The following is a 57671-nucleotide window of genomic DNA, read 5'->3' on the forward strand; positions in this document are numbered from 1 at the left end:
AAGCTCGCCAGGTCGTCCATGTGTTCTCCTCGTTCGCGTTGCCTTGGGTGGCTCACGAACCGGAGTTCACTGGACGACTTCCGGAACTGTCAAACTACGGATGCCTCCCCGGCAAAGCCGGGGGAACTCCCTTGGGATTAGGAGTGGGGATTGCGAACGAAAAATATTTCGTTATCGATGAGATCAAACCAACTGCCGGTCCACTTTCCACGGAAAACGGGACACGCTCTTTACTTGTAGGCAGTTACGCTATCGGATAAGTCATGTTGTAGCCGAGAAATACTACCAACCAAGCAATCACGACATATTTAGCAAATACGACGCCAAATCCGTCAAAATACCGCATGTTCGTAAAACGAGTTGGAAGATATTTCGTTTCAATCGAGCAAAGAATTATCGAAAGGCCATACGCGACGGATGGGCCAACGAACACAATGGCAATCCCGTGATCATACACGGAACCCAATATCGAGTGCCATGCGATATGGCGGTAGATAATATCGGCTATTAAATTACCGGAAAAGGCCGCAAAAATAAGCGTGGACGAAAAATAATATATGTATTCCAAGGCCATTAGGCCGAGCCGCTTTTTCTTCCCCGCGTACCTAAAAACAATTATCGCCACGGCAACAGCTAGCGAAAACCATAATAGATGCCTCCAATACCACGGATGAACTTCAACTTCATAAGATTCAGACCACCGATATTCACCCGGTCCGTCACGCCACGCCCATTTTATAAAAGACAATCCCATGACCGCAAACGAATACATGAACGAGAGAGCGAACAACTCATAGATAAAACCGGAAAACTCTCGGTATCGCCTATTTTTTAATCCGATATTTGTTATGCCTAGCATTTTATTGATAAACACACGAAGAAAAAACAAGGGAAAGGCCAGCGATAATGGGTACACGTATGCGCCAATAAAAAACACGTCGGCCTGAATGCATAGAAGAAAAAGAAAAGAGGTGATAAATGACGATAATATAATTTTGATAAATAAGATTATCGAAAAACCCTGTCTTGCGATAAAAATAATATAAAAGAGTCCCAAGACGAATGAAAACGAAAAAGAAAGACCAAGAATCAAGTTCACTTCAGTACCGGCTCACGACGAACATCCACAGCATCCACCGCCACCGCCACTGCCGCTACCACCACCAATCCCGAATGCAACCGCACCTCTCCGAAAATGATTTTACGAAAGCAATAGTCGCGAATCCTACCAGAGACATTTTACGCCCCCTTTCGACAGCACTTGCGGATAATGGATGGTCATTCTTTCGATTGATCACCTTTTTACGCCTTTTAATTTAGCAACTCAAGCGTATTTTGCGTCCTTTCAGAAATAATTCGATCAATTCGAACATGCGCGACCAGCGATCTACGGAAATCCCAAGATGAAAGAGTTATTTCTCTAAATCAGAGACGGGCTGGCTACCCACCGTTCAGTTCCTCTCCGACCACCACCACGCGTAAAAACCGAACGCCGCCAGGGGAATCGCAAACACGATCAGCTCCGCCTCGCCCGCGACGAAGATCAGGTTTCCGATCACCGTCATGACGACAATCGCGAGGCCGACCAGATCGAGCCGTGCGATCCAACGCGCGCGCCGGGCGGCGGGCGGCGCGAAGTCGGGCACGTTTTTCAGCGGCAGGAACAGGAAGTAGGGTGCGAGCGTCGCCACGGCGAGCATGACGAAGTGCGACAGGTGGTTCAGCTTGATGAGGTGATCGTCAAGCCGCGTCCGCCGGATTTCGTGCATGCCGAAATGGAACGGGAACGGGATGAGCCCGAACAGCGCACGCCACGCGCCGCGCTCCCAGCGCGTCTGCGCGATGAGCAGATACGGCAAAAGAAAATCGAAGCCGACCGAAAACCACTCGGTGACGCCGCGCTGCACGTCGCGCAACGCGGGCGATTCGCGCATGCCGCGCGGCGGGCGCCACTTCCACCAGTCGAGCCGCCCGGCCGCCGCCTCCATCATCACGGCGAAGGCCATCATCATCGCGCACGCCATGAACAAAACGGCGAACACGTTTTTCGCGTTGTCGCCGCGCCGCGCAAGCAATCGTTCGGCCAGGCACCAGGAGATGTACAGCGAGATGCACCATCCGGCCGCCTCCACCGGGCCGGTGTAGCCCAGGCGAAGAATCGGCACGTCGAAGACGTAGGGCGTGCGTCCGGAGGTGATGATATGGACGAGGTTGCCGCGAAGGATGCCGAACGCGAAGAGCGCGACGAAAAACACGAGTCCGGTCTTCAAGCCGCGCCGCGCGATCGCGTGCGCGACAAGGCAGGCAAACGCGATCGACGCGCACGCGACGAAAATGATCTGGCTTGGCATACGCCCTCGTCAAGAAGGACGACAGCGTACGGAAAAGTCCGGGAGACGGGAAGGCAGAAGGAGTCGGAAAGCCTGGAAGTCTGGAACGTCATCACAAGGTTTCGCAGCGAGGCAAGAAAATGTGTTCTTAGAAGAGTGAACGCGGAAAAAGGGCGCGAAACCTTCGCGGTTGTCGAGTGGCCGAAAACAGCGGCGAGCAAGATCCTTCGCTGTCGCTCAGAATGACGTCGCAAAACGACGAAGCGATTTGCGATGACCTTCCAGCCCTTCAGCCTTCCACTCCTCCAGCCTTCTGGCGTTTCCCGGTGTCGTCCGTGTCTTCCCCGTGCCCTCCGTGTACCGCCGAAATAAAAAAAATCACGGAGAACGTGAAGGTCAGGAGGAGGAGGCAACCTGATTCTGGCTTCACGTCCCCCGTGTTGATGCCGTCGAATTCGGCCGGACGAACGTTTCGCCCTCATCAAGTCGCAAGTCGCGTGCCGTTTTCGGGACGCGCGCGTAAGCGATTGAATTCGCACCCGGAACTCGCGCAAGGCCGTACGGCGCTCTTTCGGGGAACGCAAAAAAACACGCGAATTTTCGTGACGGATTTCAGATATCCGACGCGTCGCCGGGATCGTCCATGAGACACGTGTAGATTTCGCGGCGCGGCACGCCGAACAGATGCGCCACCGCGCGCGCCGCGTCGCTTTTGGAAAAACCATGTTCAACGCACAGCTCGCGCGCGCGGCGAACGAGGTCTGGATCGAGCGCGCCGGCTTCCGGTTCGGGCACGTGTAGGACGATCGTCAACTCGCCGAGCACATCGCGATCGGCCAACGTATTCGCCACCTCGCTTGCGCGCCCGCGGACGACTTCCTCGTACAGCTTGGTCAACTCGCGCACGACAGCGACACGCGGATCATCGAGCGCCTTGGCAAACTCACGCAGCGTGGCGACGACGCGCGCCGGCGACTCGAAGACGACGTGCGTTCCGCCTTTGGCCATCGCGGCGAGGCGCTCGCGACGTTCGGCGCCGCGGCGCGGGAGAAATCCGTGGAAGCAGAAGGGGTGGGGCGGCAGCCCGGAGATCGCCACGCTCGATATCGCCGCGCTTGGCCCGGGCACGACGGTGACGGCGACGCCCGCCTCGACGCACGCCGCGACGAGGCGGTGCCCGGGATCGGAGATGCCCGGATGCCCGCGCGTGGAGACAACGGCGATCGTTTCGCCGGCGGCGCAACGCTGGGCGATTTGGCCGGAGCGTTGCGACTCGTTGGCGTCAAAACACGACAGGAGAGGCCGCTTGATGCCGAGGGCCGCGAGAAGGCGGCCTGTCTCGCGCGTGTCCTCGCACGCGACGGCGTCGCATTCCGCGAGCGCCTGGCGCGCGCGCGTTGAAAGATCGCCGATGTTGCCGATCGGCGTCGCGACAAGGACGAGCTTGCCGGCGCCGCGCGCGGGGCGCGGGGGTTCAGGTTCGGCCAATCTTGCGGCCCTGGCGAATCAGATAAACGATGAGGCCGACGATGATCGCCATGCCCAAAAAAACGCCGAGCCGAAGCGTGGGGACCAGAAAACCGCCGATGATGAACGTGAGCGCGAGGATGAGGGTGATGTAAATCTCGGCGCGCCGGCCTTTTGGGGGCTCGACACGGGGGGCGCTCATGAACAAGAGGTTGCGAATCGTCTGCTGGTAGGTGCGAAAGCGGCGGCGCGCCTCGATGGAGTAGTCGTCCTTGGCGTCAATGAGCGGCGTGTAACGCTTGATGCCCTCGGACAGAAGGCCGTTTTTCACGACGAAGCGAAAGTACGCCTTGTGGGCTTCCTCGTCGTCCGGGTTCGCGAGCACCCGGGCCCACTCGGCCTCCTCCGCCGCGAGCGTTTCCTTGCGTTCGTCCGCGCGACGCGCGGCCTCGGGAGCGAGCGGAGCGGAAGGGGTTGCTTCCGGTCCCCGGGTCTCCTTTTCGGTCATCGAAACCTCTGCTTCTCCGCCGCGATTTTTCGGGCCTGCACGGCCACCATGCCCGGCACCTGCTTGCTGCGCGCGATGCTGATCAGATCCCGGGGGTTCAGGCGATCGAGGTATTTGAGCGCCTGATGGATGGGCGTCTTCGGATTCCAAGTCAGCGATACGACGACAGGATAATGGCGCGTCCAGTCCTTGTTGTGCGCGACCATGCGGATGATCTCCTCCCGCTGCGTCTTGTCCTTGGAGACCTTGATGACCTCCTCGATCGTCAGGCGGGGATTGCGCATGACGCATTCCTGGATCAGGCGATTCGCGCTCTTGATCAGGATGTTGCGCGCCTCGATGTTGCCCTTGAGCGCGAGGCGCATTTTGTTGAGCACCGACATCTTGTTGATGCGCGTCTGGAGCGATTCGCGCTTTTCGCCTTCGAGCTCGGCCTCGGGATCAAGGAGCAGGTCTTCGGCGAAGAGCTCGTCGACATCGAATTCCTCGCGCGCGAGTTTCTCGATGGTGAAGCCTTCGGGAAGCTGCTCCGCGACAAGCGACGCTTCCAGAAGGCGCTCGCGCTCGGCGCGTTCGGCGTCCTCCTTACGAGCCGCTTCCGGCGTCGCCTCCTCGGGGAGCACTCCCGCGGCAAGGCGCTTGGCGGCCAGCACGTCGCGCCAGCTCTTGCCCGTGTGAAGACCAAAGAATTGTTCGGCGCGCTGCACGGATGCGGTCAGCGCGTTCGGATTGTTGGCGAGCTTTTCGATAATCTCCGGCCGGCGGACGTAGCGCGTTTCCTGGTGGGCAATCAACTCGAGCAGGTCCGGCGAATCCGTCGCCTCGGCGATGCGTTCGAACGTCTCGTCCGCGGTATTGCGATTCAGGAGAATGCGTTCGTAGAGATCCGTCCGGCCGAGTTCGCGCGTGCTGAACCAGTGAAGGATCTTCGGCGAGACCGGGCTCGCCAGCACGGTCGCCAACAGCGTGTCCGGAAGCTCGACGAGCGACTTGCGCGCGGCGCGGCGAACGCCGCGATCTTCATCGTTCGCCAAATAGTACAGCGAGGCGACGAGCTCGGCCGTCATCATTGGCAGGCCGCCGGAAGCCGCGGCCATGCGCAGGCCGAGCGGCGCGTCCTCGGGCAGGACGGATTTCAGCCCGGGCGATAGCTCTTCATAGTTCAGTGGTTCGAATGGACGCATGGATGTCCTTATGCCTCACTCCGAAGAATGATCCACGCAATCATATCCAATCCGGAGCGCGGGGTGAACGTCATCATGATCGATCTCGCCGCCCTCGGGCGAAGGCGCAAAACGCTTCGGCGTCGAGCGCGTTCAAAACGTCGGCCTTGCCGCATCCGGCCTTCCGCGCCATGTCGATGCCAAACGCATCGAACGCAAGTTGCGCCTCGCTATGAGCATCCGGGCCGATAGAGACGCGGATTCCCGCGGCGATCGCGCGGCGCACATGCCGCCAGTCGAGGTCCAGGCGATGCGGATTTGCGTTGATTTCGATCGCCGCGCCGTATTTTTCGCAGGCGGCCAGCATCTCGTCGATATCGATCTCATAAGGCTCGCGCGAAAGCAAAAGACGGCCGGTCGGATGGCCGAGAATGGTCACGAAGGGCGAGGCGATCGCCGCCAGAACCCGCGCGGTCATCTGCTCGCGCGTCATCTGGAATCCCGCGTGAACGCTCGCGATGACGAAGTCGAACGTTTCGAGAACGTCGTCGGGATAATCCAGCGAGCCGTCGCGAAGGATATCGCACTCAATGCCCTTGAGCACGCGAAAGTCGGTGAACCGGGCGTTGAGCCCGTCGATCTCGGCGTGCTGCCGCTTCACCTCGTCGATCGACATGCCGCCGGCGACGGTGCTGCTTTTGCTGTGATCGCAGATGCCGGCGTATCGATAACCCATGGCCTGCGATGCCTCGGCCATGGCGCGCACGCTTGCGGTGCCGTCGGAGTATTGCGTGTGCATGTGAAGAACGCCGCGCAGATCGCCGCGTGTCACGAGCGCGGGCAGCGTACCCGCGGCCGCCTGATCGATCTCGCCAAGCCCTTCGCGCAACTCCGGCGGAACGAAGGCGAGATCCAGGTGTTTGTAAACGGCGGCTTCGTCCGGGCAAGGGAGCATCGACAGGCCTCGGGCAACGCCGCGCGCGTCGAGCGACAGCCCGAGCGATTCGGCGCGCCGGCGAAGCTCGTCAACGTGCGCCGCCGAGCCGGTATCGTGAACGAGCGCCGCAAAAAATGCGTTTTCCGGTACGAGACGGACGCGGCAGATCATGCCCGATGGCAGTCGGACGGAGTGAATCGCGGGGTCCGGCAACGCGACGTTTGAGACCCCCTCGCGTTCGGTGAACGCGCGCGCCGCGGCGTCGATGTCCTTCGCGCAGGCGACAAGATCGATGGCGTCGACGACCTCCATCCTCCGGCGGACGGCGCCCGCGATCTCCACGCGCGTCGCGTGCGGCGCAAGAAACGCGGCCTCGCGCGCCGCCTCGCGCGTCGCCACCTGCAGATGAAACAGGCCCTCGTAGGTGCGCACGCGCGCGATACCGGCAAGGATGGCCGACTGCTTTTTCGCGCCGAAACCGCCGAGGGCCGTCAGGCGCCCGTCGCGGGCCGCCGTTTCGAGTTCGTCGAGGCTTGCGATGCCGAGCTCCAGATGCAGACGGCGCGCGGTCTTGGCGCCGACGCCCGGGATCGCCAACAGCGTCGTCAACCCGGCGGGCAGGGAGGCCTCGATCTCCTCGGCAAACGACATGCGCCCGGTGTCGAGATATTCCGTAAGCTGCCCGCCGAGCGCCGCGCCGAGGCCGCGAATCGCACCTTTCGCGGCGGCGGCCCGAAGCTCGCCGACGCCACCCTCGAACGCCTCGATGAGCCGCGCCGCGCGCTGATACGCACGCACCTTGAACTCGTTTTCGCCCGAAAGCTCAAGCAACACGGCCGCCCGGTGAAAGGCTTTCGCGGCGTCCTTCTTGTCGGCCATCAGGCCTCGCCGAGCGCGGCGCGCAACACCGCGTCGCCGTGCCCGTCAACTTTCACGTTCCGCCACTGGCGGGCGACGTTGCCATTCTCGTCGATCAGAAACGTCGAACGGATAACACCCTCGCTTGTCTTGCCGTATTTGGTGCGCATCCCCCACGCGCCGTAGGCGTTGTGTACGCTCGCGTCCGCGTCGGTGAGGAGAAGGAAGGGAAGGTCGTATTTATCGGCGAAGCGCCGGTGCGACTCGGCGCCGTCGCGCGAGACGCCGACGATGACCGTATTCGCGTTCTTGAAGTCCGCGTTCATGTCGCGGAACCGGCAGGACTCGGCCGTGCACCCGGGGGTGTCGTCCTTCGGGTAGAAATAAAGCACAACCTTCTTGCCCGCGAAATCGGCGAGGCGCCGCGTTTCGCCCTGGGCGTCCGGCAGCGCAAAATCCGGCGCCGGCTTTCCGGTCAGGTCATCACTCATGATTTCCTCCGTGATGGGCATGGCGCGCCTCGGCCCGTTCGACCGATCGCCAGCCGAGTTCAAACGCCTTTCGAAGCGCATTCGGGTGTTTCAGGATGTCGCCGCGCGAGTCCACCTGCGGGACGTTCAGGCGTTCGACCGCCCGGCCGTAGAGAGTCTGCATCAGGAAGTGAAACGCGTGATTCATGCCGAAAAAATTCTTGAAACTTCGCGCGCCTCCAACCGCGAGCAGGTACCCGTCCGGGCCCGGCGTCGGGCGGTCGGGCCATTCGAGAATGTAGCGCCTTGCCCAATAGCCCTGGAAGCGGTCGATGAAGTTTTTCGTCGAGCCCGGATACCCCGACCAGTACACCGGCGACGCGAGCGCGAAAACATCCGCTTCCTGGATCCGCTCGGCCAGCGGAGGATGGTCGTCCCCGATCTTGCAGCGGCCCGCCGCCTCGCACGGGCCGCAGTCGTCGCATGGCGCGATCGAAAGGCCGCGCAGCACCACAATCTCGACGGTTCCGCCCGCCAGCTCGGCACCGCGGACAAACGCGGTCAAAAGCAGGTCGGAGTTCGCGTCCGGCCGAGGGCTCCCTGCCACGGCGATCACCCGCGTCATGGGTGCTCGTGCCTTCCGGTCATGTGCGTTAAGGTACGCATCCGTCGCCTTTGGCGTGAAGGGGGGTTGACGTTGCCTGTGCGCGCCGTCATTCATGCCGCGTCATGTTTGCCCCAACGTGGGCCAAGCGCAAGCGGAGATCGAGCTTGGGAGCAACGGAAAAAACGACAACCGACGAAGCGCCGGAGGTCCCCCGGGGGCGCCTCGCGGAGTTGCTGAGAGCGGTGGACCGGCGCAAAACCCTCCTGATCCTCGCCCACAACAACCCCGATCCGGATGCCATCGCCGCGGCGTTCGGCTTGCGTCATATCATCCGGCAAACGAGCGGCATCCGCTGCCGCCTCGCGTACGGCGGGCTCATCGGCCGCGCGGAAAACATCGCGATGGTGAAGCTCCTACGCATCCCCATTCACAAGTTGAGCCCGGGGCAGGTCGCGCGTTACAAGCAGGTGGCGCTCGTGGACTGCTCCGGCGGGCCGAACACGCAGGCGCAAAACCTGAAAAACGTGCGCGTCATCGTCGATCATCACAAGGCCCGCCGTCCGCGCGGCGTGAAAGGCTCCATCAGCGGCGTGTTCGCGGACATCCGCCCGGAGTACGGGGCGACCTCGTCGATCATCACGGAGTACATCCGCGAAAATAACATTCCCATCAACGCGCGCATCGCCACGGCGCTTTACTACGGCATCAAGACCGACGTTTCCGACACGGGGCGCGACAGCTCCGACGCGGATATCAAGATGATGCAGTTCCTGTTCGGCGCGATGAGCCTGCGCTGGTTGTGGCGCATCGAACGCGCGCCGATCCCGCGCGAGTACATCGCCCACTACTCCGATTCCGTGCGCAACGCGAGGATCGTGCAGGATCTCGTGATGTCGGACCTGGGCGCGGTCGCGGCGCCGGAGTCGGTAGCGGAGATGTCGGACTTTCTCCTGAAGGTGAAAGGCGCGCGCTGGAGCCTTTGCCTTGGCGACAAGAAAGGCGTGCTCTACTTCTCCATACGCACCTCGCACCGCGGGCGGCAGCTTGGGCGCATCGCGGCGCGGCTGGCGGGAAAAAAGGGCTCCGGAGGCGGGCACGACAAATCGGCCGGCGGGCAGATAACGCTTGACGGCCTTCCCGACACGGCGGTCATTCAACTTCGCAACGATCTCATGACGCGCTTTGGCAAATCCATCGGCCGCGACGCCGCGAATGCGGCGTGGCTGGTATCAAGGCCGGCGGACGCGGCTGCGGACGGCGTCGTTGTGGCGGAAGTCGATTGAGTCGGAATTTTCACCGCGAAGGCGCGAAGAGCGCGAAGTATCATCATACCCTTCGCGTCCTTCGCGTCTTCGCGGTAAAGAAAAAATCATGACGGAGTCGAAAAACCCCTTCGGCCCGAAATTCCACTGCCTCAAGTGCAGCTACATCTACGACCCGGCGGTCGGCTGCCCGGTGAAAGGCGTTCCGCCGGGCACGCCGTTTCGCGAGCTGCCCGATGGTTTCGAATGCCCCCAATGCGGCGCCGACCTCACGCAGTTCGAACGCCTGGATCGATGGATGGATCGGACGAGACGGGGCGGGTGAGGTTTCGTGGTGTGCCCGGCCCGCGCGGATTGACAGTCCCCCGCCAAGCCCCTATAAACGTCGCGATTTCCCTCCTTTCCGACGGAAGGCCCGCGCATGAAACGGCTCGTTGTGACAACGCTGGCGATGGTCTTTTTGCTTGCCGCCTCCGGTGTCGGCCATGCCTGGATGGTCGGCCATGAGGACTTCTGGGTTCGCCTCGACAATGGCGAATACTGGGGCCATCTGAACGGCGTCCACCTGTCCAAAATGAAGGCGAAATTCGACACGCAGGGTTTGCAGACGCTGACCTACCGCATGACGCCGCTTCGCGGGCTCGTGCGTTTCGTGGATCTCGAGGTCGTCGTCGGCGGCGAGGTGAAATACCGCCGCTCGAGCGAGCGCGCGATGAACATGGATTTCCACTTCCTCGAAACCGTGGATAAGCACTTTGACGACCACGTCGTGTTCGAAAAGCCGGTCGAGGGCTTCAACTACGCGGACGGCAAGGTGCTCTGGTACTTCGAGGGCGGCGGCAAGAAATACGTGGTGACGTGGGTCATGGCGGACGACACCGTGACGACGCACCTTGTGGCGGAGTGACACGGCGAACGCCGTAGTCGCCCCGGCGCTTTCCGTGCGCCGAAACGTCGATACCCGTATCCTCCCGGCCCGCTTTCGGCGGAGCGTCGTTCGCGGCTCGGACATCGCGGGAAACCGCGTCCGGGCCGTACGAACATTCACGATCGCGATGCTTTCGCTTTTTGCCGTGTCCTGCGGTTATGGCCGCGAGTCGCGCGGCGTCAATCTTCCCGAAAAGGTGCGCCGCGTGGCCGTGCCGGTCTTCCGCAACGACACCACCGAGGCCGGACTCGAGGCCGTCGTCACCGACGCCGTGCGTCGCGAGTTTCTGCTGCACCGCTTCGTCGGCACGACGGACATGGACAACGCGGACGCGGTGGTCGTCGGCATCATCCGCAAATTTTCCACCAAACCCATCAGCTTTTCCGAGGGCGACTTCGCCGTGGAATACCGCGCGTCGATCCAGGTTTCGCTTGCGATCGTTCTGCCCGACGGCGTGCCGCTCTGGACCGACCGCAACATCAACGAGGTGCAGGAATACCGGGCCACGCCGGACATCTTCGAGTCCGAGGCGAACAAGGCTTCGGCGATCCGGCGCATGGCCGAGGATCTGGCACGCGATTTCCACGCGCGCGTGTTTGACGGATTCCCACAATGACACTCGACGAGCTTGAAAAACGGCTGGCGAAGAGCGTGCCGCGCGTGGCGGTGGTGCTCGGCGATCCGTACCGCGTCGGGCTCGCCGTTTCGCGCATCAAGGAGGCTGCCCTGGAGCCGGCGTTCGCCTCGCTGAACCTCGACACCTTCCGCGCGGGCGAGGACGACCTGTCGGGTATCCCCGCGCTGATGCGCACTTATCCGATGATGGCGCGGCGCCGCGTCGTGGCGATCGCGAACGCGGAGGGACTCGTCAAGGCCAGGGGCGGCAAGGCGCTTGTCGACGCGCTCGGCGAGATCGCGAAAAAGGAAGCGATCGACACCTGCTGCCTCATCGTGCACGGGGAAAGCCTCGACAAACGCACGTTGCTCGCCAAGGCGGCCAAGAGCGAAGACATGCTCATCGAGTTTAGCCGCATCTTCGAGCGCGACGTGGCCGGGTGGGCAAAGACGATCGCGAAAAAATACCGCGTGAAGCTCGCGGCGGACGCGGCGGACGGGCTCGTGCAGCGGGTCGGAACGGACCTTGCGCGCCTTGATCGCGAGATCGAAAAGGCGAGCCTGTTCGCGGGCGAGGGCGCGACGCTTTCCGCGGCGGATATCGCCGCGGTGAGCGCGGGCGCGTCGCCGGAGTCGATCTTCAATCTCACCGACGCGCTCGGCGAGCGCCATCGCGAAAAAGCGCTTGTGTCGTTATGGGGCGTGCTGGAAGCGGGGGAAGAGCCGATCGGCGTGGGCGCGCGCCTTTACCGGCACCTGCGCACGATCGCCGAGGCCCGCGAGATGCTCGATGCGCGCACGCCGGCCGCGCAGATCGAGTCCGAACTTGGCGTTCATCCGTTTGTCGCGAAAAAGGTCGTGAATCAGGCGCGCGCGTGGGCGTCGGCGGAGCTGCGCCGCGCGATGCATCGGTTGACCGAGACGGATTTTGCGCTGAAGGACGGCCGCCCGCGCGGCGGCCTTATCCTGGAAAAGCTGGTGCTTGACCTGTGCCGCCCGTCACGTGGCCGACGATAGGCGATGAACCTTTCGGGCCATGCGCGAGATCTTGCGGGAGGCGGTCTTCTTCTTGAGGATGCCCTTGCTCGCCGCCTTCGCGACGCGGGATTCCGCCACTCGCAGCGCGTCGGCCGCGGCCTTCGCGTCACCGGATTCGATGGCATCGGCCGCCTGCTTGGCGAGCGTGCGGACGGTGCTGCGCTCCTGCCGGTTGGCGGCGCGCCGTTTTTCGGACTGGCGGTGCCGTTTCACCGCGGATTCATGATTCGCCAAAGCAATAACTCCAGAGTCTGTCGGGGAATTTGCCCCTATGAAGGCGCCAATGTATAGGCGCGCGAGTTTGCGCTGTCAAGAAGGAGGATCGAGGATTGAGGATCGAGGATTGAGTCAGGTCGTCTCATCATCGCGGTCGCTGATCACCTGGCCGTTCATCGCGCCGGCGGTCGCCCGTGGTCCGTCGATCGCCGCCTCCCGCGCGTTATTCCGCCGAGTCATGAAATGAGCGAGCGCGGCAACGTCATCCGCGCGGCGACGACCGTTTCCGCGTTGACCATGATCAGCCGCGTGACAGGTTTTGTTCGCGACGCGGTGATCGCCGCGTATTTCGGCGCGGGGCTTCAAAACGACGCCTTCGTCGCCGCGTTCCGCATCCCGAATCTCTTGCGCCGGCTTTTCGGCGAGGGGGCGCTGACCGCGAGCTTTATCCCGATCTTCACCGAGGTCCGCGAGCATCAAGGCGAAGAGCGCGCGAAGGAACTTTTTTCGATCGCGTTCAGCGTCGTTGTCGTCATCCTCGCCGCGACGACGGCGCTCGGCATCGCGTTCGCCAAGCCGATCGTCGATCTTCTCGCGCCCGGTTTCGTGGAATCGCCCGAAAAGGACGCGCTGACGCTTCTGCTTTTGCGCGTCATGTTTCCTTACGCAATTCTCATCTGCCTGGTCGCGCTTTTCATGGGCGTCCTGAACGCGGGCGGGCGCTTTTTCGCGCCGGCCTTCGCGCCAGTGCTGCTGAATCTGTCGATGATCGCCTCGGCGTTGTTTTTCGTGAACCGCCTGGAGTTGCCCGTCATGGCGCTCGCGATCGGGGTGCTCGCCGGCGGCGTTTTGCAATTGGCGTTGCAGTTGCCGTATTTGAAAAGGCTCGGCTACTGGCCGCGCTGGCGCTTCGTGCCGAGCGACCCGGACCTGCGCCGCATCGTGATTCTGCTTTTGCCGAGCCTGATCGGGATTTCCGTTTACTCCATCAACGTTTTTCTCAACACGCGGTTCGCATCGCTTCTGGGCAGCGGCACCGTCAGCTACATATTTTACGGTGACCGCCTGATGGAGCTGCCGCAGGGGATCTTCGCCATCGCTCTCGGCACCGCGATCTTGCCCGCCATGTCGCGCCACGCGGCGCGCGGCGAGCGTGCGGAGCTGCTTGGCACGCTGAATTTCGCGCTCCGTTCCGTTACGGCGCTTATCATCCCCATCGCCGCGGGCATGTTCGTGCTGTCCGAGCCGATCATCAACGTGCTTTTCCAGCGCGGACGCTTCGACTACGAGGCCACGGTGAAGACCGCCGAGGTTCTGCGCATGTACACCTTCGGGCTCGCGTTCTTCTCGGCGTTGCGCGTTATCGTGCCGACATTTTACGCGCTCAAGGATACGCTGACGCCCGCGCTCGTCGCGCTCGCGACGATGTTCGTCAACATTTTCTGCGCGATTTCGTTCATGGGCCCGACGGTTTCCGACGCCGATCCGTTCCTTTACCAATACACGCGCGCGTTCAATCCCACCGGGCCGATGGCGCACGCGGGGCTCGCGCTCGCCAACTCCGTTTCCGCGCTGTTCAATTTTTCGATCGTTGTCGTGATTTTACGCAAGCGCCTCGGTCGGATCGGCGCGCGGCAGCTTATCAAGACGCTTGCCGCGAGCGCCGCCGCGTCCGCGGTGATGGCGCTTGCGGTGGCGAAAATCGCGACCTGGTATGACTTCACGACCTCCGGGGCGAACGCGGGCAAGATCGCGGGGCTCGTTCTTGCCATCGGCGCGGGCGTTGTGGTGTACTTCGCCGTCCTTTTCCCCTTCGACAGGGAGATTCTTTCGGTTATCATCCGCGCCGTCCGGCGGCGACGCCTCGTGAAGCTGCCGGAGGGAGAGACCCCATGAAAGTCACGAACCTCGATCACCTGAACCTGAGCGTCGCCGATTTTGACGAGACGGTGGACTGGTACCACCGCGTCTTCGGCTTCGACCTTGTCGAGAAAAAGACGATGGACGACGGCACGGTGTGGGGCGTCATTCGCTGCGGCGACGCGATGCTCTGCGTCTACGAGCACCCGGAGCGCACGCACATGTCCTCCGACGAAATGGCGGACAGCGGCGTGCACGGCGTGGCGCATTTCGGTCTGCGCATCACGGACCGCGCGGCCTGGGAAGAGACGATCAAACGCGAAAACATCGAGGTGGAATACGGCGGCGCGGTTCGCTGGCCGCATTCGCATGCGTGGTACATCACGGATCCCACGGGTTACGAAATCGAGGTCGTCCTCTGGGACGACAATCAAATCCGCTTCGACTAGGCGGCGCGTCGCGCCGGGACCGAAATTTCATGGCTCATCGAATCGAGGTTGTCTTCAGGGACGCCGCCACCGACGCTCCGGGGCGCAAAATCGCGCGACGTATCCGCGACGATCTGCACCTGCCGGTGCACGACGTGCGCACCGTGTCGGTCTATACGCTCGACGCCGATCTTTCCGCCGGGGAGCTCGCCGCGCTCGCGGCCGGCCCGTTCGCCGATCCGATCATACAGGACGCCTATGTCGATCGGCCGGCCGCGCACGGATTTGCTTTCGACTGGCTGATCGAAATCGGGCTGCTGCCGGGCGTCACGGATAACGTCGGGCGCACCGCGCGCGAATCCGCCGAGACGCTGCTTGACCGCAAACCTTTTTCGGGACAGGGCGTCTACGCTTCGACGCAATATCTGCTTTCCGCGGAAATCGACGCGGAAGCTGTGGGACACATCGCGCGCGACCTGCTGGCCAACGGCCTCATCAACCGCTGGACGATCCTGCCGCGCGCGGACGTGACTGAATCAAAAGGGGTGCCCGCGCACGTGCCGAAGGTCGAAGGCGGCGCGGTCGCCGACGTGGAATCGATCGATCTCGAGCTGTCCGATGCCGAGCTGCTCGCGCTTTCGCGCGCAAAGACGCTGGCGTTGAATCTCGACGAGATGCGGACGATCCGCGATTTCTACCGGCGCGAGGATATCCGCGCGGCACGCGCGTTGATGAATCTGCCGCCCGATCGGCCGACGGATGTGGAGCTGGAGACGCTCGCGCAGACGTGGTCCGAGCACTGCAAGCACAAGATATTCGCCGCGACAATCGACTATGAGGAAGACGGCCGGCGCGAGACGATCGAGAGCCTGTTCAAAACGTGCATTCAGGGTTCGACAGCCGCAATCCGCAGGGCGAAAGGCGCGGGCGATCTTTGCCTGTCCGTCTTCACCGACAACGCGGGCGTCATCCGCTTCACCGACGACTGGTCGCTGGTGATGAAGGTCGAGACGCACAACTCGCCGTCCGCGCTCGATCCCTACGGGGGCGCTCTGACGGGCATCGTCGGCGTCAACCGCGATCCCTTCGGCACGGGAATCGGCGCGCGGCTCGCGTTCAATACGGATGTTTTCTGCTTTGCGTCGCCGTTTTTCGAGGATGAGTTGCCACCGCGCCTTCTGCACCCCAAGCGCGTGCTCGAGGGCGTTCGCGAGGGCGTGGAGCACGGCGGCAACAAGAGCGGCATTCCGACGATCAACGGCTCCATCGTGTTCGACGAGGATTTTCTCGGAAAGCCGCTCGTTTTTTGCGGCACGGGCGGGCTTCTGCCGGCGACAATTCACGGCAAACCGGGCCACGAAAAGGAAATCCGCGCCGGTGACCTCGCCGTCATGGCCGGCGGTCGCATCGGCGCCGACGGCATCCACGGCGCGACTTTTTCGAGCGAGGAACTGCACGAGGGCAGCCCCGCGACCGCGGTTCAGATCGGCGACCCGATCACGCAAAAGCGCATGTTCGATTTTCTGCTCATCGCGCGCGATCGCGGGCTGTATCGCAGCATCACCGACAACGGCGCGGGGGGTCTGGCGTCGAGCATCGGAGAGATGGCGCGCTCGTGCGGCGGCTGCGAAATCAACCTCGATCGAGCGCCGCTCAAATACCCCGGCCTTGCGCCGTGGATGATCCTGCTGTCGGAGTCGCAGGAGCGCATGAGCCTCGCGGTGCCGCCTGAAAAAATCGAAGCTTTTTCCGCGCTCGCCGCGAAGATGGACGTGGAGGTCAGCGTCGTCGGCACTTTCAACGATTCAGGGCGGTTTGACGTGCGTTTTCACGATCGCATCGTCGCGTCGCTACCGATGGACTTTCTGCACGACGGCGTGCCGGTCATGCGCCTCGCCGCACGCTGGACGCCGCCCGCGCTCGCGAAACGTTTCGAGCGCGAGAAGGAAGATTACGGCGCGACGCTGCGCGGCCTGCTGGCGCGTTTGAACATCTGTTCAAAAGAATACGTCGTTCGCCAATACGATCACGAGGTGCAGGCCGGTTCGGCGGTGAAGCCGATGTGCGGCGCCAACGCCGACGGTCCCTCCGACGCCGCCGTCTGGCGCCCGCTTCTCGATCGCATGGACGCGGCCGTCGTGTCGCACGGGCTTGTGCCGCGATATTCGCGGATCGACGCTTACGACATGGCCTCATGCGCGATCGACGAGGCGGTGCGCAACGCCGTGGCGACCGGCGCTGACCCCGATCGCATGGCGGGACTCGATAACTTTTGCTGGTGCGATCCCGTGAAGACGGACGCGAACCCCGACGGCGATTACAAGCTTGCGCAACTCGTCCGCGCAAACCGGGCGGTTTACGACGTCACCGTCGCTTACGGCGTCCCGTGCGTCTCCGGCAAGGACTCGATGAAAAACGACTACATCAACGCCGGGCAGAAAATCTCCATTCCGCCCACGTTGCTGTTCACCGTCGTCGGCGTCATCCCCGACGCAGGCAAGGCCGTCACGATGGACGTGAAAGCCGCGGGCGATCTCGTCTACGTCCTCGGAACGACGCGCGCCGAGCTTGGCGCGTCGGAGTACCAGCAACACCACGGCGACGCGCTCTCGGCGGACGTGCCGCGCGTGGATACCGACGCGAACCTTGCGTTGTACCGTGCGCTTCATCGTGCGATGGGCGCGGGACTCGTGCGTTCGTGCCATGACTGCTCGGACGGCGGACTCGCGGTGGCGCTCGCGGAGTCCGCGTTCGCCGGCGGCTTCGGCATGCGCGTCGATCTGACCGGCGCGAGCATCGATGGCGAAACGCTCTCGCCCGCGGAAATGCTCTTTGCCGAAAGCGCCGGGCGTTTCGTCGCCACCGTCGCGCCGGAAAACGCCGAGGCTTTCGAGGCCGCGCTCGCATCGTGCGCGATCGCGCGCGTCGGCGAGGTGACGAATTCGACGCGCCTTGTCGCCCGGTACGGCGACGAAATTCGCGTCGATGAGGACATCAACGATCTGCGGGCCGCCTTCAAGGCGACGCTCGATTTTTGAGGGGTAGGGCATTGGCGAAGGTTCGATCCATCGTCGTCACCGGCAACGGCGTCAACTGCGAGCGCGAGATGGCGCACGCAAACGTTCTGGCCGGGGCGAGCGCGGACATCGTGTCGATCTACGACCTGCTCGCGGGCGAGGTTTGCCTTGACGAATACCAGCTCGCGAACTTCCCCGGCGGCTTCCTTGACGGCGACGATATGGGAAGCGCGAAGGCGGGCGCGAACCGCTACCGGCACGCGCGCATTGCGGGCGGCGGCGAGCGCCTGTCGGATCAGCTCGCGCGTTTTATTGAGTCGGGCAAGTGCGTTATCGGCGTGTGCAACGGGTTTCAGCTCATTATCAAGCTCGGGTTGCTGCCCGCGCTGGATGGACGCTATTTCGAACAAACCGCGACGCTGACCTTCAACGATCGCGGCCGTTTCGAGGACCGCTGGGTGCGCATGAAGGCGGATCCGGAATCGCCGTGCGTTTTCACCCGCGGAATCGAAACGATGGAATTACCAGTGCGTCACGGCGAGGGAAGGCTCGTCGCCGCGTCGGATGACGTGCTGCGCGCGGTCGAGGATCGCCGCCTCGTGCCGCTTCGCTACGTCGACGCGGCGGGGCGCCCGACCGAGAGCTATCCTGAAAATCCGAACGGCAGCCCCGGCGGCATCGCGGCGCTCTGCGATGAAACCGGGCGCGTGTTTGGCATGATGCCGCATCCGGAGGCCTTCCTTCACCGCACGAATCACCCGCGCTGGACGCGCGAGCCGATGCCCGACGAAGGGCAGGGGCTGGCGATCTTCCGCAACGCGGTCGCGTATTTATCCGAAGCGTAATCGGGCCGGGCCGGGACTTGCGAAACCGCCGTTTCGCGTTGACACTCTTCAAGAGCGCGTGATAAGGAAAGCGCCGGTTTGGAGCGGATTTCCTGCGCCAGTAGCTCAGATGGATAGAGCAACGGACTTCTAATCCGTAGGTCGCAGGTTCAAGTCCTGCCTGGCGCGTATTCGGGCGCCGGGCCTCGCGCGTCGTCCCGCATGGTGGGCATAGCTCAGTTGGTTAGAGCGCCAGGTTGTGGCCCTGGAGGTCGTGGGTTCGATCCCCATTGCTCACCCTTCCAAAGAAAAACGCGCGAGTGAGCGAAATCAAAGCAGGATCAGCGGCTCGCGTTTTTCGACCTCGTCGCCGCCCGGACCCATGACAAAGCGCCCCAGCAGATTGAAGCAAAACGGAATGCTGCTCGGCCGGGCGGCCAGATCCGGCAGCGTCGCGGATACGGCGTAAGCCAGCATCGCGACGTCATCGTCACCGCTCTCTCGGCAAAACCACGCGAAATTCAGAAGTCGCGTCGCGAATCCTTCGCGGACTTCCGCCCGGCTGAAATAGCGATCGACCGATTCGGCGATGAGCCGCCGCGCCTGCGCTTCGCGGCCCGCCGCATCGCCCGGGCCGCCGAGCACGCCATGGAGCTCCCGTTCGAACGTTTTCAGTTCGATCGGGCCGATGATCCACGTTTTCGCGAGCGGATGGTCGAAGATCTTGCCCGAATCGGCGAGGCGCTTTTCGGGGAACTCGAGTTCCATCGGGCGCACGTCCTCGAAAAACGGATGGCGCTCCGGCAGCTCGCCGACGCCGCGCAGATACGACATCGCGGTCACGAATCCCGGCGGCAGCGACAATCCGCGCGCCTGGGTGCGTTCGCGAGCCACGTTGATGAGATACGCCGCCACCTCGGGCGCGATATCAAGGACGCGATCAGGCAGCTTTTCCCGCATATCCGCGACGAGCGCCTTGGCCTTGGCGCGCGTTTCGATCGAGGACGCCACACCCGCGACGCCGTCGCGATCGCTCTCCACGACGCGGACCAGACGCGCACCCTGGCTTACCTCGCGGCCGATCAGGATGAGCCGCTCGCCGTGCGAATCGAACGCCGTCACGACGCACGGCAGCTCTCCGGATTCGGCCGGCCCGCCACGCCGCCAGCCGCGTTTGGCCGTTGCGGGGACGCTGACGCCGCGCATTTTCAACGTGTGAAGATGCTGGCGCGCCGACTTGGCCAGGTTCTTGTCTTTCGACTCGTCGCGAACGCGCGCCAGCACGTCGACGCGCTCGTTTTCAATCAGATACTCCAGAAACGCCTCCTGAAAAGGGGGCGTCAACGCCTGGATGCGCGCTGGAAAATCCGGCTCGCCGATCTTTTTCAGCAACGGCCGCGCGGCGTCCAGATGCTGCAAAAAGTCCTGATCGATGATGCCGTCCGCGGCCGTGTAGGCATCGAGGTTGGACTCGAAGTTTTTTGTATCCGTAAGCAGGCGGGCCAGCGCCTTTGCGCCGCGCCGAGCGCGTTTTTGGTCGTCCAGAAAGCTCATTGTTTTCTCCAAAGCCGGTGCCGGGGCCGGGCGTGGCGGATGATTAGCACAGCTTTCGCGTGCGCCAAAGCCATTCGGCGAGTCCGGTACCGGTTTGACGGGAATTCTCGCGGCGTGATAGAAATTTTCGGTTTCTTTCAAGGACTTGCGAATGAGGCACCACAGCGCGCCGGTGCGCCGGCCAGACGCCGGCGTGGCGCGCATCAAATCGTGCGAGCGACGTTCGAATTCCCGGAAATTCCGCGTGCTTGCCGTGCCGATTCTCGTGATCGCCGTCCTTTTTTCAGGGGTGGCGCCAAACGCGCACGCCGCCGGATTTTTTACAGGTGAAATCGGCGCGCGTACCTCGGGCAAGGGCGGCGCGAACATCGCCGGCGAGGACACCCCAAACGCCCTTTATTTGAATCCCGCGGCGCTCTACCGCGTGCGCGGATCGAACCTGATGGCGCAGGCGGACTTCGACATCTACCGCACATATTACAGGCGCGAGCCGTATCTGCCGGGCCAGTACAACCGAAATCCGCTTGACACGATCCCCGGCCTTTTCGTCACGACCGACTTCGGTGAGGACAAGGACGTCACATTCGCCTACGGCATGTACGGCCCCTACGGGGTCACGGCGCGTTACCCGGAGACGCACGCCGGCCGCTACAACGTCATCGAAACGAATTCCTCGCAGGTCTATTTCAGCAGCGGGCTGGGCTTCAAGATCGCTCCGTGGCTCGCGCTTGGCGGCGGCATCTCGCTCATCAACGTTTCGATCCGCAATTTCTACGGTTTCACGGTTGTCGGAGAACGCGATCCGCGCTACGACACCGTCGCGGAGTTCTACGCGCACAACAAGACGCGCCCCGCCTGGTTCGCGGGTTTCATCCTGTTTCCCGATGACAAGGTCCAGATCGCGGCGTCGATGATTCCGCGGCTGGCGCGGATGAAGTTCACGGGCTACCTCCGCGCGGAACTACCCCCGCTTTATGGGGCGATTCTTGGCGAAGACGTATACAAGGACGAATTGAAAACGCACGTCGATTACCCCGAGCAGTACCGGTTCGGGCTTCGTTTCGTGCCGATGGATCTTTTCGATATCGAGTTCGGCGCGACCTTCATCCCGTGGAGTCTCGTCGTGGGATACGACATCGACCTTGAGGACGAGGTGCTCATCAAGGATTTTTTCCTGCCGCTTGAGTGGCGCGACGCCTGGACCTATCGCGTCGGCACGGACTGGAAAGTGCACAAGAACTTCCGCGTACGCGCGGGGTATTTTTATGAAGAAGGCGCGACGCCGGAGGAATCGCTCGGCGCGGGCGCGATCGATACCAATCGCCACGGATACGCCGTCGGCTTTTCCGCGACGTTCTTTGGCGTCACGACGGACTGGGCGTACAATCACATCGCGCTCGACGATTACGTCGTGCCGGCCAATCCCGAGGCGGATGTCCTCGACGACGGCCGCGGCTATATCGATGGAGCCTACGACCGCATCATCGGCGCCGTCATTTTGAACGCCGAAGGCATGGTTCAGGCGTTCAAGGGAAAGAAAAAATGAGTTCGTCAAAATCCGAATGGGAGAAAAACACGCTTCGCGGCGCATCCGAGCGCGATGTCCGCTTCACCACCGTCTCTGACGCGCCGGTCGATACGCTTTACACGAGCGAGGACCTCGCGGATATCGATCCGGAAACCGACCTCGGTTTTCCCGGCGAGTATCCCTACACGCGCGGCATCCACCCGAACATGTACCGCGGTCGCCTGTGGACGACGCGCATGTTCGCGGGCTTCGGCACGAGCGAGGATACGAACAGGCGCTACCACTACATCCTCTCGCAAGGGGGCACGGGGCTGTCCGTCGCATTCGATTTCCCGACGCTCTACGGCCGCGATTCCGACGACGAACGCTCGCGCGGGGAGGTCGGCCGCTGCGGCGTCGCCATCGACACGCTCGCGGACATGGAAACGCTCTTTTCGGGCATCGACCTCGGCAAGGTCTCCACGTCCATGACGATCAACCCGCCCGCCGCGATCATGCTGGCGATGTACATTTCCGTCGCGGAAAAAAACGATGTGCCGCTGTCCGCGCTTCGCGGCACCGTGCAAAACGACATGCTCAAGGAGTTTATCGCGCAGAAGACCTGGATTTTCCCGCCGGAGCCGTCGCTGCGTCTTGTCATCGACATTGTGGAATTCTGCACGCGCCACGTACCGCAGTGGAACCCCGTGTCGATCTCCGGCTACCACATCCGCGAGGCCGGCAGTACGGCCGTGCAGGAGTTGGCGTTCACGCTGGCCGACGGATTCGCCTACGTGCGGTCGGCCGTCGAGCGCGGGCTGGCCGTCGACGATTTCGCGCCGCGTTTCTCGCATTTTTTCAACGCGCATAACGACCTGTTCGAGGAGGTCGCCAAATACCGCGCCGCGCGGCGTATCTGGGCGCGCGTCATGCGCGAAAAATTCGGCGCCAAAAATCCCGCGAGCTGGCGCCTTCGCTTCCACGCGCAAACCGCGGGCTGTTCGCTCACCGCACAGCAGGCGCTCAACAACGTCGTGCGCACGACCGTGCAGGGGCTTGCCGCCGTGCTCGGCGGATGCCAGAGCCTGCACACGAATTCGTACGACGAAACGCTTGCGCTCCCGACGGAGGAGTCCGTGCGCATTGCCATGCGTACGCAGCAGATCCTTGCAGAGGAGTCCGGCGTGGCGAACACGGTTGATCCGCTTGCGGGTTCTTATTATGTTGAATCGCTGACGAGCCGGATGGAGGCCGAAGCCCTCGACTACATCCGGAAAATCGACGAAATGGGCGGCATGCTCACCGCCATCGAGAACGGTTACCCCCAAAAGGAAATTTCGAACGCGTCGTATCTCTACCAGCGCCAGGTCGACGAAAACGTGAAGACGGTCGTCGGCGTCAACGCTTTCGCGGACGAGAACGAAACGCAGGAGATTCCGCTTTTGAAAATCACCGACGCGGACGAAAAACGACAGATCGCGCGGCTCGATCGCGTGAAGTCCGAGCGCGACTCCGACGCCTGCCGGCGTGCGCTCGCGGCGTTGACGGAAAAAGCGAAGGGTCGCGACAATCTGCTGCCGGCCATTCTCGAGTGCGTTCGCGCTTATGCGACCGAAGGCGAGATCGTCGGCGCGATGAAGCCCGTTTTCGGGGAATATTCGGATCCCGCCTGGCTTTGAGGCGGACGGACGAGGAGACCATGACAGTCGAGCGCAAGCTGAGAATCCTGATCGGCAAGCCCGGCCTCGATGGGCATGATCGCGGCGCGAAGGTCATCGCCCGCGCGCTGCGCGACGCGGGATACGAGGTCATTTACACCGGCCTTCATCAGACGCCGGACATGATCGTCAACGCGGCGATTCAGGAAGACGTGGACGCGGTCGGCCTGTCGATCCTCTCCGGCGCGCACAACCACCTGTTTCCCGCCATCCTTTCGAAGCTGAAGGACGCGGGGCTGTCGGATATCGCGCTTTTCGGCGGCGGGATCATCCCCGACGACGACATCCCCAAGCTGATGGAGGTCGGCGTCAGGCGATTGTTCACGCCCGGGACGCGAATCAAGGACGTGGTCACGTTTATCGAAAGCGAAATCCGCCCGCTCGTCAAAGAGTGAGCGTCTTTTCGCGGCGCTGTTTTCGCGCCGCGCCTGCTTGAAATGAATTGAACGGCCGCACGCGGCCGGGGCTGCTTTCCAACTTTCCTTCTCAACGCAACGCCATGCCGGGCGCGGCCCGGCACCAACCACGGAGCGGCGCATGAATGTTGCCATCCTGGGGGTCGGCCAGGCCGGATTCGCCCCCACCACGACCGCCTTGTCCTACCGCGAGCTGATCGCCCGCGCGGCCAAGATGGCCTACACCGACGCCGGGGTGAGCGTCGACGACATCGACGGCGCGGTGTCGGTCGAGGAAGACCTCATCTCCGGTTACTCCATCGCCGACGAATACGTGCCCGATCAGCTCGGCATGGTCCGAAAGCCGGTTTACACGATCACCGGCGATTTTCTGCACGGCCTCGCCTCGGCGGTGATGCAGATCAAGACGGGGCGCTTCCGGTGCGTCGTCGTCGAATCGTACAGCAAGGCCTCGAACATCCTGCACAAGGACGAGGTGCTGCGATTCGCGTTCGATCCCGTCTTCAACCGCTTTGACGTCTCGCCGCATTACCTCGGCGGCATCGAGCTGAACGCGTTTCTGGCGCGCTCCGGATACGATCTGGACGACGTCGCGGAAGTGGTGGTCAAGAATCGCGCGAATGCGATCCTGAATCCGCACGCCTCGTTCGGCGCCGAATTCCGGGCGACGGACGTGCTCGAATCGCGCGCGGTCGCCGCACCGCTGACCGACCTCATGATCGCCCGGCACGCCGACGGCGCCGTCGTTGTCGTGCTCGGCACCGACGACATGGCTTCGGCGAGCCGCGCCCCGGTCTACATCGCGGGCACGGGCTGGGGCTCCGGCTCCGGTTCGCTTGAGCGGCGTGACCACAGCACCTCGCAGGGAACCGCCGTTGCCGCGGACCTGGCCTATCGCGAGGCGGGCATCAGCGAACCGACCGAGGAAATCGACGCGTTTTTCGTCTCCGACCTCTACGCGCACCGCGAGTTGATGCACATGGAGGCGCTCGGTATCGGACCGGACGACCCGGTCGTGGTGAATCCCGACGGAGGCGCGCTCGGTGTGGGCGACATGTTTGAAACGACGAGCGGCGCTCGCCTTGTGGAGGCCGTACGGCAACTTCGCGGCGAGGCCGGCGGTTGCCAGACGGACGCCAATCGCGTGCTGGTCCACGGCTGGCGCGGCATTCCCACGGATTCGTGCGCCGTCGTTGTCGTCGACGCGGAAAGGAGGACGTCATGAGCCGCAAGGTCGCTGTGGTCGGCGCCGGCATGACGCGCTTCGTGCGCCGCGCCAAGGAATCCCCGAACGAACTCACCGCCCACGCGGTGCAGATGGCCCTCGACGACGCGGGCATGACGATCGACGAGATCGATTGCGTTGTGATGGGTACCGCCCCGGACGCCTTCGACGGCGTTCACATGAAGGGCGATCATCTCATCCCCGGTGCGGGCGGCACGAACAAGCCGTACATGCGCCATTTCGTCGGCGGCGGCACGGGCGTGTTCAGCCCCATCCACGGCTGGATGCACATCGCCTCCGGCAAGTTCGACACGTGCCTCGTCATTGCCGAGGAAAAGATGTCGCCGTGCACGCCGCATCCGGCGGGCGCGTTCCTGACGATTTTCGACCGCGTGACCGAACAGCCGCTCGAGCTGACGCTCATCCATATCTTCGCCATCGAGATGGCGAGGTTCATGCACGTCTACGGATACACGGAAGAGGAAATCGCGCGCATCTCCGTGATGAACAAGCGCACCGCGCTCAATCACCCGGCCGCGCAGGTCGCCGAGAACATCACCGTCGCCGACGTCATGAACTCGACATTGCTCTCCTGGCCCGTGAAACGCCTGGACATCAGCCCGACCTCCGACGGCGCGGTGGCGGTGGTGCTCACCAACGAGCGTATCGCCCGCGCGAAAAAGCCCGCGCCGGTCTTCATCGAAGGCGTCGGATATCGCCTGGACACGGCGTATTGGGCGACCCGCGATCTGGCGTTTCCGAACTACGTGGCGATGGCCGCGCGCGACGCCTACCAGATGGCGGGCATCACGAACCCGGCGCGCGACATCGACATCTTCGAGCCGTACGATCCGTTCGATTACAAGGCGCTGCACCACATGAACGGCCTGCTGCTCGATAAAACCGGCCGAACGGTGCGCGAATTGTTCGACGCCGGCGCGTTTGAAAGCGACGGAACGCACCCCATGTGCCCGTCCGGCGGCGCGATGGGTGTCGGCAATCCGATCGCCGCGACCGGCCTCATGAAGATCGCCGAGCTCTACTTCCAGCTCACCGGTCAGGCGGGCAAACGCCAGGTGAAAAAGACCGTCAGGCGTGGCGTGGCGCAGGCGTGGGGCGACCTCATGCAAGTCGGCACGGTGGTCGTCATGGGCGCGGACGGCGCGCCGCCGACGTTCAAGTCGGCGTGGAACGCGCGCACGGCCAAGGATTTGCCGGGCACCGCGGTCAAGGCGAACGCAAAACTGCCGATCATCGAGGACGATCCGTACCTCGAATACGCCTGGGACAATGGCCTGGCGATGACAACCTACCTGGAAGGGCTCAAGGCGGGCAAGCTGCGCGGCAGCCTGGATCGGCGAACGAACCGCATGATGATTCCCCCGCGTGCGTTCAGCGAAATCGCGAACCTCGATCCGGTCGCGGACTACTTCGACATTCCCGATTCCGGCACGGTCATGACCTACACGATCTCGTACGTGAATTGGGACTCCTCGCCGCTGCCTGACGGGCAAGTGAAAATTTTTGCCGTCATCGCGATCGACGGTTGCGACGAGCACATGGGTCTTGTTCATCGCCTGGACGATGTCGCCCCCGCGGACGTAAAGATCGGCATGCGCGTTCGTGCGGTGTGGAAAGACGCTGCTGATCGCGAAGGAAAAATCACCGATATCACGCACTTCGCGCCCGAGGGACGCCGCAAGAAGGCGCCCTCCGGGTTTCTCGCGGCGAAACCGGCGGAAATGACGGTCATGCGAGCCGGTGCGACGAAGGGCAAGATCCCGCTGGCGTACCGATACACGGCCGGCGTCGCGGGCACGGAATTCTACGACGGGCTTGCCAAGGGAAAAATCGTCGGATCGGCGACACCCGAAGGGCCGCTCGTGCCGCCGGCGTCCTTTGACGAAGACACTATGGAACCGCTTGCCGGCGGAACGGTCGACGTTACCGGCACGGGCCGCATCCTTTCGTTTGCGGTGGTGACGGAGGATCGCGCGGGCAAGCAGCTCGCCGAGCCGGCCGTCATCGTGCAGGTGGGCTTCGCCGGCGCGCACGGTAGCGTTTTCGGATTTCTTTCGGTCGGGGAGGGACAGGAGTTCGGAAACGGCTCCGAGGTGACCTTCGTCAAGCCAAAAAAGATGTCCGGCCCCGCTTCGGTCATATTTCAGCTTGCGGGCAAGAAGAAAACGAAAAAGTCATAAGAGTGACGAAAACCGGTCCGGCTCGCGCCGGATTGGTGAACGCAAATTCCGCCAACAAAAATAAGGGCATCCACGCCCGCGACGTAGGCTTGCGGTCACGCGTCGGCATAAACGCTTCGTGCCAAAGCCAAATGCAAATTTCATCATTATAATTGTATAGTTACGTTCTTGTTGTTCATGAAAAACTTTAGGTTATCCCGTCGCCGTCGCCGTGCTTGAACCGCTTTCTAGAAAAGCCGACACAAGGAATTGAATTTTCTGGAATTTCTCTGTATCGTAGATCTGAGAGGGTCATTTTCCGCAAAGACGATGTTCGGATCAGGATTCCGCCCCACGCCACGGAAAAATATGACCCGTCAACGTGGTTTCCCTTGACGCGATAGCGTCGGGTAGTCCAAATAGATACCGAAAATTTGGGCTGAGGATGAAATGGCGAACGACGCCCACGAAAATTGTCGACTCATGGCCTGCGACAGGCCGGCGATGGCGAACGGCTACTGTCGGCTGCATTACATTCAGTATTGGCAGCAAATCAAGGGGCGACGGCGCCTTATCGAGTTCGTTCGGATGCGCCGTATGCAGGAGGCCCTCGTCCGCGATCGGATCGAGGGCAAGAAAAAGGTGACGTACGTCGAGCAATTCAAAAAGGACGAAAGGCTCGACGAGAGCGACCTGGCCCATCTCATGCGGGAAATGAACGCCCCCGAGCCCCCCAAACTGACGCGCGATTGATTCAAACGGGCGAATGGACTGCGTTTTTTGTAAAATCGCCTCGGGCGAGATCGATTCACCGAAAATCTACGACGACGGCGAGTTGTTTTGCGTTCGGGACATCAATCCCGCCGCGAAAACGCACCTGCTCATCATCCCGCACAAGCACATTCCGACGCTGCTCGAAGTCAAACCCGACGACGAAGCGCTGCTTTCCCGCGCCATGCTCGTCGCTCGCCAGGTCGCACGCGACGCCGGAATCGCCGAAGATGGATTCCGCCTGGTTTTCAATGTCAACGAGGGTGGGGGCCAGCAGATTTTTCACATCCATTTTCACCTTCTGGCCGGCGGTAAACTGCCCGGTTTCGGCCGCTGACACGGCCCCGGGGCCGCTTTCATGACATCTCCGACCCGTTTTCTGATCGTTTTGGCCGTGGCGCTGTCATTCGCGCTCGCTGCCACGCCGGCGTACGCGAAAAAATCGCCGCCGACCGATTGTGCGGAAACCGACGAGGATTGCCTTCTTAAGCAGCTCGAAGGCGAGGGCGCTCCGGCCATGCGCGCCGCGATGGCCTTGGGACGCCTTTCCTCGACAAAGGCGATCGATCCCCTGATCGTCAATCTCGAATCGTCCGACCAATACGTGGCGACCGCCGCTTTGCACGCGTTGGTGACGATCGGCGAGCCGGCGGTGCCGGCGCTGATCGAGGCGACGGCGCACAAGTCCGCCGCGGTGCGAAAATACGCCGGCCACGGGCTGGGACGCATCGGCACGGAGCGCGCCGTGAAGGCGCTCGAGGCGCTTGCGAACGACACGGATCCGGACGTGCGCATCAACGCCATACGGGCGTTCGTGCGTTTGAAGGAACCCTCCGGCCAGTTTACGCTGGTGCGCCTTTTGCGCGACCGCCATCGCCGTGTGCGCGTCGAGGCGATCCGTGCGCTATCGACCATGCCCGACAAAAAGCTCGTGGCGCCGCTTGTCGATGCGGGCATCGCCGATCTGGACGGCCAGGTCGCCTCCGAGGCGGCCGGGGTGCTCATCAAGATCGGTCCCGACGCGATACCGGCGCTGATCGAGAAAATGCCGAACCAGCCGCCGTACGCGCGTATGCGCCTTTGTGCGGTGCTGGGCGAACTCGCCGCCAAGGCGGACGCGCCGCGTCGCGCCACGGTCGAGTCGATGCTCGCGGCGCACGCGAAGAACAGCCAGGAATCCGACGACGTCCGCCGCGCGGCGTGCGTGGGGTTGGGGATCGTCGGGGGCGAAATCGCCGCCGGCCACCTGCGCGACATCATCGAAAAGAACAGGGACGACGCGAAGATGAGCGAGCTTGTCATCGTCGCGCGGCGCGCCCTTGAGCGGGCCGAGGGCTCGTCGACCGCCGCCAAGGCCGCGGCCATCGAAAAGGCGGCCGATCCGGCGCCCTGACGGCGCGGCCGGCGCGGTGTTATAATTCCGCGTTCCCCCGATCATCCATGACGCGGACCATCACCAAATCCGAACCGGCCGACATCGCGCCCGCGAACCGGCGCATCTTCGTGCGCACGTTCGGCTGCCAGATGAACGACTACGATTCCGAGCGCATGTACCGCCTGATGGAGCGGGAAGGGTGGAGCCGCACCGGCACGCCGGACGACGCCGACCTCATCGTCATCAATACCTGTAGCGTGCGCGAAAAGCCCGAACACAAGGCGATGACGGAAATCGGCATGATGCGCCGCCATCGGCAGGGACGCGGCGCGCTCGTCGCGCTGGCGGGGTGCGTGGCGCAGCAACACGGCGAGCGGATGCTCAAACGCATTCCCGACCTCGACCTCGTGCTCGGAACGCACGCCATCGACCGCCTGCCGGGCCTTGTCGAGGAGGCGGGCGCGCGCCGCGTCGCCGCAACGGATTGGGACGACGAGCACCTGTTCGCGTTCGACAACATCTCGCCGGCGGGCGACGCGCACGCCGGTGTTTCCTGGAAGGGGACCCGCGCGGGCGGATTCGTGCCGATCATGCGCGGGTGCGACAAACGCTGCACGTTCTGCATCGTTCCCGAAACGCGCGGGCGGGAAATGTCGCGGCCGATCGACGACGTTGTGCGCGAGGTGCGCGATCTCGTCGCCGCGGGCGTGAAGGACGTGACGCTGCTCGGGCAGATCGTCAATCGATATGGGCGCGGCATCGCCCGCCGGCCGATCTTCCACGAGTTGCTCGATGCGATCGACGCGATCGACGGGCTGTCGCGCATCCGATTTACGTCGAGTCACCCGGTGTACGTCACTCCGGAGCTGGTCGAACGGTTCGCGTCGATGCGCAAGCTCGCCTCGCACATCCACCTGCCGGTGCAGTCGGGCTCGAACCGCGTTTTGCAAATCATGCGTCGCGGTCATGCGATCGAACTGTTCGAGGAGCGCGTCGCGATGCTGCGAAACGCGCGCCCGGGCCTTTCGGTCACGACCGATCTCATCGTCGGGTATCCGGGAGAAACCGGGGACGATTTCGAAGCGACGCTCGATCTGATCCGCCGCGTCGAATTCGATCATCTTTTCGCGTTCAAATATTCGCCCCGTCCGAACACACCCGCCGCGGCGATCGATGACACGGTTGACGAGGCCGAAAAAGCACGGCGCCTGGATGCCGTGCACGCGATGGCGGCGCCGGGTATCGCACGAAAAATGTCGGCGTTCGTCGGCCGCACCGTCGAGATCCTGGTGGAGGGGCACGACACCGATCGGCCCGGGCGCGTGCTCGGCCGTACGAGCTGCAATCGCGCCGTGCACGTCGATGCACCCGGGGCGAAGATCGGCGATTTCCTGAAGGTGTCGATCGAGCGCGCGATGGCGAATTCGCTGGCGGGTGTTATCGACAATTCGTAGCGTTTACATATAGTTACAGCGATATTTTGAGAAGTTACCGCAAATTTGGCGTTCCTTACGCGTTTATGCGAATATTTTACTTTAACTATATACGTCTAAGTTGCTGTTTATACGTCACATTATCGCTATGCACGGGAGCGGCATCCGCCAATGCCGAAGAACCGCTAAACGTTCGCGAAATTCCGTTCAAAACCGGCCGCGTCGTGCACGTGCGGCTCGATCCCACACGATTCGTTTTCCGGGTCGTTTACGCGAATCCGCCGAAAACCGTAAAGGTGCAAAACACCGCGAGCGGCGCCACGGTAACCGTGAACGGCGGGTATTGGGACGCATCGTACAAACCGACCGATCTGCTCGTCGCCGGCGGCAAAAAGATTCGTGACCGAAATCCCAAGGCGCCGTTTCGGGGCTTGTTTTTCGTTCGCGACGGTCGCGCGCGACTGGCGGATCTTTCGCGCGAACACGGCGCGGCGAATGGCCCGTTCGAGGAAGCGATGATTTGTGGCCCGGTCATCGTCCGGGACGGCCGTATGGCGAAACACCGGTCCACGAGCGAACATCGGCGTACCGTCATCGGCCGTGACAAGCGCCACGGAATATTTTTTCTCGTCATCGACGGGGCACGGGCGAGCTACGGCGAACTGTCGGATATCGCGCTGAGCGACGGCGTGGACGCCCAGTTTGCGTTCAATCTGGATGGCGGCTCGTCTCAGTCCGCGTCGGATCGTTCATTGAGGTGTTCCCGATCGATCCGAAATGAAAAACCAGGATTGCTCATTTTACGGCCGGGGTCGATCGGAAGGGCCGCACGGCTTGTATTCCGATAAGTGTCATAATCTATATTATGTAAAAAAAATGGAAACGCGAACGACCTTGGCCTTCAAGGACGCTCGTGATACACGAACGCCCTCCTTGAGCCCTCGTAGCTCAGTCGGATAGAGCATCGGATTCCTAATCCGGGGGTCGCAGGTTCGAATCCTGCCGGGGGCAACGGAATCGCCGAATAGGCTGGAAGACTGAAAGACCGGAAGGCTGAAAAGTCATCGCAACGCGGCTGACGGGCGAACGTTGCGGCGAACCGCGCGCTGTCGCTTGCCGTACTGACATCCGCAAAATCGGCGTAATCTGCGTATCGATCCTGAGCCGCGCTACCGCCGCGCGAGGTCGCGCACCGGTTCCATCGCCCAGACGCTGCCGCCGTTCGCGAGGAAATAAAGGCGCCCGCCGTGGACGCCCGGCGCGCTGGTGACGCCAGAACCAGGGTGCGTTCGCCATCGGACCTGCCCGGTGTAAGCGTCAACGGCAAATAGGCGCCCCTGACTCGTCGCCGTGTAGACGTGCCGTCCAAGGATCACCGGTTTGCTGCCGACCTTCAAACGCAACCGTGGTCCTTTGGCGATCGAACGACGCGCGTCCTGGTCTTTGAGGTTGACGCGCCACAGGACATCGCCGGCCGCGGCGTCCACCGCTACAAGCTCGCCGTTTGCCGTCGCCGTGAAAAGCGCACCGCCCGCGAGCGCCGGCGCCGAAACACCACCGGCTCCCTCGCGCTTCCAGCGAACGTTTCCGTATTCGAGATCCAGGCAATAAAGCGCGCCGTCGTACGCGCCGACGTACATGGACTCGCCATCGATGACCGGCGTCGTATCGACGTCCGCGAGGCGCTCCTCAATATTCAGAAGCTGCTTCCAGATTTCTTTTCCGTTTTTCGGATTGAGTGCGACGATGTATCCGTCGGAATACGCCGTGAAGAGCGTTCCGCCGGCGAGCACCGGCGACGCGACGCCTCGCACGGAGAATGTCGCCGGCAGCTCGCGCTGATGGGTCCACGACCACGCGCCGTCGTCGAGAGACAGCGCGTAAACGCGGTTCGCGGCGGTCGCGAAATAGACCCTGCCCTCCCCGATTTCGGGAACGCCCATCACCTCGCCCGCGGCCTGGAACGTCCAGCGCACAAGTCCGGTCTTGGTGTCGACGGCGTACAGCACACCATCCGAATCGCCGAAAATCAGCGAGTCGCCGTGGATGCGTGGCCGCGACTCGATCGGCCCGTAGGCGTCGAATCGCCAGTGCACGCGCCCGTTGCGCGCGTCGAGCGCGTACATCTTCCCGCGCGACGTTCCCACGTAAACGCGCGTCGCGTCCACCGCGGGCTCGGCAAACTGCGTCGGCTGAAATTCGGCCGCGTATGTCGGGCGATACAGATCCTTGATCCAAAGCACGCGCAGCGGCGCGCCGATCGCGGGATCTTCGCCAAGCGCGTTTTCCGGAAGCCGCGTCGCCGGCGGAGCGACGGCACATCCCGCGGCGACAAGCGCGAATAACGCCGCGCGTCCGAGACGGATCGCGGCGCGCGTCGCCCGTGCGGTCACGAGGCGACCTTGCGTTTCAGGGATTCGATTCGGCGTTCGAGCGCGGACCGATCGGGCGCCTCGCCCGCGACGCGCAGATACGACGCGAGATTGTCGATCGCGGCGGTGAATTCGCTTCGCGCCTCGGCGATGCGCGCGGCGCCGAGAAACGCGACGCGCTGCGCGGCGGGATTTGTATCGTTATCCGCCGCCTTGCCGAACGCCTCGACGGCCTTGTCGAGTTCGCCCACCGATTCGGCGCAATACGCGATGCCGTTCCACGCGAGCGACCAGAGCGGATCGTCGGCGCGCGCGTTTTCGAGAAACGCGCGATACGCGGCCTCGGCCTCGGCGCAGTTGGCCGTCTGATGCGCCGTGACTGCCCTGTAATATTGGGCAAGCCGTCCTTGCGGCGTTCGATCGTATTCGCTTGCGACCTTCGCGAATCGCTCACCCGCCTCGCGCAGGCGGTCTTCGTCCGACGTGTAGACATCCTTGTAGAGCTGCTCGATGACGGGATTTTCCGCGAGTTCAGCGGCGGTCACGACCGGCGCGTTGAAAGCGCCCTCGGCCTCGGCGAGCGCCGCCGACGCGCCGTGGCGGCGGCCGGCAAGTATCGCCGTCGCGATAACGTAAATGATGAGCACCAACGCGAGGCCGCCAAGGAGCGCCGCCGCGTATTTCCAGTAGCGAAAGAGCGCGGCCGCGGACTCCTTCACCAGATGAAGGAATTCATCCTCTTTCTTGATGTCTTTTCGCGTGAGTCTGACCTTTTTGGCCACCGTCGCCCCCCCTGAAGGCGGCGCATGTTATCGACGGCCCCGGTAGGTGTCAAACCGTATCGGCGCGGATCGCGCGCCTTACATCTTGTATTTGCCGAAGTCCTCGGGATCCATGTTTTCCAGGATCTCGATCCACTTTTCCTTGTCCCCCGAGAGATTGGTCGGCATTTTGCGCTCGACCGATTCGCGCGTCTTTTCGAGCACCGTGTCTTCGACGAAGATCTTGGCGCCGAAACGCAGGGCCAGCGCCATCGAATCGCTCGGGCGCGCGTCGAATACCAATTCCTCGTCGCCGCGCATCACGTGAACGCGCGCGAAATAGGTATTGTCCTCGAGGTCGGTGATCGTGATGCGCTTAACCTGCGCCGAAAGCGCGTCGAGCACATTGCGCATGAGGTCGTGCGTCATGGGGCGCGGCGGCTCAATATTTTCGAGTTTCGTGGCGATCGCGGACGCCTCGAGCAGACCGATCCAGATCGGCAGCAGCTCCGAGCCGTCGTCGTTCTTCAATATGACGATCGGCATGTTGGTCGCGGGGTCAATCGCGAGCGCGGTGATTTCCATTTCGATGAGCACCGGCGTTTCTCCGTCAGATTTACCGAAAACCACGATACCGGCTTCGCCCCGTTTTGTCATCCGAAAAGGGTTTTTTACGCGGTTTCTCACGGATTCGTGCGATTTTCCGACGCGTTTTCCGGATTTTCCGCGTCCTCGCCGGTTTGGGCGCCGTTATCGGCATCCGAATCGCCGCCGTTGTCCGCGTCCCGGCCCGGCCGCGTTTTCCCCCACGGAACATCGGGCAACTCGTTTTCGAGCGCGCCGCGCAGCCGCTCCCTGCATCCCGCGTATTCGATCTTCGCCGGATGCCGCGTGAATTCGCCCTGAAGGAAAGTCGCGGCCTCACGATCGACCTGCGTCAGATGCGGATAAATCATGTGCAAGAATTGCAGCGCGCGCGCCAGATGCCATAGCGCGCGATTCGTATCCGTCGTGGCGTGATTCGCGGCGGAGTCGAGATCCGCAAGGAGGTTGATGACCACGAGCGTGCGCGCGGCGGCAAGAGCGCCGTCGGGGGATACGCCTGCGTCGCCGGCCGCGAACTCCCGCATCGTCGTGGCCTGGTCCGCACCGAAATCTCCCGCGCCAGGAGTCAGTCGCGGTTCGAGCACTTCGGCGACGACGCGCGAGAGCGCCCGCGCGTCGTCGCCGGTCGACGCGAGCAATTGCTGGAAGAACTCGAAAAATACGCGGAGGATCGTCAGGTCGATGATCTGCGCGTTGACGCGCGGAATCCGCCCTCGCCGGCCCTGGTCGAACGACGCTTCGATTTTCTCGTCGAGTTCGATCGCCAGGGAGTCATCGATCCGGCGCACGAGGCGGCGCGGCCCCGCGCGGTAGTTGTCGTTCATCGAGCGAAAGTCCGGGCTCTCCCACTCGGCGAACCGCGAGAGATAGTGCCACTCGCTCGCCATGCGTCGCACGTTTTCCTCGGTGATCGGCCGCTCGCGGCTCCCCCACGCGAGAAGCGCCAACAGCAGAACGACGCCGGTGAGGATGATGAGGGGTCGGCGATATCGTTTCATCGAACCGTCAAAGATAGTCAAAGTCGCGCGCGACGCAATGCGAAATTTTTCGCGTCGTTAAATGCTGTAATCGAGCGTCTGCATCCGTTCGACGTTTTTCCGCAGCGTGACCTTGGCCGTTTCCAGTTGCACGACGGAAAACGGCGGAACAGAGTTTGTCAACCAGACGTTGCCGCCGATGATCGATCCCTCGCCGATGACGGTCTTTCCGCCCAGGATCGTCGCCTGGGCGTAAATGGTGACGTTGTCCTCGATCGTCGGATGACGCTTTTGCTCGCGGACGACGTTGCCGTGCTCATCCTTGTGAAAACGCAGCGCGCCGAGCGTGACGCCCTGATAGATCTGCACGTGCCGGCCGATGACGGTGGTCTCGCCGATCACGACGCCGGTGCCGTGATCGATAAAAAATCCCTCGCCGATCGTCGCGCCCGGGTGGATGTCGATGCCGGTGTCGCGGTGGGCGTATTCGGTCATGATTCGCGGAATGAACGGCACGCCGAGCTTGTGCAATTCATGCGCGATGCGATAGATCATCACCGCCTTCAGGCCGGGATAGCAGAAGATGATCTCGTCGTAGTTTTTCGCGGCGGGGTCGCCGCTGTGCGCCGCGATGACGTCCGTCGACAACAAACGGCGGATACGCGGAATTTTTTCGAGGAACGCCAGGGCCGTGCGCCGCCCGCGCTCGCGGAAGTCCACCGCGTCACCCGACGGCTCGTGATTCTGATAGGCGAATTCAAGCTGGCGTGACAGTTCGTCGAAAATCTTGATGGTCAGCTCGCCGATGTAATAGATGAGGTTGTGGCTTTCGATCTCGTAGCGCCCGATGTAGCCGGGAAAGAGCACCGACTGCAAAAGCTCGAGCGCGCGCACCACGGCCGGCTCGGCCGGCATCGACGGCTTGTCCAGGTGCGCCATCGAGTTTGGCTCGTCGAAGCTTTCGAGGATGCGATTGACAATCAGCGGAATCTCGCGCCGGGCCGCAAGGCTCGACTCCACGCGCTTGGCGGCGCCGGCGACGCGTTTTTCGTTCTTGGCCATCGTGTTCTCCCCGGGCGGGTTTTCGACCTGGCCCCGCCCCCGCGGTTTCGCCGATCATCATAATCGGCGCCGCGCCGATTGTCGCGGTCAGGTCGGCGCGAAATGCCGCCGGTCGCCGAAACCCAGACACATCATCTCCGCGGCGCGCGTCAAGTTCCACGGATGCGGCGTCAGCACGAGGGTGTTTCGGTCGAACAGCCGCGCGACGGGGCGCTCGAAAACGCGATCGATGATCCGCCCGAGAAGACGCGTGGGAAGTTCGCGCGAGGCCAGGTGGCTGCGGTACACGACGATCTGCTCGCCGCCATCGACCATGATGAGCGCAAGCGAGGCACCGAGCAGTTCGAACGCGATCCCGCAGGCCGTGCGGTAATACGGCAGGATTGACGGCGGGATTCCGAGGACGACGCCAAACATTCGGCCGTCGTCGATCGGAAAGCGGAAAAGGCTCGCGCTCTCGAGTTGTTCGTACAAACGCTCGTACACCTCCTGCCCCGCCTCGACGACCGCCTCACTCGGCTCGGCGTTCTTGGCGCCGCGTTTGTAAAGCGCTTCGAACACAAGGCGGATCCCGTACAGGTCGCCGCGCGAGGCGAGGCTCGCGTAAAACCAGCGCCGCCAGTATTCCGACTCCGGCCGGCGCCCGTGCGTCAGGTTGCGTCCGATTTCCTGCGACACGCGCTCGCGGATGCGAAGCTTGCGCAGCACCAATTCCGCGCTCGACCCCAGGCGCGTGTCCGAATACAGGTCGACGCCCGCGGCGATCACGTCGTCAAACGCATCGCGCGACCAAAAGTGGTGCGAATACCAGGTGATGTATTCAAGCTTGTGACCGTTGAAAAAACGGCGGAATGGTTCCTGAAACGAAAATCCCGCGATATGCAGATGGACGTTCGGCGCGCGGTTCCTGAAAATCGGATATTCGAAAATGTCCGCGACCGAAAACTCGGGCAGAAAAAGCGTGTTGATGATGTTCGGAAGTCGCCGGTTCAGGATGACCGAGCACGCCACGCCGTCGTCCGTCGCCGGACAGACGATCAGCGAAGGTCGATCCTTGACCACCGTTTCGATCGGTACGAGATCCCTCATTTTCGCCCGCGCAACGCCGCAAGAAGCCTCTCGTGCAGGCCGCCGAATCCGCCGTTGCTAAACAAAACGGCGACATCGCCCACGCCCAGAACGTCGAGCGCCGCCGTCAACGTTTCTTCGTAATCCGTCGCCACGCGCGCGTCGATGCCCCTTTCGGCAAGATCGTCGCGAAGGCGCGCGGAATCGAAGCGTTCATCTTCCGGGATCGCCGCGGCTTCGTAAACCGGGGCGATGACAACCGCGTCCGCGCCGGCGAAAGCCCGGGCGTAAGCGTCCTGAAAGAAATTCCGCCGGCTCGTGTTCGTCCTCGGTTCGTAGAGCGCCACGACGCGCCGGTTCGCGAAGCGCGAGCGAAGGCCGGCAAGCGTCGTCGCGATCGCTGTCGGATGATGGCCGAAATCGTCGATGACGGTCACGCCCGCGGCCTCGCCGCGGATCTCCAGGCGCCGGCGCACGCCGCGAAAATCCTCGATCGCGGCGGCAAACGCGGTCGGCTCGACGCCCGCATGCCGCGCGACCGCGTACGCCGCGAGAGCATTGCGCACGTTGTGCTCGCCGAACATGGGGAGGCGCACGGGCTGGCTGCGTTCGGCGGTTTCGATAATGAAATCGACACCGTTTTCGTGCGGCGAAATCGTCCGGGCGCGGATGTCGGCGTGTTCGTCAAAACCGAACGATAGCACGCGCGCCTTCGCGGGCACGATGACGCGGCGAACATTCGCATCGTCGATTCCGGCGATGATCAAGCCGTCGCCGGGCATCGCGCGGACCAATTGCTCGAACGCGGCGAGGATGGCGTCGAGGTCCGGATAAATGTCCGCGTGATCAAATTCGATGTTGGAGATCACCGCGACCTTCGGCTCATAGCGCAAAAACTTCGGGACCTTGTCGAAAAACGCGGTGTCGTATTCGTCGCCCTCGACGACGAAATGCGCGCCCGCGCCCAGGCGAACCGGCGCGTCGAAATTGAGGCCCAGCCCGCCGACGAGAAACGAGGGATCAAGCCCGGCGTGCGTCATGACCCACGCCGCAAGCGCGGTCGTCGTGGTCTTGCCGTGCGTTCCGCAGATGGCGATCGTCGTCTTGTCCGAAATAAAAAACCGCCGCAGGGCGCCGGGAAAACTGAGATACGGAAGGCCCGCCTCGATCGCGGCGACCGCCTCCGGATTTTCGCGCCGGATCGCGTTGCCGATGACGACAAGGTCCGGGCGCGGCAAAAGATTTTCGGCACGGTAGCCTAACTTCACGTCAATGCCCTTTGCGGCGAGAAACGTGGACATCGGCGGATAGACATTCTGGTCGCTGCCCGTCACCCGGTGGCCGGCTTCGGTCAGAAGCGCCGCGAGCGCGCCCATGCCGGTTCCACAGATGGCGACAAGGTGCACGTGCATCAGGCGCCCGCGACGGCCGCGTCGATGATGCGCGGCCGCCAGTGATTGATGCGGTCGTTATCGCGCGTCGGATGGACGCGATTGGTCAGAAGAGCAACGACCGCGTCGCGATCCGGATCGATCCAAAGGCCCGCGCCGGTGAACCCCCAGTGGCCGAACGCCTTTGGACCGACGCCGTCCGGCAAACGGGATCCGCGCGGGCTCTTACCGTCGAAACCGAGGCAAAAGGATCGTTCGGTATCGGGGAACGCGCGCGACGTGAACCGCGCGGCGATATCCGGATCAAACAGGACGCCCTCGCCTTTTCTCGCCGCGAGATACGCCTCGCCGAGCCGGGCAAGCGCTCGCGCGGTCGCGAACAGGCCGGCTTGCCCGAGGACGCCGCCGGCGGCGTAAGTGTTTTCGTCGTCGACCACGCCCGTAAGAATTCGTCCCCGCCAGCGGCAGTGCTCGGTCGGCGCGCAGACGGCATCCGGATGTTCGTCAGCGGGGCGAAACACAAGCTCGTCGATCTCAAGCGGCACGAACACGCGCTCGCGCGCCAGGCGGTCGAGCGTCGATTCGAAAATCGTCTCGAGGATATGTCCAAGTAACATCATGTCGAGATCGGAGTAGATCGCGCCCTCGCCGGGCGGATATTCAAGCGCCGCCTTCTTGAGCAACTCCAGCATCCGCGCGCGCCCGGCGGGCGTGGCGACATCGCGCGCGGGAACGCCGCGAAAAAGCGGTTTCCACGCGGGCAGCCCGGAACTGTGCGTCAAAAGCTGCTCGACCGTCGCGCGTGCGAGGCGGTCATCGGCGATTCCGTGGACGAAGTCCCCCGCACGATCGGTCAGTCGCAATTTCCCGCTTGCCACGGTGATCATCGCGAGGGAGGCGGTGACGGCGATTTTTGTGACGCTGGCGACGTCGTAGAGCGTCGCGCCATCGACGGGCGCGCCGGCTTCCCACGAGGTGTGACCAAACGCCGCGTGCGCGTTTTCGCCGTTCAGGAAAACCGCGATTTGCCCGCCGGGAAACGCGCGGTCGGCGACGGCCTTTTCCGCGATTGCCAGGGCGCGCGTCAGCATAGGGGCGACTCGTGAATGGTGAGCGTGCCGGCATCGGCGTCGAGCGTCGCCGCGACCCCCACGGGCAGCGGCAGATTGATCGCGCCGTGGCCGACCGGCGCACCGGCGACCGAAGGAAGGCCGATCCGAAGGCACCACTCGGCGAGGATGTCGTCGATTTCGTCGCGGTGGCGATCGCCGAAATCGCCAAGTGCGATCCCCGCGACGTTGTCGAGGGCGCCGCGCGAGACAAGCGTCGCCATCATGCGATCGACGCGATACGGCGGCTCGAAGACATCCTCGAGCACGAGAATGACCGGCGCCCGAAGCGCAAACATATCCGCCGCGAGCAGGTGGATCAGCATGGTGAGGTTGATGGGGGCGAGCACGCCCGACGCGCGTCCGGAAACGACCGTTCGCGCGTTGAATCCCGGCACGAGCCCGGGCGCGGAAGCGTCAAAAAGCAGGCGGCGAAACCACGCGTCGGCCGCCTCCCCCGCTTCGCGAAACGTGCGGCCCGCGATCATCGGCGCATGGATTCCGGGCGCGCCACCGAGCGCGAACGCGCGCCAGATCAGGGCCGAATTGTCGGAAAAGCCGACGATGGGCGCGCGCGCCGCGCCCAACACGTCGTCAACGCCAGCGGCAAAAAGACGCATCACGCCGCCGCCGCCGCGAACGCAGAACACGGCACGCGCATCGGGATCGGCAAGCGCCTCGCGCAATTCGTCTACGCGGCGCGCGTCGACGCCGGCGAGATGCCGATCCTCATCGAAGATATCGTCGCGATAGACGGGCGTCAGGCCCCACGCGGCAAGCTTCCGGATTCCGCCTTCGAATGCGTCGCGCGAAAAACGGCTCGACGGCGCGATGACGCGCACGCGATCGCCCGATTTGAGGGCGCGTCCTTTTCCCGGGGGCCGATCCATGGCGCGGATCATAAGCGTCGACGCGCGCGCGAACAATCACGGCGCCCGCGCGGGCGTCTTGCCATTCGGGCGCGACCGCGTAACGTCGCCGCATGCGCGCCGCTCTCGCCGCCGCCTTGATCGTTTTTTCGCTTTCCGCATGTTCGCGCGAAGCCGCCGGTCCGCCGCCGTTCGATCCCGCGCTTACGCGCCTTGCCGCGATGCGGCGCGTGGTGATCGGCTACCCCGGCGCGCGCAACGACGTCGTGGTCGACGTTCGCGGAAGCGACGGCGAGCGCGTGCGGGAGGCGGGCCGCGTGCGCCTGGCGTGCCGCGGGGCGCGCGTCGTTGACGATCGGGCGACGCACTCGCCGGGGCTTCACCAATTCATCGTCGAGCCGGAGCCGGGAGCGCGCGAGGCGGTGTGCCGCGCGTCAGTCGAACGATTCGCGATTCCCCGCGTCGCGCGTTTTTCGATCGTGGAGCCGTGCTCGCTCGAGGCGCCGGAAACCGAAACGGACCGGGCTCGCGACTTGGCGCGCCGATACGCGCCCGTTTTTTATCAGGACACCGGCCGGCGCCCGCGGGAGGACTTTCTGACCTCGATCGATTTCGACGGCAACATCGACCCGACCGACAATCGCGAAAATTTGCAGGCGTTCCCGCTCGTCGGCGCCGTGTATTACGGCGTTTCCGAGACGGCGACGCACGTCTTTATCCACTACGCGTATTTTCATCCGGTGAGCTACGGGATTCTCGCGGCGGCCTCTCCCGCGCAACCGGCCAACGATATGGGCGCGGTGCTCGTCGTGGCGAGCCGTTCACCCGAACCCGGCCCGCCGGAAGTCGTGGAGACGTATTACCACGGCGAATTTCTGCAATACGCCGGGCGCGAGGACGTGGGCGCGGGCTCCGAGGACATCGACGGTCGCGTACTCGTGGAAGATCACACGCACGCGCGCATCTTCATTTCCGCCGGTGATCATGGCGCGCTCATAACGTCGGAGTGGATCGCCGGCGAATATCTCGGCGATCGCGACGCGGACTTCCCCGGCGGCGACGGCGTCGTGTATCGCGCGGCGAAATCGGCGTCGGAGCCGGAAAGCGCCAACGACCGCAATGCGACGTACAAGCTCGTCTCGATTATCGAATCGATCTGGAAGCTGCGCGGATTTGTCGGCGAGCGCGGCGTATTCGCCTCGACGTTTCGCATGGACACGGGTTGCGAGTATCCGGAGTCTATCGTCGGCCGCCGCCCGAAAACTCGCGGCGGCCGTCCGCTTTGGGCTTTTGACGACCCCGACGACGAGGACGTACGCGCGGGCGAGTGGTTTTTCTGGCCGGCGCACGTCATCGCAAGTCATCTCACGATGCCGCACCCGTTTTCCCGGACGTACACGTCGAATCCGTTTTTGGGGATCCGCTGATTGAGGCCAGACGACCTACGCGCCGGGGGAATTGCCGACGAGCCGCGCGAAAAGCTGCATCGCGTTCGGATACGTGACGCCCGTCGCCTTCCCGGCGCGCTCGGAATAGCCGCCCGAACGCACCGCGGCCACGTCGTCGTTTGACGCGAGGATGAACGGCACCGGATCCGTCGTGTGCGTTCGGTGGGCCAGAGGCGTCGCGTGGTCGGGCATGACGAGCACGCGGTACGCGCCTTGCTCCTCGAGATAATCAACCATCGGCCCGACGACGCGCGCGTCGAAATCCTCGATCGCGCGCCTCTTGTCCTCGGGCACGCCGTTATGACCGCATTCGTCGGGCGCCTCCAGATGCACGAAGACGAAATCACCGCCGCTAGCCAGAAAACGTTTGGCAGCCTCGACCTTGCCCTCGTAGTTCGTATCGAGGTAGCCCGTCGCGCCGGGGACGTTGATGACCTCCATGCCCATATAGGTCGCGATGCCGCGCAAAAGATCGACGGCGGAGACCATCGCGCCGGAAAGGCCGGTGCTTTCTCGAAACGCCGGCAACTTCGGCGCGCGGCCAAGCCCCCAGAACCAGGCCTGCGTCGCGGGGACGGCGAGTGCGCGGTTAACGGGATGTTCGCGAAACAACGCGCGCGACGCTTCCATCACCTCGCGTAAAAAATCCGCGCCCTCACCTTTGGGCAGATACGGCGCGATCGGCTTTCCCGCGATGTCGTGGGGCGGCGTGGTCTTGATCGACGGATCGAGCCCGGCCATCACCGCCAGATGGCGGTAGCTCTTTCCCGGAAAAAACCGCAGGCCGCGTTCGCGAAAATGCCGGTCGAGCGCTTCGATGAGCGGGCGCGCGTCGTTTGTCGCGATGTGGCCCGCGGAGTAATCGTCCATGGCGTCGCCTTCCGGTCCGCTCGAAAGCGATACGAGATTGCAGCGCAGGCACGTATCGTCCGGCCCAAGCGCCACGCCGATGCTCGCGGCTTCGAGCGGCGAGCGTCCCGTGTAGTGCGTCGCCGGGTCGACGCCAAGGATCGCGAGGTTGGTGACGTCCGAGCCGGGCGGCAGTCCGGCGGTGACGGTGTTGACGAGCCCCAGTTCGCCGCGCGCGGCAAGCAGGTCCATCGCGGGCGTCCGGGCCGCCTCGAGAACCGTTCGTCCGCCGAACGCCTCGTGCGGGAGATCGGCCATACCGTCGCCAAGCAGAATCGCGTACTTCATGTCGTTTCAATCCAGTCCCATCGCGGCCAACACGGCGTCGCGCGTGGAGTCGACTTTCACGGGAGGATCGCTGACGCGGATCGCGTGGTCAGGGTCCTTGAGGCCGTGGCCGGTCAGCGTGCAGACGACGATATCGCCTTCGGCAAGCGGTAGCCTCGGCGCGTGTTTGAACAATCCCGCGATCGACGCCGCGGACGCCGGCTCGCAGAAGATGCCGTCGTTCGCGGCGAGAAATCGGTAGGCCTCGGTGATCTCCCCGTCCGTCACGCAGTCGATCGCGCCGCCGGATTCGTCCCGCGCGGCCTCGGCCTCACGCCAGCTTGCGGGATTGCCGATGCGGATCGCCGTCGCGATCGTTTCGGGATTCTCCACGACGTGGCCGAGCACGATCGGCGCGGATCCCGCCGCCTCGAAGCCAAACATGCGCGGGCGGCGCGTTGCGCGGCCGTTTTCGAACCACGCGGTGTAACCCATCCAGTAGGCCGTGATGTTGCCCGCGTTGCCGACGGGGATGAAGTGATATTTCGGCGCGTCGCCGAGCGCCTGAATGACCTCGAAGGCCGCGGTCTTCTGCCCTTGCAGGCGATACGGGTTGATTGAGTTGACGACGGTGACGGGGTGATCGCTTGTCACGTCCTTCACGAGCCGTAGCGCCTCGTCGAAGTTGCCCTTGATCTGCAACACGCGCGCGCCATGCATCATCGCCTGGGCGAGTTTGCCAAGCGCGATCTTCCCCTCGGGGATGATGACGTAGCAGGTCATGCCCGCGGCGGCGGCATACGCGGCGGCGGCGGCGGACGTATTGCCCGTGCTGGCGCAGATCACCGCGCGCGCGCCGTCTTCTTTCGCCTTGCTGATCGCCATCGTCATGCCGCGGTCCTTGAACGAGCCCGTGGGGTTCATGCCCTCGAGCTTGCAGAACACGCGGGCCTTGCCGCCGATGCGCCGGGCGACCGCATGCGCCTCGAGAAGCGGCGTGTTGCCCTCGAGCAACGTGACGATGTTCTCCTCGCGTTCAAGCGGAAGCTCGTCGAAAAACGCGCGCACGACCCCCGGCCACGACATCACGGCACCTCTTTGATGACGTTCATGATAACGGCCTTGTCCTTGATGAACGGCATGGCGTCGATCGCATGGATCGCCTCGGCGACGTCGCCGCGTCGCGCCTCATGCGTCAGGATCATGAGCGGTACGGTTTGTCCGACGCTGCGTCCATGCTGGATCACCTGCGCGATGCTGATGCCGCGTTCGGAGAGCGCCGTCGAAATTCCCGCGAGCACGCCGGGCTGATCGGGCACCGAAAAGCGCAGATAAAATTCTTCTTCCTGTTCGGCGAACGGCACCAGTTCCGGCTCAAGCCGTTTGTCTTCGGGAAACCCCGTCGGGTGACGCATCGCGACGCCCCCGGCGCGCGCCCGCGCGATCTCGATGACGTCGGAGACGACGGAGTTCGCGGTCGGCATGCCTCCCGCGCCCGCGCCGGTCATGATGAACGGCCCGAGATGTTCGCCTTCGATGAGCACCGCGTTCAGCGAACCGCGCACGCGCCCGATGAGGGATCGCGCCGGCACGAGGCACGGACCGACAAAAAGCGCGTAGCGCCCGTCGTCGTTTCGCCTGGCGATCGCGAGGAGTTTTGGCGTCATCCCGAGTTCCGCCGCAAATGCGACGTCGACGTCCGAGATCGCCTCGATCCCCTGCAACGCAATCGACGTATGCGAAAGGCGCACGCCCCAGGCGAGAATCGACAGCAATGCGAGTTTATGCGCCGAATCCGCGCCGGAGATGTCGAGCGTCGGATCGGCTTCGGCAAATCCGCGCCGCTGCGCCTCGGCGAGCGCGCCGGCGAAATCGCCGCCCGCCTCGGCCATCTCCGAGAGAACGAAATTGCAGGTGCCGTTGACGATCCCAACGAGGCGGCGGATGCGCTCGGAGGCGAGGCTCCGTTTGAGCACGTGGATCACCGGGATTCCCCCGCAAACGCTCGCCTCGAAACCGATCATGCGCCCCGCGCGGTCGGCCGCGTCGAAAATTTCATCGCCGTGCCCCGCCAAAAGCGCCTTATTCGCGGTGACGACGTCCTTGCCCGCCGCGAGGGCGGCGAGGACGACCTCGCGCGCGGTCTCGACGCCGCCCATCACCTCGATGACGACATCGACATCCGGATCGGATGCCACGGCGAGCGGATCGGTCGTTCCCCGCGCCGGATCCAGACCGAGTTCTTCCCAGCGATCCTTGCGGCGCGAAGCGTAGCGCGCGATCTCGATGCGCGCGTCGGCGCGGCGAAGCAACTCGGCCTCGAGATCGCGCAGGATCGCGACGACCGACGCGCCGACGGTTCCGATGCCGACCAGGCCGATCCGGATCGTCTGCACGGTTTCCCCTTACGCGCCGCGCACGGCGGGACGCACCAGTTCCTCGGCCATGTAACTCGAACGCACGAGCGGCCCGGAGGCGACAAAGGCAAATCCCAGCTCGCGCGCGGCCGATGCGTAGGCCTCAAATGCCGCCGGCTCGACGTAGCGCGCGACGGGGGCGTTCGTCGCGCGGGGGCGAAGGTACTGGCCGATCGTGAGCGCGTCCGCGCCGTTCGCGCGAAGATCGCGCAAAAGGCCGAACACTTCCTCGTCCGTTTCGCCAAGGCCGACCATCAGGCCGCTCTTGACGAGCGTGTCGGGGCGGCGCCGTTTCATCGCGGCCAGCACAGCGAGGGAGCGTTGGTACGCCGCGGCCGGGCGCACGCGCCGCTGCAGGCGCGCGACGGTCTCGATGTTGTGATTGAAGACGTCGTACGGCGACGCCGCGACGGTGTCGAGGCAGTCGTCGCGCCCGTGGAAATCGGGCGTGAGGATTTCGACGACGGTATGCGGCCGGCGGCGTTTCACCGCTTGGACGCACGCCGCAAAATGCGCCGCGCCCTCGTCGGGCAGGTCGTCCCGCGCGACCGAGGTGATGACGATGTGGCGCAGATCGACCTCATCCGCCAGATTCGCGACGTTTTCCGGTTCGCGCCCGTCGAGCGCCGCCGGCGCGTCATGCGGGACCGCGCAAAACGAGCAGTGCCGCGTGCATAGGTCACCCATGATCATCACCGTGGCGGTTTGCTTCCTGAAACATTCGTTGATGTTCGGACAGCGCGCGCTTTCGCAGACGGTGTTCAGGTCAAGGCGCCGCAGCCGCGTTTTCATGGCGTGCGGTGCGGAAAGCTCCCGCACCGACGATTTGGCCCAATCCGGAAGACGCTGGTTTTGGTGCTTGATCATCGTTATCCAAAGGTTTCCAGCTCGAGCCGGGAACTCCACCGGTGCGCGAGAATGCGCGCCGTCCCTGGATGAGCCGCCAGATCCGGATCGCGCTGGAGAAGCCGCCGCGCCGCGCCGCGCGCCTGGTCGAGTATCTCCACGTCCCGGGCCAGACACGCAAAACGCAAAGCCGGAAGTCCGTGCTGGCGCGCGCCAAGAATATCGCCCGGCCCCCGCATTGCCAAGTCTTTTTCGGCAAGAACGAAGCCGTCGTCCGTCTCGACTAGCGCGGCAAGACGCTCCGCGGCGGCCGGCGTCACCGTCTCTCCGGTCAAAAGAACGCACATCCCCGGCCTGTCGCCCCGCCCGACCCGGCCGCGAAGCTGGTGGAGCTGCGTCAAGCCGAAACGATCCGCGTTATCGATCACAATGATCGTCGCCTGGGGCACGTCGATGCCGACCTCCACCACCGTGGACGCAACGACGGCGTCGAACTCGTCGGCGGCCAGACCGGTCAAAATCGCCTCGCGTTCGGCAAGCGGAACGCGCCCGTGCACGATCGCAAGACGAACACCGGAAAGCGGCCCCTTCCGCAATGCCTCGAATCGCCTTGTCGCGGACACCGCGGCGATCGATTCCGATTCCTCGATCAGCGGGCAAACGATGAACGCGCGTCCGCCCCGCTCGATTTCGTCGCTCACGAGGCGCCACGCTGCCTGTTCGCCGCCGCGAATCCACCGCGTATCGGGCGGGCGGCGCCCGGGCGGGCGCTCGCGAATGAGCGTGATATCCAGATCGCCGTAGATCGTCATGGCGAGGCTGCGGGGGATCGGCGTCGCGGACATGACGAGCACGTGCGGAGCATCGCCCTTGGCGGCGAGCGCGCCACGATGACGCACCCCGAAGCGATGTTGCTCGTCCACGACGACAAGACCAAGACGCGGAATGCGGACGCTCTTCGTGATGAGGGCGTGCGTCCCGACGATCAGATCGACCTCGCCGGACTCGATGCGTTCGCGGACCTCTTTTTGCTCCGCGCCGCGGGCAAGCGCGCCAACCCGCGCCAGACGAACGCCGCACGCGCCGGTCAGTTTTGAGAGCGACTCGGCGTGCTGCCGCGCGAGGATATCCGTCGGCGCCATGATCGCGGCGGTCATGCCGTTTTCGATAGCAAGCAGCGCGGCAAAAAACGCGACGATGGTCTTGCCCGAACCGACGTCCCCCTGCACGAGCCGGTGCATCGGCCGCGCGGCCAGCATGTCGGCGCGGATGTCCTCGAGCGCGCGTTCTTGCGCGGCGGTCAACGCGAACGGCATCGCGGCGCGCGCGGCGATTTCGCGCTCGCGCCGGTCGCGAAGACGCGGCGCGGACTCGTTCATCGACACGGCCCGCCGGCGCAACAGGCCCAACTGGATAAAAAACAGTTCGTCGAAAATCATCCGCCGCTGCGCGATCGACGCACCCGCGTTCAGCGCGTCGACGTCGGCCTCGGCGGGCGGATCGTGAATCGCGCGCAACGCGGCGGAAAGCGGCGGCCACGCGGCGCAGATCGCATCGTCGTCCGGCAGTCCATCGACGAGCTTGCGTTCAACCAGATCGATCGCCGCCTTGACGATCCGCGCCACGCGCCCGGGCGGCAGATCGCCGATCGGCGGGTAAATCGGCTCGACGCGCGCTGCGTTGGCCGGACCGTCGCCGTCGCGCACCGCGGTGACGCGCGGCTGCGTCAGGATGATTTCATCCCCGGCGTTTTCGGGAACGCCGCACAGAAACAACCGGCGCCCTTTCCGAAATGCCACATCCGCGCCGCGCGCGGGCGGTCCGAAAAGGCGCACGCGAAGCGTGCCCGTTTTGTCCTCGACGATCGCCTCCGCGAACGCGCGACCGCGCCAGGCCCGCAACCGGCGCACGCCCTGGGCGAGCACGTCGAGCGCGGCGGGCTCTCCCGGGTTCAGGTCGGATACGGATACGACGCGCCGGAAATCGACGTAGCGCCGAGGAACGATGTGCAGGAGTTGTTGCGGCGTCTGAAAGCCGGCGTCACGCAATTTCGCCGCGATGGCCGGTCCGACGCCCTTGATGTCCGAAAGACGCACGCGGCGGGCGTTCGATCTATTTCCGGCGACGCCGTCCGCGCCGGCGTCCCTGGCCGGTCTTTTCACCGGCGGCGTCGCGCTGGAATTTCAGTTCCGTGCGTTCGGCTTCCGTGCCCGGCTCGCTCGCCGGCGCCGCAGCCAAGGGGGCAGGCGTGTTCTCGGCCGGCTTCGGCCGCCTTGCCTCGCGTTCGCGCGGCCCCTCGGGACGCGGTCCCTCGGGGCGCGGCCCGCGCTCACGCGGTTTGCGTTCGCGGCGATCGCGATCGCGGCGATCGCGTTCTTCCGTGCGTTTTTCCACGCCATCGCGCTTGGGCTCCGCCAGCGCTTCCGGAGGCCGCGCTTCGTCAACGCGGCGGTCGCGATCGCGCCCGCGCCGGCGGCGACGCCGGGGTTCCTCGCCCTTTTCCTCCGTGGGTTCGTGCGTCGCCAAGGCGCGGCGCGCCTCGCGCTCCACGCGTTCCTCGCGCCGCCGGGCGGCCTCTTCCTTCTCGATCATGTCGGCGATGATGGCCGGCGGAGACGGCAATTCCACGCGCTCCAGGGTGACGACGCTCTCCGTCTCGATGAGCATGTCGATACGCGACAGGAGTTTTTCGGCGTCCTCGAGCACCTCGGATTTGATCTCGCGCGGCGCGATATCGAAGCCGTCGAACTCGTGGAGGATCTCGACAAGCGCGATCTCGACCGGCAGGCGCAGATCCTTGCGCGTAAGCTGTTCCTTGACGCGGGTGCGGACCTGGGTCTGAACCTTTTCTTCCTTTTCCTCGTTATCGAACGCCGCGCGGCAATCGTGAATGATGCCCCGCAGGTCCTTGACCATTTCCTGCAAATTTTCCATCAATCGCTCCGTTTCCCGCCGCCGGCCATCCGGCGCGGCGTCAGTCGGGAAAACGCTCCTTGTAAATTCGGTAGGCGTCGATACGCGGAAAACGGTAGGTCTTCACCTTGCACAAGGCAAGCCCCCGCAGGATCTCGCGGGCCTCCGGCGTGTCGGCGCGATCGACGCCCTTGACGACGCGCGCGATGACGCGGCTCGCGCGCGGAGGATGAAAGCGCAATAGCTCTCCGAATTGCCAGGCGTCTTCGTATCGGATGAGGCGCGCCTCGTAGATTTCCTCGCGAAAGAACCCCGCCGGCGTCGGTTCGGAGACAACGACGTCCTCGCGCGAAAAGAGATCCCGGCATTCGAGCGCGTCCTCGCGGATACGCCGGATCTGAAAGAGGCTCCGGGGCGCCTCGGCGATGCGGCGGAAGATCTCGACCTCGTTTTCGCTTGCGCCCGCGGACGCAATTTGCTCGACATAAAGACGCGCGGGGGTCGCCGCTTCCTCGCGCGCGAGGCGCTCGAACAAAAACCAGTCGAGAAACGCGGATAGCGCCTCTTCGTATGCCGGATCGACCGAATCTCCGACGCCGAATTCCTGAAAATACGCCGTGCGCGCCTCGGTCAATTCGGGACGAAATCTCTCGTCGGCGAAACGCGCGAGCGTTTCGAGACGCGCGGCGAGTGTCGGGGTCATCGGGTAAAAACGGTCCGTCCGCCGACAATCGTCCGAACGACTTCGCCTACCATGTCGCGGCCGACAAATGGCGTGTTCCTGGAAAGGCTACGGATACGATCCGCGGTGAAGACATACCGCGCGTCCGGATCGAAGATCGTGATGTCCGCGGGGGCGCCCTTGGTCAGCCCGTACGGCAGATCGAACGCGCGCGCCGGGCCGCTTGTCAGCAATTCGACGCAACGTCGCACGGAGAGCCGGCCCGCGCGAACGAGATCCCACGACAACGGCAGCGCCGTCTCCAGGCCGATGATCCCGTTGGCCGCGTTTTCGAACTCGCAGTCCTTCACGAGGCTCTCGTGCGGTGCGTGGTCGGTGGCGATGGCATCGAGCGTCCCGTCGGCCAGGCCTTCGATGACCGCTTCGCGATCCTCGGCGCTACGCAGCGGCGGCGCCATCTTGAAGTACGTGTCGTAATCGCCCACGTCCTCGTCGATCAGCGTGAAGTGATGCGGCGTACCCTCCGCCGTGACGCGCACGCCGTATCCCTTGGCGACGCGAATGATCTCGACGGCGCCCTTGGTCGATACGTGCTGCACGTGCAGGCGCGCGCCCGCGTGCCGCGCGAGCACGCAATCGCGCGCGACCATGAAATCCTCCGCCGCGGACGGCACGCCGGAAAGACCGAGGCGCATGGAATGCTCGCCTTCGTGCATGACCGCGCGGCCGGCGAGCGTCTCGTCGATCGCGTGCACGGCGATCGGCACGTCGAAGGTGCGCGCGTAGACAAGCGCGTTGCGCATGACGCTGCTTACCATCACGCACCGGCCGTCGTCGGAGAATCCGACGCAGCCCGCGTCGCGCAACTCGCCCATCTCGGCGAGAACCTCGCCGGCAAGCCCCCGCGTCACCGCGCCCAGGGGATACACGCGCGCCAGATTCGCCTCGCGCGCGCGATCGAGAATCAGCCGTGTGACCGAGACATGGTCGTTGACGGGATTCGTGTTCGCCATGCAGCACACAGCCGTGAAACCGCCGGCCACCGCGGCGCGCGCGCCGGTGGCGATCGTCTCTTTTTGTTCGAATCCCGGCTCGCGCAGATGCACATGCAGATCGATGAGTCCCGGCAACACGAGGAAGCCGGTCGCGTCGATGACCTCGACGTCTCGCGGCGAATCGGCCGCCGGCTCGACGCCGGCCAGTCTTCCGTCGTCGTCGATAATGACATCGCGCACGCCGTCGATGTCGCGGACCGGGTCGATGACCCGCCCGCCCCGGATGATTGTCTTCATGCCACCTCCCCGTCGTCCCCGTACGGTCCCGCGAGGAGGTACAGCAGCGCCATGCGAATCGCGACACCGTTCGAGACCTGGTCGAGGATCTTGCTGCGCGTCGAGTCGGCGACCTCGCTTGCGATCTCGACGCCGCGGTTCATCGGGCCGGGGTGCATGATGATCGCGTCCGGCTTCGCGCGGGCGAGCCGCTCGTTGTTCAGGCCGAAAAAGCGCGCGTATTCGCGCTTGCTCGGAAACAGCGCGTCGCGCTGCCGCTCGAGCTGGATGCGTAACATCATGATGACGTCCGCCCCCTCGATCGCCTCGTCCATGTTGTAATACGACTCCACGCCGTAACGTTCGATTTCCGCGGGCAGGAGCGTGGCCGGTCCCGCGACGCGCACCTTCGCGCCCATGCGCGTCAATCCGATGATGTTGCTGCGCGCGACGCGCGAATGGACGATATCGCCCACGATCGCGACGGTCAGGCCGTCGATACGCCCTTTCACGTCACGGATCATCAGCATGTCGAGCAGCGCCTGGCTGGGGTGCTCGTGCGCGCCATCGCCGGCGTTGATGACGCCGATCTTCACGCGGCGCGCCAGAAGATGCGGCGTGCCCGCGTTCGGGTGACGCACCACGATGATCGCCGGGTGCATCGCCTCGATGTTGCGCACGGTGTCGAGGAGCGTTTCGCCCTTGCCGATCGAGCTTGAGCTGGCGGAAAAATTCACGGTGTCCGCCGACAGGCGTTTCGCCGCGATTTCAAAGCTCGTACGCGTGCGCGTGGAGGGCTCGTAAAACAGGTTGACGACGGTCTTGCCGCGCAGCGTGGGCACTTTCTTGCGCTCCCGCTGGTTGACCTCCTTGAACGAGTTCGCCGTATCGAGGATCGTCGTGATTTCCTCGACGGACAGATCGGCGAGGCCGACGACATCCTTGCGCCGCCAGATCATTTCGCCGCCTCCTTGTGGGGCGTGATCTCGACGAGATCGTCCGCGGCCGGCGTCTCGCCGACGGTTACCGTCACATCATCGTCGCGCACCGTATCGAGCCACACGCCGACGAAATCGGCGCGGATCGGCAGTTCGCGATGGCCGCGATCGACGAGCACCGCCGCGCGCACGACCGCCGGGCGGCCGTATTCCAGAAGGGCGTCGAGCGCCGCGCGGATCGTACGCCCGGTGAACAGCACATCGTCCACGAGCACGACGTTTTTTCCGTGCAGGTCGAAATCGAGCCGCGTCTCGGCGAGGCGCGGCTTTTTGGAAAACGAAAGGTCGTCGCGATACAGGGTGATGTCGAGAACGCCGGTCGCGATCGCGCGTCCCGTCTCGCGCGCGATCTCGGCGGCAAGGCGCGCGGTGACCGGGACGCCGCCGGCCGGGATCGCGAGCAGGACGAGGCGATCCGGATCGTCGCCGCATTGCTCGACGATCTGGCTCGCCATGCGCCGCAGCGTGCGTTCCACGCGCGCGGCGTCCATCGCGATCTGGCCGGCGTTCCCCATCGCCTCGCTAGTCCTTCTTGATCTCGAGCTTTTCGATGACGACCGGCTCGGCCGGACGATCCATCGAGCCCGTCTTGACCCGGGAGATCTTCTCGACGACGTCGTAACCCTCGGTCACTTCGCCGAAGATCGTGTGCTTGCCGGTGAGCCACGGCGTTTCCTTCACCGTGATGAAGAACTGGCTGCCGTTGGTGTTCGGGCCGGCGTTCGCCATCGCGAGAAGGCCCTTCTTGTTGAACGAGAGCGACTTGTCAAACTCGTCCTCGAACTTGTAGCCCGGGCCGCCCGTGCCGGTCCCCAGCGGATCGCCGCCCTGGATCATGAAATCGGGGATGACGCGGTGGAAGATCAGGCCGTCGTAGAAGTTGCCCTTCTTCTTGGCGCCCGATTTCGGCTCCGTGTACTCCTTCGCGCCCGTCGCCAGGCCGACGAAATTCGCGACCGTCTTCGGCGCCTTGTCCTCGAAAAGTTTGACGGTGAATTTGCCCTGGTTGGTGTGGAAAATCGCGTACGTCGCCGCGCTCGCCTCGGTCGCGGACATCATCATAAAGACCCCCAAGATGGCTAAGAGTGGTAACCGGCGCATGCCTCCATGCCTCCTTCGTTTATCGGTTCGCCGCGCGCGCGACGAACTGTTGAACGTACTCGTCGTAAAGCCGACGCAAACGTAGCGTCATCGGCCCGGGTTTGCCATCGCCGATCCGCCGCCCATCGAGCCTTGTCACCGCGGCAAGCTCGGCCACGGTGCCGGTCACGAAGATTTCGTCCGCCGCGAAAAGATCCTCGCGCGGCGGCGCCTCCTCGCGAACCTCGATGCCGTTTTCGCGCGCGAGCCGCACGACGAGGTTGCGCGTGATGCCGGGCAGGATGTGCGCGTCGCACGGATGCGTCTTGACGGCGCCGGACATGACCAGAAAGACATTCGCGCTCGACCCCTCGCGCACCAGGCCGTCATCCGAAACGAGGATCGCCTCCTGGGCGCCGGCTTCTTCCGCCGCTTGTCGCGCGATGACGTTGCCGAGCAGGTTCAGGGTTTTCAGATCGCAGCGGCCCCAGCGGATGTCGCGCGCGGTGATGGCCGAAATGCCCTCGGAAAGCGCGCCGGCCGGTGGCTCGCCCGCCGGACGGACCGTGGCAACGACCGTGGGAATCAGATCGACCGGAAAGATGTGGTTTCGGGGCGCGACGCCGCGCGTGATCGACAGGTAGATTTTCGAACGGCGCGGATCGCCCCGCCGCGCCAGGTCCTCGATGACGCGCCGCATGTCGTCGATCGCGACGCCACGGATGCGAAGCCCGTCGAGGCTCTGCGCAAGGCGCGCCAGATGCTCATCGAGCAGAAACGGCCGGCGGTCAAAGGCGTAGACGACTTCGTAAACGCCGTCGCCGAACTGATATCCGCGGTCGTCGATGGAAACGGTCGCTTCGTCGATGGGCAGGAACCTGCCGTTGACGTACGCCAGTTCGCTCATGCTTGCCGGTGGGCTGGAGGTGAAGCCGACCGCGGCGCGCCGCGATCGAGCGCCACCTTCTACCCCGATTGCGGCCGGGCCGCAACCGTTCCGCCACGCCCTACGCCCGCGTGAGGATCCAGTCGCGGATCTGGGCGATGGCGCGCGCCTTGTCGATTTCGTGCAACGGCTCGTGCAACATGCCGTCGAGAATCGTCAACGTCTTGTCCGCGGACGAAACGCGCCCGTGGAACTCGCGAGCGCCCTCGGGATCGACGATCGGATCGTCGCCGCCGTTGGTGATCAGAAGCGGCATGGTCAGGGCGCCCGCGCGGGCCATCGCGCGTTCCGCGGTCGCGACGATTTCCGTATACAGCCGCGCGCTGATGCGGTCATGGACCAGCGGATCGGCGACATAGGCCGCGACCTCGTTCGGATCGCGCGAAAGATCTTCGGGCGGGATCTCGTTTCCGAGCGTCAGCCCCGGCCAGGCCTGCGACATGATCCGCCCCGCCAACTCCTTGGCGCGCGGCACCGTGACGACGATCTTGAACGCCGCACCCTCGAGAACGAGGCCCGCGATCGACTCCGGAAAACGCAGCGCGTAATCCGCCGCGATGACGCCGCCCATCGAGTGACCGAATAAATAGACCTTTCGCGCGCCATATTCCGCGTGGGCCGTTTCGACAAGGTGACGCACGCTATACGTGAACTCATCGAAGGCGTTGACGTGCCCGCGCTTGCCGCCCGACTTGCCGTGTCCCTTGTGGTCCATCGCCAGGCACGATACGCCGGCGACGGCAAGCTCGTTCATGAGTTCGACGTAGCGCCCCGAATGCTCGCCAAGGCCGTGGCAGACGACGAGCGCCGCACGCGGCGCGGCCGCGTCGATGCGTCGCCAGAAGATTTCGACGCCATGCGCGTCGGGGAAGGTGCCGGTTTTTTCGGTGGTCATGGGTTGGCCGCGCGCATCGTCGATCTTCCGACGCGGCGTGTCAACGCGAAGGCCCCGGCTTTCCGTCATGTTGACGCGCCATGCGACTTGCGGAAATCATGGCGCAACATCACGCGACGGGAATTGAATGAACGAGTGCTCCGTTTGCGGCAAGCCGGCGAGCTGGCGCGTTACGAAAAAATTTCGCCTGTTCCCCGCGCCGCGGCGACTCCTGTGCGACGCGTGCCTCGCGGAAGCGGAGCAGCGCGAGGATCGCGCCTTGCTCATCCATCTCGTGCTCGCGACGACGCTCGTCGGCGTGACGCTTTATCTGCAACTGACCATCGACTCGCAAGCCGGCGCGCCGCCACCCCCGCCCGGCCGGCACGCCGCGCGCGATTTCGACCGCGACGGCGAGCTCGACCTGTGGGAGGTGCAGGCAACGGATTCGCAGGTCGAGCATTTCGCCCGCCTTGGTTATCCGTGGGAGGCCGTGGAAAGCGGCAACCTGCCCACGCGCGCGTTTGTCGCGACGATGCCGGTCGAAGATTGGGTGCGCCTGTATTCAGGCGATCGCGAAATCCGCAACGCCGTGAACTTTCCCGACGTGATGGACGGGTTCGTCAAACGGCACACGGACAAGACGAACTCGACGCAGCTCGATCGCGTCTTCCTGACGGTGACGCGCGAGCTTGGTTACATCGTACGCCGCTACGAGAAACCCCCCTCCGAATGGCCGACGCCCGCACCGACGCCGGAAAAGGCGGCGGCGAAAAAGCCGGCGACGCCGGCGCCTCCCCCGGTGCCGGTAATCGATGTGTGGGTCGGCTACGAGCCGCTGACGATTTCCGAGGGCAAACGCATGGCCGCGGCGTTCAACGTACCGCCGGAAAAGCTGCCGCTACCTTATCGCGAAGGCTATTAGACGAGGACGGAATACGGAATGCGGAATGAATCGCAACGACCGACGCTCTCGTCAACCATCGATGATGTCCAACCGGTCCATCATGTCCATGTTGTCCGTCGCCAAGTCGTGTTAGGGACGCCTCCCGGCGTTCCACCTTCCAGCCTCGTTGGCGCTCAGAACGACTGCACGAACGTGAACGGATAGCTGAATACGTACCGTCCGCCCATCGGCGCGGGGAAGCGCCAGGCGTAAACGCGCTTGACCAGGCAATTCGTCAGATCGCCGTAACGCAAGGTGTCGTCAAGAACCTCGACGTTGGCGACCGACCCGTCGGCGCCGACGGTGATCTGAACGAAAAAGCGGCCCGCGATATTGGGGTTGTATTTGAGCGAACGCTCGTAGCAGCTCCGCACGCCGCCGAGATTCGCGCTGATGACGCGCAAGACCGCCTCCGGGCTCATCGCGCCCTGTTGCTCCTCGCCGGTCGATAGCGCGCCAAGGACGATGCGGCTTTCCTGCTTCTCGCCGATCGGCACGTAGGCGATCTGGCCGAGCGCGTCGAATTCCACCGTGACGTCGCCGGACTGAAGTTCGCTCTTGGGCATCGAGCTGTGCGGCACCACCACCCGATTTCCGCCGGAGGCGTCGACGCCGCTCGTATCGATGTTGATTTTCGCGCCCGGGTCCAGGCCTTCGCGAATGCCGAAGGTGTCCTGGCCGTATTTCTCCTTGGCGGCCTCGGCCTCCTCGGAGGTGATCTCCAGGCCGCCGAGCTCGATGACGCCGGTGTCGGCGGCCGGCGCCGGGGTCGCCGCCATCGCGATGGCGATGGTCGTCGTCGGGCGCGCCAGGGTCGTCGTGGGCGTGAATACCGTCGTCGTTGTCGTGGCCGGCAAGGGAATCGTGGTCGGCGGAGGCGGCACGGTCGTTGGGATAGGACGTGTCGTTGTCGTTGTCGGCGTCGTGGTCGTCGTTGTCGCGACCGCCGCGACCTGCAGCGGCGCCGGCGCCGCGGCCGCGTCCTGGCCACCCTGCTCGAGGCGGCGGAATTCGCGCATGGCGATGGTGACGTCAAGATCGTCCGAGGGGCGGTAGAGCTGAACCACGATGTTCGAGGCCGCGCCCGGCTTTTGTGTGCGCCGGGTTCCCACCTCCGCGGACGGACTGCGGAGCTGGTTCGCGCGGTAGAGG

54 protein-coding genes and 3 tRNA genes (1 of these 57 running past the window's edge) are annotated in these 57671 nt (G+C 64.0%); 24 read left to right on the forward strand and 33 right to left on the reverse strand.

Annotation, left to right across the window (positions count from 1 at the left end; translation table 11 throughout):
* Positions 1-244: 244 nt before the first annotated feature.
* From K8I61_19875 to K8I61_19910, 8 genes are all read right to left on the reverse strand, one after another.
* The gene (locus K8I61_19875) at positions 245-916 is read right to left on the reverse strand and encodes a hypothetical protein (protein MBZ0274304.1); all 672 of its coding nucleotides are present in this window, start codon (positions 914-916) and stop codon (positions 245-247) included.
* 535 nt (positions 917-1451) lie between these two features.
* On the reverse strand, positions 1452-2351 hold the full coding sequence (locus K8I61_19880) for a hypothetical protein (GenBank protein MBZ0274305.1): 900 nt from the start codon (positions 2349-2351) through the stop codon (positions 1452-1454).
* 591 nt (positions 2352-2942) lie between these two features.
* Positions 2943-3818 carry a 16S rRNA (cytidine(1402)-2'-O)-methyltransferase gene (rsmI, locus tag K8I61_19885; protein ID MBZ0274306.1) on the reverse strand — a complete coding sequence of 292 codons (876 nt, stop codon included), beginning with the start codon at positions 3816-3818 and terminating at the stop codon, positions 2943-2945.
* Entirely contained in the window at positions 3805-4305 is a 501-nt protein-coding gene (locus tag K8I61_19890) for a hypothetical protein (protein MBZ0274307.1), read from the reverse strand. The genes rsmI and K8I61_19890 overlap by 14 nt, the downstream gene beginning before the upstream one ends.
* Complete coding sequence (locus K8I61_19895) at positions 4302-5489, reverse strand: hypothetical protein (protein ID MBZ0274308.1); 1188 nt, start codon at positions 5487-5489, stop codon at positions 4302-4304. The genes K8I61_19890 and K8I61_19895 overlap by 4 nt, the downstream gene beginning before the upstream one ends.
* Before the next feature lie 73 nt (positions 5490-5562).
* Positions 5563-7284 (reverse strand): DNA polymerase/3'-5' exonuclease PolX, encoded by a 1722-nt coding sequence (polX, locus tag K8I61_19900; GenBank protein MBZ0274309.1) that lies wholly within the window; start codon positions 7282-7284, stop codon positions 5563-5565.
* Complete coding sequence (bcp, locus tag K8I61_19905) at positions 7284-7754, reverse strand: thioredoxin-dependent thiol peroxidase (GenBank protein ID MBZ0274310.1); 471 nt, start codon at positions 7752-7754, stop codon at positions 7284-7286. Before bcp ends, polX begins: the two co-directional genes overlap by 1 nt.
* Positions 7747-8358 (reverse strand): flavodoxin family protein, encoded by a 612-nt coding sequence (locus K8I61_19910; GenBank protein MBZ0274311.1) that lies wholly within the window; start codon positions 8356-8358, stop codon positions 7747-7749. The genes bcp and K8I61_19910 overlap by 8 nt, the downstream gene beginning before the upstream one ends.
* 146 nt (positions 8359-8504) lie before the next feature.
* Between K8I61_19910 and K8I61_19915 the strand changes: the two genes are divergently transcribed.
* From K8I61_19915 to holA, 5 genes are all read left to right on the forward strand, one after another.
* Positions 8505-9623 (forward strand): DHH family phosphoesterase, encoded by a 1119-nt coding sequence (locus K8I61_19915; GenBank protein ID MBZ0274312.1) that lies wholly within the window; start codon positions 8505-8507, stop codon positions 9621-9623.
* Positions 9624-9711: 88 nt separating this feature from the next.
* A complete protein-coding gene (locus K8I61_19920) occupies positions 9712-9927 on the forward strand; it encodes a rubredoxin (protein MBZ0274313.1) in 216 nt (71 codons plus the stop codon).
* 96 nt (positions 9928-10023) lie between these two features.
* Entirely contained in the window at positions 10024-10509 is a 486-nt protein-coding gene (locus K8I61_19925) for a hypothetical protein (protein ID MBZ0274314.1), read from the forward strand.
* Positions 10510-10657: 148 nt separating this feature from the next.
* Positions 10658-11146 carry a hypothetical protein gene (locus tag K8I61_19930; protein ID MBZ0274315.1) on the forward strand — a complete coding sequence of 163 codons (489 nt, stop codon included), beginning with the start codon at positions 10658-10660 and terminating at the stop codon, positions 11144-11146.
* Entirely contained in the window at positions 11143-12162 is a 1020-nt protein-coding gene (gene holA / locus K8I61_19935; GenBank protein MBZ0274316.1) for a DNA polymerase III subunit delta, read from the forward strand. Before K8I61_19930 ends, holA begins: the two co-directional genes overlap by 4 nt.
* On the opposite strand, the gene rpsT is transcribed toward holA, so the two are convergent.
* Positions 12145-12417, reverse strand: coding sequence for a 30S ribosomal protein S20 (gene rpsT / locus K8I61_19940; protein ID MBZ0274317.1), 273 nt, complete (start codon positions 12415-12417; stop codon positions 12145-12147). The genes holA and rpsT overlap by 18 nt on opposite strands.
* 225 nt (positions 12418-12642) lie before the next feature.
* Between rpsT and murJ the strand changes: the two genes are divergently transcribed.
* The 6 genes from murJ to K8I61_19970 all read left to right on the forward strand — a co-directional run bounded on the left by murJ (position 12643) and on the right by K8I61_19970 (position 18827).
* Entirely contained in the window at positions 12643-14295 is a 1653-nt protein-coding gene (gene murJ / locus K8I61_19945) for a murein biosynthesis integral membrane protein MurJ (protein MBZ0274318.1), read from the forward strand.
* Positions 14292-14708 carry a VOC family protein gene (locus K8I61_19950; protein ID MBZ0274319.1) on the forward strand — a complete coding sequence of 139 codons (417 nt, stop codon included), beginning with the start codon at positions 14292-14294 and terminating at the stop codon, positions 14706-14708. Before murJ ends, K8I61_19950 begins: the two co-directional genes overlap by 4 nt.
* A gap of 29 nt (positions 14709-14737) precedes the next feature.
* Entirely contained in the window at positions 14738-17725 is a 2988-nt protein-coding gene (locus K8I61_19955; protein ID MBZ0274320.1) for a phosphoribosylformylglycinamidine synthase, read from the forward strand.
* Between the two features lie 11 nt (positions 17726-17736).
* Positions 17737-18549 carry a phosphoribosylformylglycinamidine synthase subunit PurQ gene (locus K8I61_19960; protein MBZ0274321.1) on the forward strand — a complete coding sequence of 271 codons (813 nt, stop codon included), beginning with the start codon at positions 17737-17739 and terminating at the stop codon, positions 18547-18549.
* A gap of 94 nt (positions 18550-18643) precedes the next feature.
* A tRNA-Arg gene (locus tag K8I61_19965) sits at positions 18644-18717 on the forward strand.
* Between the two features lie 36 nt (positions 18718-18753).
* Positions 18754-18827 (forward strand) — tRNA-His (locus K8I61_19970).
* Between the two features lie 31 nt (positions 18828-18858).
* Here the strand turns inward: K8I61_19970 and K8I61_19975 are convergent.
* Positions 18859-20082 carry a hypothetical protein gene (locus K8I61_19975; GenBank protein ID MBZ0274322.1) on the reverse strand — a complete coding sequence of 408 codons (1224 nt, stop codon included), beginning with the start codon at positions 20080-20082 and terminating at the stop codon, positions 18859-18861.
* Between the two features lie 151 nt (positions 20083-20233).
* Here K8I61_19975 and K8I61_19980 point away from each other — a divergent pair, with 151 nt between their 5' ends.
* The 11 genes from K8I61_19980 (at position 20234) to K8I61_20030 (ending at position 31718) form a co-directional block, all read left to right on the forward strand.
* Entirely contained in the window at positions 20234-21628 is a 1395-nt protein-coding gene (locus K8I61_19980) for an outer membrane protein transport protein (protein ID MBZ0274323.1), read from the forward strand.
* On the forward strand, positions 21625-23268 hold the full coding sequence (locus K8I61_19985; protein ID MBZ0274324.1) for a methylmalonyl-CoA mutase family protein: 1644 nt from the start codon (positions 21625-21627) through the stop codon (positions 23266-23268). Before K8I61_19980 ends, K8I61_19985 begins: the two co-directional genes overlap by 4 nt.
* Before the next feature lie 20 nt (positions 23269-23288).
* Complete coding sequence (locus tag K8I61_19990; protein MBZ0274325.1) at positions 23289-23702, forward strand: cobalamin B12-binding domain-containing protein; 414 nt, start codon at positions 23289-23291, stop codon at positions 23700-23702.
* Between the two features lie 142 nt (positions 23703-23844).
* On the forward strand, positions 23845-24948 hold the full coding sequence (locus K8I61_19995; GenBank protein MBZ0274326.1) for an acetyl-CoA acetyltransferase: 1104 nt from the start codon (positions 23845-23847) through the stop codon (positions 24946-24948).
* On the forward strand, positions 24945-27149 hold the full coding sequence (locus K8I61_20000; GenBank protein ID MBZ0274327.1) for a thiolase domain-containing protein: 2205 nt from the start codon (positions 24945-24947) through the stop codon (positions 27147-27149). The genes K8I61_19995 and K8I61_20000 overlap by 4 nt, the downstream gene beginning before the upstream one ends.
* Before the next feature lie 429 nt (positions 27150-27578).
* Complete coding sequence (locus K8I61_20005) at positions 27579-27881, forward strand: hypothetical protein (GenBank protein MBZ0274328.1); 303 nt, start codon at positions 27579-27581, stop codon at positions 27879-27881.
* A gap of 13 nt (positions 27882-27894) precedes the next feature.
* Positions 27895-28236, forward strand: a complete 342-nt coding sequence (locus K8I61_20010; protein MBZ0274329.1) for a histidine triad nucleotide-binding protein — start codon at positions 27895-27897, stop codon at positions 28234-28236.
* Positions 28237-28257: 21 nt separating this feature from the next.
* Positions 28258-29292 (forward strand): HEAT repeat domain-containing protein, encoded by a 1035-nt coding sequence (locus K8I61_20015; protein MBZ0274330.1) that lies wholly within the window; start codon positions 28258-28260, stop codon positions 29290-29292.
* A 47-nt stretch (positions 29293-29339) separates the two neighbouring features.
* Positions 29340-30728 carry a tRNA (N6-isopentenyl adenosine(37)-C2)-methylthiotransferase MiaB gene (gene miaB, locus K8I61_20020; protein MBZ0274331.1) on the forward strand — a complete coding sequence of 463 codons (1389 nt, stop codon included), beginning with the start codon at positions 29340-29342 and terminating at the stop codon, positions 30726-30728.
* A gap of 275 nt (positions 30729-31003) precedes the next feature.
* The gene (locus tag K8I61_20025; protein ID MBZ0274332.1) at positions 31004-31555 is read left to right on the forward strand and encodes a phosphodiester glycosidase family protein; all 552 of its coding nucleotides are present in this window, start codon (positions 31004-31006) and stop codon (positions 31553-31555) included.
* Positions 31556-31644: 89 nt separating this feature from the next.
* Positions 31645-31718, forward strand: a tRNA-Arg gene (locus K8I61_20030).
* Positions 31719-31876: 158 nt separating this feature from the next.
* Here the strand turns inward: K8I61_20030 and K8I61_20035 are convergent.
* From K8I61_20035 to K8I61_20075, 9 genes are all read right to left on the reverse strand, one after another.
* Positions 31877-33100 (reverse strand): PQQ-binding-like beta-propeller repeat protein, encoded by a 1224-nt coding sequence (locus K8I61_20035; protein MBZ0274333.1) that lies wholly within the window; start codon positions 33098-33100, stop codon positions 31877-31879.
* Positions 33097-33861 (reverse strand): hypothetical protein, encoded by a 765-nt coding sequence (locus K8I61_20040; GenBank protein ID MBZ0274334.1) that lies wholly within the window; start codon positions 33859-33861, stop codon positions 33097-33099. Before K8I61_20040 ends, K8I61_20035 begins: the two co-directional genes overlap by 4 nt.
* A 78-nt stretch (positions 33862-33939) precedes the next feature.
* A complete protein-coding gene (locus K8I61_20045) occupies positions 33940-34437 on the reverse strand; it encodes a bifunctional nuclease family protein (GenBank protein MBZ0274335.1) in 498 nt (165 codons plus the stop codon).
* Positions 34438-34523: 86 nt separating this feature from the next.
* Positions 34524-35444 carry a hypothetical protein gene (locus K8I61_20050; GenBank protein MBZ0274336.1) on the reverse strand — a complete coding sequence of 307 codons (921 nt, stop codon included), beginning with the start codon at positions 35442-35444 and terminating at the stop codon, positions 34524-34526.
* 57 nt (positions 35445-35501) lie between these two features.
* A complete protein-coding gene (locus K8I61_20055) occupies positions 35502-36485 on the reverse strand; it encodes a serine acetyltransferase (GenBank protein MBZ0274337.1) in 984 nt (327 codons plus the stop codon).
* Positions 36486-36572: 87 nt separating this feature from the next.
* Positions 36573-37574 carry a hypothetical protein gene (locus K8I61_20060; GenBank protein ID MBZ0274338.1) on the reverse strand — a complete coding sequence of 334 codons (1002 nt, stop codon included), beginning with the start codon at positions 37572-37574 and terminating at the stop codon, positions 36573-36575.
* Positions 37571-38965 carry a UDP-N-acetylmuramate:L-alanyl-gamma-D-glutamyl-meso-diaminopimelate ligase gene (gene mpl / locus K8I61_20065; GenBank protein ID MBZ0274339.1) on the reverse strand — a complete coding sequence of 465 codons (1395 nt, stop codon included), beginning with the start codon at positions 38963-38965 and terminating at the stop codon, positions 37571-37573. The genes K8I61_20060 and mpl overlap by 4 nt, the downstream gene beginning before the upstream one ends.
* Entirely contained in the window at positions 38965-40035 is a 1071-nt protein-coding gene (locus K8I61_20070) for a beta-lactamase family protein (GenBank protein MBZ0274340.1), read from the reverse strand. The genes mpl and K8I61_20070 overlap by 1 nt, the downstream gene beginning before the upstream one ends.
* Positions 40029-40943, reverse strand: a complete 915-nt coding sequence (locus K8I61_20075) for an LD-carboxypeptidase (protein ID MBZ0274341.1) — start codon at positions 40941-40943, stop codon at positions 40029-40031. The genes K8I61_20070 and K8I61_20075 overlap by 7 nt, the downstream gene beginning before the upstream one ends.
* Positions 40944-41035: 92 nt before the next feature.
* Between K8I61_20075 and K8I61_20080 the strand changes: the two genes are divergently transcribed.
* Positions 41036-42349, forward strand: a complete 1314-nt coding sequence (locus K8I61_20080) for a hypothetical protein (protein MBZ0274342.1) — start codon at positions 41036-41038, stop codon at positions 42347-42349.
* A 15-nt stretch (positions 42350-42364) separates the two neighbouring features.
* Here the strand turns inward: K8I61_20080 and K8I61_20085 are convergent, their stop codons facing one another.
* The 13 genes from K8I61_20085 to K8I61_20145 form a co-directional block, all read right to left on the reverse strand.
* Complete coding sequence (locus tag K8I61_20085; protein ID MBZ0274343.1) at positions 42365-43567, reverse strand: cofactor-independent phosphoglycerate mutase; 1203 nt, start codon at positions 43565-43567, stop codon at positions 42365-42367.
* A 6-nt stretch (positions 43568-43573) separates the two neighbouring features.
* Positions 43574-44632 (reverse strand): threonine synthase, encoded by a 1059-nt coding sequence (gene thrC, locus K8I61_20090; protein MBZ0274344.1) that lies wholly within the window; start codon positions 44630-44632, stop codon positions 43574-43576.
* Positions 44632-45942: a homoserine dehydrogenase gene (locus K8I61_20095; protein MBZ0274345.1), complete on the reverse strand. Its 1311-nt coding sequence runs from the start codon at positions 45940-45942 to the stop codon at positions 44632-44634. The genes thrC and K8I61_20095 overlap by 1 nt, the downstream gene beginning before the upstream one ends.
* Before the next feature lie 9 nt (positions 45943-45951).
* Complete coding sequence (gene lipA / locus K8I61_20100) at positions 45952-46830, reverse strand: lipoyl synthase (GenBank protein ID MBZ0274346.1); 879 nt, start codon at positions 46828-46830, stop codon at positions 45952-45954.
* Between the two features lie 2 nt (positions 46831-46832).
* Complete coding sequence (recG, locus tag K8I61_20105) at positions 46833-48971, reverse strand: ATP-dependent DNA helicase RecG (protein MBZ0274347.1); 2139 nt, start codon at positions 48969-48971, stop codon at positions 46833-46835.
* Positions 48922-49743, reverse strand: a complete 822-nt coding sequence (locus K8I61_20110) for a hypothetical protein (GenBank protein ID MBZ0274348.1) — start codon at positions 49741-49743, stop codon at positions 48922-48924. The genes recG and K8I61_20110 overlap by 50 nt, the downstream gene beginning before the upstream one ends.
* Positions 49744-49783: 40 nt before the next feature.
* Positions 49784-50425: a hypothetical protein gene (locus K8I61_20115; protein MBZ0274349.1), complete on the reverse strand. Its 642-nt coding sequence runs from the start codon at positions 50423-50425 to the stop codon at positions 49784-49786.
* Positions 50422-51696, reverse strand: a complete 1275-nt coding sequence (locus tag K8I61_20120) for a dihydroorotase (protein ID MBZ0274350.1) — start codon at positions 51694-51696, stop codon at positions 50422-50424. The genes K8I61_20115 and K8I61_20120 overlap by 4 nt, the downstream gene beginning before the upstream one ends.
* On the reverse strand, positions 51693-52634 hold the full coding sequence (locus K8I61_20125) for an aspartate carbamoyltransferase catalytic subunit (GenBank protein ID MBZ0274351.1): 942 nt from the start codon (positions 52632-52634) through the stop codon (positions 51693-51695). The genes K8I61_20120 and K8I61_20125 overlap by 4 nt, the downstream gene beginning before the upstream one ends.
* Entirely contained in the window at positions 52631-53188 is a 558-nt protein-coding gene (gene pyrR / locus K8I61_20130; protein MBZ0274352.1) for a bifunctional pyr operon transcriptional regulator/uracil phosphoribosyltransferase PyrR, read from the reverse strand. The genes K8I61_20125 and pyrR overlap by 4 nt, the downstream gene beginning before the upstream one ends.
* 7 nt (positions 53189-53195) lie before the next feature.
* Positions 53196-53774 (reverse strand): peptidylprolyl isomerase, encoded by a 579-nt coding sequence (locus K8I61_20135; protein MBZ0274353.1) that lies wholly within the window; start codon positions 53772-53774, stop codon positions 53196-53198.
* A 19-nt stretch (positions 53775-53793) separates the two neighbouring features.
* The gene (gene dat / locus K8I61_20140; GenBank protein MBZ0274354.1) at positions 53794-54660 is read right to left on the reverse strand and encodes a D-amino-acid transaminase; all 867 of its coding nucleotides are present in this window, start codon (positions 54658-54660) and stop codon (positions 53794-53796) included.
* Between the two features lie 100 nt (positions 54661-54760).
* Positions 54761-55594, reverse strand: a complete 834-nt coding sequence (locus K8I61_20145; GenBank protein MBZ0274355.1) for a lysophospholipase — start codon at positions 55592-55594, stop codon at positions 54761-54763.
* 127 nt (positions 55595-55721) lie between these two features.
* Between K8I61_20145 and K8I61_20150 the strand changes: the two genes are divergently transcribed.
* Positions 55722-56498 (forward strand): hypothetical protein, encoded by a 777-nt coding sequence (locus K8I61_20150; GenBank protein MBZ0274356.1) that lies wholly within the window; start codon positions 55722-55724, stop codon positions 56496-56498.
* Between the two features lie 155 nt (positions 56499-56653).
* On the opposite strand, the gene K8I61_20155 is transcribed toward K8I61_20150, so the two are convergent.
* Positions 56654-57671: the 3' portion of an AgmX/PglI C-terminal domain-containing protein gene (locus tag K8I61_20155; GenBank protein ID MBZ0274357.1), read on the reverse strand. 602 nt of this gene lie beyond the right edge of the window; 1018 of the gene's 1620 nt are visible here — the last part of the coding sequence; its start codon lies beyond the right edge, outside the window; it ends in the stop codon at positions 56654-56656.

The sequence above is a fragment of the bacterium genome (genome assembly GCA_019912885.1).
In the GTDB taxonomy this organism is placed as follows: Bacteria; Lernaellota; Lernaellaia; order JACKCT01; family JACKCT01; genus JAIOHV01.

Excerpts from the sequence above, each read along its gene's own strand:
- K8I61_19880 (MBZ0274305.1), bottom strand. The coding sequence starts at position 2,351 with ATGCCAAGCCAGATCATTTTCGTCGCGTGCGCGTCGATCGCGTTTGCC.
- K8I61_19890 (MBZ0274307.1), bottom strand. The coding sequence starts at position 4,305 with ATGACCGAAAAGGAGACCCGGGGACCGGAAGCAACCCCTTCCGCTCCG.
- K8I61_19895 (MBZ0274308.1), bottom strand. The coding sequence starts at position 5,489 with ATGCGTCCATTCGAACCACTGAACTATGAAGAGCTATCGCCCGGGCTG.
- polX (MBZ0274309.1), bottom strand. The coding sequence starts at position 7,284 with ATGGCCGACAAGAAGGACGCCGCGAAAGCCTTTCACCGGGCGGCCGTG.
- bcp (MBZ0274310.1), bottom strand. The coding sequence starts at position 7,754 with ATGAGTGATGACCTGACCGGAAAGCCGGCGCCGGATTTTGCGCTGCCG.
- K8I61_19910 (MBZ0274311.1), bottom strand. The coding sequence starts at position 8,358 with ATGACGCGGGTGATCGCCGTGGCAGGGAGCCCTCGGCCGGACGCGAAC.
- K8I61_19920 (MBZ0274313.1), top strand. The coding sequence starts at position 9,712 with ATGACGGAGTCGAAAAACCCCTTCGGCCCGAAATTCCACTGCCTCAAG.
- K8I61_19925 (MBZ0274314.1), top strand. The coding sequence starts at position 10,024 with ATGAAACGGCTCGTTGTGACAACGCTGGCGATGGTCTTTTTGCTTGCC.
- K8I61_19930 (MBZ0274315.1), top strand. The coding sequence starts at position 10,658 with ATGCTTTCGCTTTTTGCCGTGTCCTGCGGTTATGGCCGCGAGTCGCGC.
- holA (MBZ0274316.1), top strand. The coding sequence starts at position 11,143 with ATGACACTCGACGAGCTTGAAAAACGGCTGGCGAAGAGCGTGCCGCGC.
- murJ (MBZ0274318.1), top strand. The coding sequence starts at position 12,643 with ATGAGCGAGCGCGGCAACGTCATCCGCGCGGCGACGACCGTTTCCGCG.
- K8I61_19950 (MBZ0274319.1), top strand. The coding sequence starts at position 14,292 with ATGAAAGTCACGAACCTCGATCACCTGAACCTGAGCGTCGCCGATTTT.
- K8I61_19955 (MBZ0274320.1), top strand. The coding sequence starts at position 14,738 with ATGGCTCATCGAATCGAGGTTGTCTTCAGGGACGCCGCCACCGACGCT.
- K8I61_19975 (MBZ0274322.1), bottom strand. The coding sequence starts at position 20,082 with ATGAGCTTTCTGGACGACCAAAAACGCGCTCGGCGCGGCGCAAAGGCG.
- K8I61_19980 (MBZ0274323.1), top strand. The coding sequence starts at position 20,234 with ATGAGGCACCACAGCGCGCCGGTGCGCCGGCCAGACGCCGGCGTGGCG.
- K8I61_19985 (MBZ0274324.1), top strand. The coding sequence starts at position 21,625 with ATGAGTTCGTCAAAATCCGAATGGGAGAAAAACACGCTTCGCGGCGCA.
- K8I61_19990 (MBZ0274325.1), top strand. The coding sequence starts at position 23,289 with ATGACAGTCGAGCGCAAGCTGAGAATCCTGATCGGCAAGCCCGGCCTC.
- K8I61_19995 (MBZ0274326.1), top strand. The coding sequence starts at position 23,845 with ATGAATGTTGCCATCCTGGGGGTCGGCCAGGCCGGATTCGCCCCCACC.
- K8I61_20000 (MBZ0274327.1), top strand. The coding sequence starts at position 24,945 with ATGAGCCGCAAGGTCGCTGTGGTCGGCGCCGGCATGACGCGCTTCGTG.
- K8I61_20005 (MBZ0274328.1), top strand. The coding sequence starts at position 27,579 with ATGGCGAACGACGCCCACGAAAATTGTCGACTCATGGCCTGCGACAGG.
- K8I61_20010 (MBZ0274329.1), top strand. The coding sequence starts at position 27,895 with ATGGACTGCGTTTTTTGTAAAATCGCCTCGGGCGAGATCGATTCACCG.
- K8I61_20015 (MBZ0274330.1), top strand. The coding sequence starts at position 28,258 with ATGACATCTCCGACCCGTTTTCTGATCGTTTTGGCCGTGGCGCTGTCA.
- miaB (MBZ0274331.1), top strand. The coding sequence starts at position 29,340 with ATGACGCGGACCATCACCAAATCCGAACCGGCCGACATCGCGCCCGCG.
- K8I61_20050 (MBZ0274336.1), bottom strand. The coding sequence starts at position 35,444 with ATGAAACGATATCGCCGACCCCTCATCATCCTCACCGGCGTCGTTCTG.
- K8I61_20055 (MBZ0274337.1), bottom strand. The coding sequence starts at position 36,485 with ATGGCCAAGAACGAAAAACGCGTCGCCGGCGCCGCCAAGCGCGTGGAG.
- K8I61_20060 (MBZ0274338.1), bottom strand. The coding sequence starts at position 37,574 with ATGAGGGATCTCGTACCGATCGAAACGGTGGTCAAGGATCGACCTTCG.
- mpl (MBZ0274339.1), bottom strand. The coding sequence starts at position 38,965 with ATGCACGTGCACCTTGTCGCCATCTGTGGAACCGGCATGGGCGCGCTC.
- K8I61_20070 (MBZ0274340.1), bottom strand. The coding sequence starts at position 40,035 with ATGCTGACGCGCGCCCTGGCAATCGCGGAAAAGGCCGTCGCCGACCGC.
- K8I61_20075 (MBZ0274341.1), bottom strand. The coding sequence starts at position 40,943 with ATGGATCGGCCCCCGGGAAAAGGACGCGCCCTCAAATCGGGCGATCGC.
- K8I61_20080 (MBZ0274342.1), top strand. The coding sequence starts at position 41,036 with ATGCGCGCCGCTCTCGCCGCCGCCTTGATCGTTTTTTCGCTTTCCGCA.
- K8I61_20085 (MBZ0274343.1), bottom strand. The coding sequence starts at position 43,567 with ATGAAGTACGCGATTCTGCTTGGCGACGGTATGGCCGATCTCCCGCAC.
- thrC (MBZ0274344.1), bottom strand. The coding sequence starts at position 44,632 with ATGTCGTGGCCGGGGGTCGTGCGCGCGTTTTTCGACGAGCTTCCGCTT.
- lipA (MBZ0274346.1), bottom strand. The coding sequence starts at position 46,830 with ATGATCAAGCACCAAAACCAGCGTCTTCCGGATTGGGCCAAATCGTCG.
- K8I61_20110 (MBZ0274348.1), bottom strand. The coding sequence starts at position 49,743 with ATGGAAAATTTGCAGGAAATGGTCAAGGACCTGCGGGGCATCATTCAC.
- K8I61_20115 (MBZ0274349.1), bottom strand. The coding sequence starts at position 50,425 with ATGACCCCGACACTCGCCGCGCGTCTCGAAACGCTCGCGCGTTTCGCC.
- K8I61_20120 (MBZ0274350.1), bottom strand. The coding sequence starts at position 51,696 with ATGAAGACAATCATCCGGGGCGGGCGGGTCATCGACCCGGTCCGCGAC.
- K8I61_20125 (MBZ0274351.1), bottom strand. The coding sequence starts at position 52,634 with ATGATCTGGCGGCGCAAGGATGTCGTCGGCCTCGCCGATCTGTCCGTC.
- pyrR (MBZ0274352.1), bottom strand. The coding sequence starts at position 53,188 with ATGGGGAACGCCGGCCAGATCGCGATGGACGCCGCGCGCGTGGAACGC.
- K8I61_20135 (MBZ0274353.1), bottom strand. The coding sequence starts at position 53,774 with ATGCGCCGGTTACCACTCTTAGCCATCTTGGGGGTCTTTATGATGATG.
- dat (MBZ0274354.1), bottom strand. The coding sequence starts at position 54,660 with ATGAGCGAACTGGCGTACGTCAACGGCAGGTTCCTGCCCATCGACGAA.
- K8I61_20145 (MBZ0274355.1), bottom strand. The coding sequence starts at position 55,594 with ATGACCACCGAAAAAACCGGCACCTTCCCCGACGCGCATGGCGTCGAA.
- K8I61_20150 (MBZ0274356.1), top strand. The coding sequence starts at position 55,722 with ATGAACGAGTGCTCCGTTTGCGGCAAGCCGGCGAGCTGGCGCGTTACG.